This is a genomic window from Pseudoalteromonas sp. TB25, from assembly GCF_000497995.1.
Taxonomy (GTDB): domain Bacteria; phylum Pseudomonadota; class Gammaproteobacteria; order Enterobacterales; family Alteromonadaceae; genus Pseudoalteromonas; species Pseudoalteromonas distincta.
Genome location: NZ_AUTI01000331.1, coordinates 1 through 40,895, shown reverse-complemented (window position 1 = coordinate 40,895; position 40,895 = coordinate 1). Strand labels below are relative to the sequence as shown.

28 protein-coding genes and 3 pseudogenes are annotated in these 40,895 nt (G+C 40.2%); 14 read left to right on the top strand and 17 right to left on the bottom strand.

Annotation, left to right across the window (positions count from 1 at the left end):
• Positions 1–279: pseudogene (locus L652_RS0113010) on the bottom strand (efflux RND transporter periplasmic adaptor subunit); the annotation flags it as partial.
• A gap of 288 nt (positions 280–567) precedes the next feature.
• Between L652_RS0113010 and L652_RS0113005 the strand changes: the two are divergent.
• Positions 568–3,075 carry a zinc-dependent metalloprotease gene (locus L652_RS0113005; RefSeq protein WP_024595581.1) on the top strand — a complete coding sequence of 836 codons (2,508 nt, stop codon included), beginning with the start codon at positions 568–570 and terminating at the stop codon, positions 3,073–3,075.
• Between the two features lie 67 nt (positions 3,076–3,142).
• On the opposite strand, the gene L652_RS0113000 is transcribed toward L652_RS0113005, so the two are convergent.
• From L652_RS0113000 to L652_RS0112985, 4 genes and pseudogenes are all read right to left on the bottom strand, one after another.
• Positions 3,143–3,931, bottom strand: coding sequence for a PhzF family phenazine biosynthesis protein (locus tag L652_RS0113000; RefSeq protein WP_024595580.1), 789 nt, complete (start codon positions 3,929–3,931; stop codon positions 3,143–3,145).
• A 19-nt stretch (positions 3,932–3,950) separates the two neighbouring features.
• A pseudogene (locus L652_RS1000000125725) lies at positions 3,951–4,377 on the bottom strand (pilin).
• On the bottom strand, positions 4,374–5,198 hold the full coding sequence (locus tag L652_RS0112990) for a hypothetical protein (RefSeq protein WP_024596841.1): 825 nt from the start codon (positions 5,196–5,198) through the stop codon (positions 4,374–4,376). The pseudogene L652_RS1000000125725 and the gene L652_RS0112990 overlap by 4 nt, the downstream one beginning before the upstream one ends.
• A gap of 70 nt (positions 5,199–5,268) precedes the next feature.
• Positions 5,269–5,883, bottom strand: a complete 615-nt coding sequence (locus tag L652_RS0112985) for a PQ-loop repeat-containing protein (protein WP_033013459.1) — start codon at positions 5,881–5,883, stop codon at positions 5,269–5,271.
• A gap of 290 nt (positions 5,884–6,173) precedes the next feature.
• Between L652_RS0112985 and L652_RS0112980 the strand changes: the two genes are divergently transcribed.
• Complete coding sequence (locus L652_RS0112980; protein ID WP_024603491.1) at positions 6,174–7,304, top strand: PepSY-associated TM helix domain-containing protein; 1,131 nt, start codon at positions 6,174–6,176, stop codon at positions 7,302–7,304.
• Positions 7,305–7,353: 49 nt separating this feature from the next.
• Positions 7,354–8,514, top strand: coding sequence for a tetratricopeptide repeat protein (locus tag L652_RS0112975; protein WP_024596092.1), 1,161 nt, complete (start codon positions 7,354–7,356; stop codon positions 8,512–8,514).
• Between the two features lie 16 nt (positions 8,515–8,530).
• Here L652_RS0112975 and L652_RS0112970 read toward each other — a convergent pair whose 3' ends face one another.
• The 4 genes and pseudogenes from L652_RS0112970 to L652_RS0112955 form a co-directional block, all read right to left on the bottom strand.
• Positions 8,531–11,347, bottom strand: coding sequence for a PD40 domain-containing protein (locus tag L652_RS0112970; RefSeq protein ID WP_024596093.1), 2,817 nt, complete (start codon positions 11,345–11,347; stop codon positions 8,531–8,533).
• 122 nt (positions 11,348–11,469) lie between these two features.
• Positions 11,470–13,016: pseudogene (locus tag L652_RS01000000123785) on the bottom strand (PH domain-containing protein).
• Positions 13,009–13,542: a PH domain-containing protein gene (locus L652_RS0112960; protein ID WP_024596094.1), complete on the bottom strand. Its 534-nt coding sequence runs from the start codon at positions 13,540–13,542 to the stop codon at positions 13,009–13,011. Before L652_RS0112960 ends, L652_RS01000000123785 begins: the two are co-directional and overlap by 8 nt.
• 36 nt (positions 13,543–13,578) lie before the next feature.
• Positions 13,579–14,427: a D-hexose-6-phosphate mutarotase gene (locus L652_RS0112955; RefSeq protein ID WP_024596095.1), complete on the bottom strand. Its 849-nt coding sequence runs from the start codon at positions 14,425–14,427 to the stop codon at positions 13,579–13,581.
• Positions 14,428–14,854: 427 nt separating this feature from the next.
• Between L652_RS0112955 and L652_RS0112950 the strand changes: the two genes are divergently transcribed.
• The 11 genes from L652_RS0112950 to L652_RS0112900 all read left to right on the top strand — a co-directional run bounded on the left by L652_RS0112950 (position 14,855) and on the right by L652_RS0112900 (position 30,302).
• Positions 14,855–15,337 carry a MarR family transcriptional regulator gene (locus L652_RS0112950; protein WP_002960189.1) on the top strand — a complete coding sequence of 161 codons (483 nt, stop codon included), beginning with the start codon at positions 14,855–14,857 and terminating at the stop codon, positions 15,335–15,337.
• A 101-nt stretch (positions 15,338–15,438) separates the two neighbouring features.
• Positions 15,439–16,761, top strand: a complete 1,323-nt coding sequence (locus L652_RS0112945) for a hypothetical protein (RefSeq protein ID WP_002960190.1) — start codon at positions 15,439–15,441, stop codon at positions 16,759–16,761.
• A gap of 129 nt (positions 16,762–16,890) precedes the next feature.
• Positions 16,891–17,286, top strand: a complete 396-nt coding sequence (locus L652_RS0112940; RefSeq protein WP_024596096.1) for a YbaN family protein — start codon at positions 16,891–16,893, stop codon at positions 17,284–17,286.
• A 124-nt stretch (positions 17,287–17,410) separates the two neighbouring features.
• On the top strand, positions 17,411–18,043 hold the full coding sequence (locus tag L652_RS0112935; RefSeq protein ID WP_024596097.1) for a PepSY-associated TM helix domain-containing protein: 633 nt from the start codon (positions 17,411–17,413) through the stop codon (positions 18,041–18,043).
• Entirely contained in the window at positions 18,043–18,552 is a 510-nt protein-coding gene (locus L652_RS0112930) for a DUF2271 domain-containing protein (RefSeq protein ID WP_024596098.1), read from the top strand. The genes L652_RS0112935 and L652_RS0112930 overlap by 1 nt, the downstream gene beginning before the upstream one ends.
• A 34-nt stretch (positions 18,553–18,586) precedes the next feature.
• Positions 18,587–19,432 carry a DUF4198 domain-containing protein gene (locus tag L652_RS0112925; RefSeq protein ID WP_024596099.1) on the top strand — a complete coding sequence of 282 codons (846 nt, stop codon included), beginning with the start codon at positions 18,587–18,589 and terminating at the stop codon, positions 19,430–19,432.
• A 277-nt stretch (positions 19,433–19,709) separates the two neighbouring features.
• A complete protein-coding gene (locus L652_RS0112920; RefSeq protein WP_024596100.1) occupies positions 19,710–22,241 on the top strand; it encodes a TonB-dependent receptor in 2,532 nt (843 codons plus the stop codon).
• A gap of 288 nt (positions 22,242–22,529) precedes the next feature.
• Positions 22,530–24,533 (top strand): methyl-accepting chemotaxis protein, encoded by a 2,004-nt coding sequence (locus L652_RS0112915; RefSeq protein WP_024596101.1) that lies wholly within the window; start codon positions 22,530–22,532, stop codon positions 24,531–24,533.
• Between the two features lie 201 nt (positions 24,534–24,734).
• On the top strand, positions 24,735–25,628 hold the full coding sequence (locus L652_RS0112910; RefSeq protein ID WP_024596102.1) for a hypothetical protein: 894 nt from the start codon (positions 24,735–24,737) through the stop codon (positions 25,626–25,628).
• Positions 25,629–25,848: 220 nt separating this feature from the next.
• A complete protein-coding gene (locus tag L652_RS0112905) occupies positions 25,849–28,245 on the top strand; it encodes a PKD domain-containing protein (protein WP_024596103.1) in 2,397 nt (798 codons plus the stop codon).
• 164 nt (positions 28,246–28,409) lie between these two features.
• A complete protein-coding gene (locus L652_RS0112900; protein WP_024603490.1) occupies positions 28,410–30,302 on the top strand; it encodes a monovalent cation:proton antiporter-2 (CPA2) family protein in 1,893 nt (630 codons plus the stop codon).
• 83 nt (positions 30,303–30,385) lie between these two features.
• Here L652_RS0112900 and L652_RS0112895 read toward each other — a convergent pair whose 3' ends face one another.
• From L652_RS0112895 to L652_RS0112860, 8 genes are all read right to left on the bottom strand, one after another.
• Positions 30,386–30,694 (bottom strand): hypothetical protein, encoded by a 309-nt coding sequence (locus tag L652_RS0112895; RefSeq protein WP_139015400.1) that lies wholly within the window; start codon positions 30,692–30,694, stop codon positions 30,386–30,388.
• Positions 30,695–30,698: 4 nt separating this feature from the next.
• A complete protein-coding gene (locus L652_RS0112890; RefSeq protein WP_024594894.1) occupies positions 30,699–31,061 on the bottom strand; it encodes a hypothetical protein in 363 nt (120 codons plus the stop codon).
• Positions 31,062–31,394: 333 nt separating this feature from the next.
• Positions 31,395–32,108: a hypothetical protein gene (locus L652_RS0112885; protein WP_024594893.1), complete on the bottom strand. Its 714-nt coding sequence runs from the start codon at positions 32,106–32,108 to the stop codon at positions 31,395–31,397.
• Between the two features lie 139 nt (positions 32,109–32,247).
• Positions 32,248–34,038 (bottom strand): alkaline phosphatase, encoded by a 1,791-nt coding sequence (locus tag L652_RS0112880; protein WP_024603489.1) that lies wholly within the window; start codon positions 34,036–34,038, stop codon positions 32,248–32,250.
• 11 nt (positions 34,039–34,049) lie between these two features.
• On the bottom strand, positions 34,050–35,639 hold the full coding sequence (locus L652_RS0112875; RefSeq protein ID WP_024595529.1) for an alkaline phosphatase: 1,590 nt from the start codon (positions 35,637–35,639) through the stop codon (positions 34,050–34,052).
• Between the two features lie 209 nt (positions 35,640–35,848).
• Positions 35,849–38,284, bottom strand: a complete 2,436-nt coding sequence (locus L652_RS0112870; protein WP_024603488.1) for a TonB-dependent receptor — start codon at positions 38,282–38,284, stop codon at positions 35,849–35,851.
• A gap of 208 nt (positions 38,285–38,492) precedes the next feature.
• Positions 38,493–40,232, bottom strand: coding sequence for a solute:sodium symporter family transporter (locus L652_RS0112865; protein WP_024594848.1), 1,740 nt, complete (start codon positions 40,230–40,232; stop codon positions 38,493–38,495).
• A gap of 102 nt (positions 40,233–40,334) precedes the next feature.
• Positions 40,335–40,895 (bottom strand): TIM-barrel domain-containing protein (locus L652_RS0112860; RefSeq protein WP_029753053.1); only part of this gene is annotated, 561 nt, incomplete at its 5' end.

Sequence of the window (40,895 nt, the reverse complement as noted above, 5' to 3'; positions counted from 1 at the left end):
AACTATGCCACCGGCTACAAAATTAGGATGCCAACTTAACACCTCGCCCGACACCTGCGCCGAGAGCAGTGTATTTTCAAGAGGCTTTACTTCACCGTAGCTATTAATAATAACTTGGTGATCGTTTGCAATCACTGGCTCAACTTGCACTGTTGGACGAGTATCAATTACTTCTTTTTTTTCTGGATCTTTTGCAATGGCATTGATTCCCATAAAGCCAACAACACCAACAATGAGCGCCACAAATGGAAAAACCCATCTAAGTGAATTTGTTTGCATATCCTATTATCCCCAAAATTCTATTAACGCCATAATACCAGAGCCATATGAAACATTAAGGTGACATTTGTAAGCAACTGTTGCAAATACATATAAACCGCTGCTATTTAGGGCTATAGAATATAACTTCACATGCAGCTCACCTCATTCGTTATATTTTGTTACAAACTTTTATTCATTAATATCAGTTTATTAGCGTTAAACACTTAAATTTCATCGCGAAGATGTGCGAAATTAAATTAATTTACGTACAGTCCAATTAAATTAACAAATATTAAAAGTCTCAAAATGAAATTAACGACCATCACCCTTGCGCTTAGCTTAGCGTTTGGCAGCCATGCATTTGCAGCCGATAAAAAAGACGAAAAAGAGTCAAAAACACTTAGCGAAATGATCAAAGGACAAACCGAATTTGCCGGTATATTTAGCCTTTATCAAGACGAAAAAACCGGTAAGCACCTTATGGTGATTAACGAATCCCAACTCAATACGCCGTTTGTGTATTTTGCGCACACTGTCGATGGCGTTACAGATGCAGGCCATTATCGTGGTTCGTACCGCGAAACTAAATTAATTGAATTTAGAAAATACTTTGACCGTATCGATATTATTAGCAAAACACCTCGCTACAAATTTGACGAAAGCAGTGCAATTTCAAAAGCGAGTGATGCCAATATTAGTGAAGCGGTACTTGCGAGCATTAAAATAGAAAAAGAAGAAGACGGTAAAATAGCATTTAATGTAAATAAGTTATTTTTAAGCGAAGCACTTCATAAAGTATCACCTACGCCAAATCCAGCAGATAAAAACGCTAAAAAACGCTTTAAAGTAGGTAAACTAGACGATAAAAAATCACGCATTATTAAACAACGTCCATATCCTAATAACTTAGACGTAGTTGTTGATTACGTATTTACTAACCCAAGCCCAACGGTACGTGGCTCAAATGCAGTAAGCGACCCGCGTAGCGTATCGGTAAAAGTTCAGCACTCGTTTGTCGCTCTACCTAGCAATAACTACGTACCACGTATGGATGATGCGCGCATTGGTTATTTTACAAATCAATTTGATCAAATGACATCTACCGATTGGGCACCTTATCAAGATGTTATAAAACGCTGGGACTTACAAAAGAAAGACCCAAGTGCAGCGCTTTCAGAGCCAGTAAAACCGATTACTTGGTGGATAGAAAACACCACACCCATTGAATGGCGCGATACTATTCGTGACGCTGTTTTAACGTGGAATACCTCTTTTGAAAAAGCCGGCTTTAAAAATGCCTTAGAGGTAAAAGTACAACCAGATGATGCAGACTGGGATGCGGGCGATATCAATTACAACGTACTGCGTTGGACTTCGTCACCTAAGCCTCCATTTGGCGGATACGGGCCAGCACTTGCTAACCCATTAACAGGCGAAATACTGGGCTCAGACATTATGCTTGAGTTTGTATTTATGAAAAACCGCTGGATTTACGACACACTTTTCACACAAGGAACAATGAGCCACGGTGAAACAACAAATACCGGCGAGCTAAATTGCTCTCTTGGGCATGAGATTCAACAAAATCTAATGCTTGCCAAAGGCCTTGCTAGCGGCGACAAAATTGAAGATAAAGAAATGCTTCGCCAAGGTCTAACGCAATTGGTACTTCACGAAGTTGGCCATACTTTAGGTCTTAACCATAATATGAAATCATCAATTTTGTGGGATGAAAAAGAAGTACACGATAAAAACAAAACACAAGGCATAGTAACCGGTTCTGTTATGGATTATGCACCCGCTAACATTGCCCCAATTGGTATGCAGCAAGGTGATATTTTTCAAACAAAACCTGGTCCTTACGATGATTGGGCAATTAACTATGGGTACAGCGTAGCGCTTGCAGATGAAGCTGCTGAGCAAGCTCGACTTGAAAAAATACTTGCTCGTTCAAGTGAACATGCCCTTGCCTTTGGTAACGATGCAGACGATATGCGCGCACCAGGTCGCCATATCGATCCACGTGTAATGATTGGTGATTTGTCATCAAACCCTGCTGCCTATGGCGCAGATCGTATGGCACTAATTAATAAACTATTTACTGAGCTAAAAGATAAAGCAACGGTTAAAGGTGAGTCTTACCAACAGCTTGTTACCTCTGCTAATAGCTTATTTGGTCAGTACCGAGCTCAAGCAGGTGTGGTTTCTCGCCAGATTGGTGGCGTATACGTTGAGCGCGCTGTAGTGGGTGATACAAATGCAGATAAACCATTTACACCGGTATCGCTTGAGCGTCAAACACAAGCAATGGATATACTTGCCAAGTTTGTATTTGCGCCAGATGTACTACAAAATATGCAACCTCTTTATAGCTACTTACAGCTGCAACGTCGTGGCTTTAATCACTACGGCAAAAATGAAGACCCTAAAGCACACCAAATGATTTTAGGGATGCAAAAGTCTGTACTTGCACAGCTATTACACCCAGCGGTATTACTGCGTATTTCTGACACAGCTCTGTACGGTAACGAATATAGCCTAACTCAGTTTATGGAAGATTTAACCGCCAGCATTTTCGTGAAAAGCAAAGACGCAAACTCTATTAGTCACAACTTACAAATTGAGTATGTTAACCAGTTAATTGCAATTGCAGGTCTTGGCAAAGCAAGCAAATACGATAACTTGGCTAAAACAGCCGCGTTATATCAGCTAACTCAAATAGCCGATACCAGTGTTGCTTGGGGTGCAGATACAGCAACTAAAGCGCATAAAAAATATATTGATCGCTTAATTGCAAAAGCGCTAGAAGCATAATACCTCTACTAATTGAGTAAACCAAGGCCACGATTTACGTGGCCTTTTTTATAACTTAATTCACAGCTCAAATATAAATAGTGCCTTTTAAATACCTTACAGCATGCCCGGTCAAAGTGACGGTTGTATCATCCACTTTGCAAATTAAATGCCCGCCTCTGCTTGAAGCCTGATAAGCACTTAACGTAGTTTTATCCAATTGCTGCGCCCAGTAAGGTGCCAAGCCAGTATGAATTGAGCCCGTTACATAATCTTCATCGCCACCGCTTGCAGGCCAAAAATAACGAGATATAAAATCGTAATCATCACTAGGTGCTGTAGCCACTACATCAAGTGGATAAAGCGTTTTTAAAAGCTCTGAGCTAGTTTTTAATTCAAGTATTTGATCGGCATTTTCATAAATAGCAAAGTAAGCTTGGCGATTTTTAAGCACTTTAATCGGTTGTATAGACAAGCCATCAAGCAATTGCTGCGGTACATTTTGCACTTCAACCGGTGCTTGTTTAGGAAAGGTCATTGCAAAGCTGCCATCAGCGTTTCTATTAACGATTAGCTCGCCCACCGCATCAGCAACAAAGCGAATTTGCGATATGTTATGCTCTTCACATAAAACATAGGCAGCCGCAAGTGTGGCGTGACCACAAAAGTCGATTTCCATCAACGGCGAAAACCAGCGAATAACAAAACTTCCATCGTCTTGCTGGTAGGTAAAAGCAGTTTCAGATACGTTATTCTCAGCGCCAATCTTTAGCATTAAATCGTCACTTAACCACGATTCTAGTGGGATCACTGCCGCATAGTTACCTTTAAATAACTCATTCGTAAACGCATCAATTTGATGAATAGCTAATTGCATTTTAATTCCCCAAACTATTTTATATACACGCTGAAGGTAAAATTTCTTTTGGTACTGTTGTTTTATTTTCGCCAACCGCTTGCATGCCAGTCACCGGCTCNCAGCCGGTCTGAATGTTAAAACTGTATTTTTCAAAAGCTGTGAAGCTTTATTACCCAAGCTAATATGAATAGCACCATTATCAACTGTAATACCCGTTACCCGATTGCCAATCAAAAATTTACTTGCTGGCACACCTGCTTGTTCATTACTTGCTGGAAAACGCCTGTTTTCAAGATAATAAACCGTAACGTCTTCTCTAATGGCAGNGCAGCCATTGCAAGTGGGTCAACAAGTTCTGCTCGTTGTATATACTTACTGTACTGAGGTAGCGCAACCGCAGCTAAAATACCAATAATAGACACCACCACCATCAACTCTATTAACGTAAATCCTTTTGTTCTCATAGCACTTCTCCTAGCATAAATAGTGGTTGATAAGCCGCTTTCACAAATAAGCAAATAGACACAACAATGACCAAACCATAAACAATAACGAGCTTACTTATAAAGCTTTTAATATGTGTATTAAGTAACTTTAGCTGCTGCTTTAATAACACTTTAAATTCTTCTTGGGTTTCTAAACCTAGCAGCTCGCATTGAGCTAAGTGCTGGGTTTGAGGTGTAGAGGCTTTAACACCCTTTTTATGATTACTTGGAAATAATAGCGTGGTAATTAAAGAGTTATACTCATTAATTAATTGACGAGGAATAAGAAATTTAAATAAACCCGAAAAAGGCTTTAGCTCTGTGAGAGCACTTACATTTTTTAGCTTTAAAATAACGGTAAAAATAACACTCAGCAATAAAACGAGTAAAATAATTGGCACATACCAGTACGTAAAATAATCATCAAATACATGATTTAAAGAAATAGTATGCTTGCTATATATCTCTACAAAAGTAGGCACAACAAAAGACTGATACAACAAAGAGGATAAAACATAAATAACAAATACAATGGTTAAGTAACTAAGCCAGCCCTTGTGCTCAAACTTAAATTCGTTAACTAATTCCGGTAAACATTGATAATACACAGCTTGCTTTTGCGATGTTGCTTCATCTTGAGATGCAATTTGCGTCACCAGATTATGCGCTAATTTACTATGCGACCCGCTATTGGCATACATATTTAAATGGGACTGTGTACTTAGCTCATCTTTTTGCTCTGTACTTAGTGTTTTAGAGCTATTAACACGGCATATATACCCAAACTGATTCCAATTCATACTTTATCCTTTTGTTAGATAAAGTAATTTGCCATAAATTAGGTTAAATAGGAACTTAAGTAGCTTGTTTTTAAGCCATTACAGGTCGCATTCTATAATATTGCATACAACCAAATTGCACAGCATTGGTAAGCAATAGCATAATAAACATAAGTAAGTGCGCCGTGCTTGGAGCAACTGTTGTAAGCTCAACAACTAAGCCGCAAATACCAGCAATAAACTGCAAGCTAAAGTATCGCGCGCTTAAATTACTCACATTACCCGTACGCAATGTTTTATAAGTTTGCGGCATAACACGTACCGAACTCATCACAAGACCAACATACGTTAAAGCGCTTAATACCGTTGCAGTATCAAGGCTTGAATTTAAAAGCAGTGAAAAAGGCAGTAACGAAAAACCTAGCATAGTAACCAGCTGTACACGTTCTCGTTTAGCTGCATTGAAACGTGCAAAAAAATATAAAATAAGCCCGCTTAACGCACCGGTTACAATAAATGGTAACGCAATATAATAGCGCTCAAAGAAAATATTGTAGGTTATAAAATAAAGGCTTTGTGCTAATCCAAATGTCATCATTAATAGTGACAAACCAGAGACACTACGATTTTTTCGAATTTTGTTTAGTAATGGTAAAAAACTAAAAACCAAAATAAAAGAAGACAATATAGGCAAATAATGCGCCAAAGCAACCTCGCTCGTTATATAAATGTTAATTAAAAACAGAAATAAAAACATTTAATAAACATCTGTTTTTAAAAGGCTTTTACTATGAGCGCGGCATTGTAGAGCCGCGTAAATTTAACTCAACTAAATAAGACATTCTTATTTTAGGTACTGGCAAGCTAGGTATACAAAAACCGTAGAATTAAGTTCACGGTTTACTTATTTAATAGGAAACCTACTCACAAGCTATTAAATGAAAATGATAGTTGTTATCATGCGCAAGTCATTAACTGCAATATATAAAACTATCTATGAGAAAAACTCTTTTTAAAATTCACAGTTGGATCGCTCTTATAGCTCTCATTCCCTTGGTTGTTATTAGTATTACAGGGAGCGTATTAGTTTTTAAAAGTGAAATAGATGGCTTACTTATGCCAAGCAGTCACTATGTTGTAAAAGCACTGCCAGAGCGCATGCCAATCGACAAATTAATCGCAAAAACAGAGCTTGCTTACCCTGAGTATGTAGTAGGTAGTTGGGAGATATTTAACGATGATACTGCTGATCGGGTTTACTTAGTTAAACGCGGGACAGAGCAATGGTATAAGTTTCATTTAAACCAGTATACGGGTGACATTTTGTCAGAGCCTGTTGGTACCAGCCATTATTTTACTGATTGGTTTTTAGAACTGCATTACACCTTTTTACTTAACGACTTTAAAAACCTGCCAGGGCAAACAGGCACAGTACTAGGCTTCTTTTTTGCTCTGTTTTTATTGGTATTAGGTATTACAGGACTTATTATTTATCGTAAATTTTGGCAGCGCCTATTTAGTGTGCGCTGGCGTGCAACACTGCAAATTGTACTTAGCGACATTCATAAAATGACTGGGGTGATAGGGTCGCCCATCATTATTATTTTAGCTATTACAGGTGGCTACTTTAACTGGGCGGTGTGGTATCACGAAGTTATTGAACACGCTGAGGAAGAGCACTTTGTACTAACCAAAAACTTGCACAGTAGCGATATTTCGTTTCAACACATACTCGATGACAGTAAAAAGCAAATACCCACTTTTAATGGTACGTTTTTAGTTATGCCACTCGAGCCTGACGAAAATATCACCTTATTCGGCGAAGTCGATACAAATAACCCGCTTGCGAGCGAATACGCTAATACGGTTAGCTACGATAAGCATACAGGCGAACATTTAACTAACTGGGATATTCGCGAAGTAGGCGTTGGCTGGCAAGTAATTGATAGCTTTAGAAAACTTCATTTTGGCTACTTTGCAGGGCTAATAAGTAAAATACTGTGGTGCGTAATTGGTTTGAGCCCAGTGTGGCTAGCAGGTACTGGTTTTTACTTGTGGNCCCGCCGTAAACGTAAAAAACAATCACAAAAAAATCGCTCAAGTAAACGCAGTACAGCAAGTGCTTGATTAAAAACCCACCACATTGTAATGTAAAATTTAACAATGGAGTGGGTTTATGATGTTTTATAAAATAGCAGTCTGTATTACTTTTTTATATTTAGTTGGATGTAACACAACCAAGGTTCACCAAGTAGAACAACAAATAGAGCTTGAACAACTATTAAACCATTCTTTGTTTAATAAACTCGACACTCCTTCTGAGTACAGTATTTTCGAGCTGCCAAATGCTGAAAAAGAAAAATTTTTAGCCTATGCCGAAAAACAAAAACAGTCTGAAATCCGTCATGACCGCATTATTTACAACTACCTCGAAAGCAACTTAGCTAACTTTAAATACCACGGCGATACACTTACTTCAGCCCAAGCCTTAAAACTTTCGCAAGGCAACTGCATTAGCTTAGCTGTTTTAACACAAAGCTATGCACAAGCTCTCGGATTAGAAACGAGCTTTCAAGAAGTAACAAGTCAGCCTGTATACGCAAAAGAAAATAATGTTGTTTATGTAGCAAGCCACTTTAGAACAAGAGTATACGCCCCAAAAGTAGAGAAAAAAGATGATAATATTGTTGAATTTTTCAGAGCTGGCACATTAATCGACTACTTTCCTACCCGTCGCAGCTTTTATTCAAGCAGTGCAGATTATAACGATTTAGTTTCTAAGTTTTACAGTAATTTAGCTGCAACAGCGCTAGCAGACAAACAGCTGGATATTGCTTACTCACTTATTCTACAAGCAAACAAATACACTCCCAATGATCCTGAATTATTTAATATAGCGGGCGTTTTGCATCGTCGGGCAGGTGATTTACAAAGCGCTAAAAATATCTATCAAACAGCACTTAGTAATAATGAAATAAGCATTAATTTAATCAGCAACTATCAGCTTTTAGCTAAAAAATTAGGCGACAAAGAGCTTGTTAAAGAGCTCACGTCACAATTAGTTAATAAAGAAAAAGACCCATATGAATTACTAGTAATCGCTAAAAACAACTTACAAGCTGGCCATGCTCATCAGGCTAAAGCACACCTTGAGCAAGCTATTACTAAAGCGCCTTACATTGCTGAGTTATACTTGGAACTCGCAAAAGTTCGCTATCAACAAGGTAATATTAAACAAACACAAACCTTGCTTGAGAAAGCTATCGAACTAGAACGTGATAACCAAAAAATCGATGTATATCAAGCTAAGTTACTATCCTTGCAGATGGATAAGTAACTTAGCCAATTAATATTTATAGCGAATAATAAAAGCTCAGCCACGCTCGCATTTCATCCTCAAAACTGTCGCCTTCTACTCGCGACAGTCCCATATTAAATATTAAGTCATTTATACCAGCAGGCCCCATTCCAAAACTAAAATCACCTTGGTGTTTTATCCCGTAACTTTGTGCATATACGGTGCCGTCGAGTTGATGCTGCTTGTAATAAAGCCACGGCATGCCTTCTTTAAAGCTAAAGCCGCCACCGTAACCTTGATAGCGCTTTGCAGCTGCGCTATAAAAAGGCAGCTCAGATGAAAGTACATATTCACTATCTTGCTGCTGATTAATAAGATTTGAGCTAAAGCCACCTAATGCAAGGCTGCTGTCATCACGTTGTTTTTGAGAAAAATTTGCATAAAGAGGAATACCAAACGCTTTACCAAAAATTTTGGCGACTAAATCGTAACCTTGCCAACTATTACTTTTACTACTGCCATCGTACCAACTTGCATAAAGGCTTTGGCCTATCACAAAGTCTTGACGATCATATTGCCAACTTTGGGCAACGCCTAAGCGCGTCCAATTTTTATGGTGTTGTTTATAATCAGTGTAATTGTAGGCAAGCTCCGGCGTTAAACTTAGCTGCCCAAATTTAACAGGGTAACTTATTGCAGCAAAACCACCACGGGCATCCATATCTGCATTTAGACTTTGCTCATACTGGCGCGATGTATTTAAATTATAGTCAAACAGTGCAAGTTTCAGTTTTACATCAAGCGCATTATATTTTGCCTGCACATAACCACCGTGCAGTGCTCCATCGTGTAAATCAGTGCTATATCCCGCTTGCAAGTCGAGCTGTTTTAATAAATCGCTACTTTTAATGCTTAAATCTAACAAACTGGTAGAAGCCGAATAATACTGCGTCCCTAGTGCAAAAGTAGCGTGCTGCTCGAGCACGTTGTAATTTGTTTGCTGCGTTGTTTGATGCGTATATATTTTAGCTTTTGGAAGCGTATGTTCGTTTACAATGAGCAGCGGTGCTTTTTTATTAGCCGAAAATTCAGTAACTACAGTGCTGTTTATAGCTTTTGGCAATGTTTTTACATTTGGCCCATCTGCGGTTATCGAAAAATAGAGTAACGAGCCATCGGCCATTTCAATCGGGTGGGCAACGGCTTCCTGCCCTTGGGTTAACTTGGTGAGTTTTTTACTCTCTATGTTGTAGTTATAAATATCAGTAGCGCTATTTAAGCCTGCAACAAAGTAAAGTGACTCGCCATTATGGCTAAAGCTAGGCTGACTTAAATATTGATACCCGTTTGGCATAGGTACTGACAGCTGTTGTTCGCCGTTTATACCTTGTATATACAATTGCCAATTTTCATTTAATGACGTTGATAAATAAGCTAATTTAGTTTCATCAGGACTGAGTATTGGGTAATCGTAAGTTGTCTCAAGGCTTTTTGTAAATAATGGTGTGGTGGTTTGCGTATTGAGATCAACCTTTACTAATTCAGAGTAGCCATCTCTTATTTGCTCGCCATACAAGGTATCACCGTTACTGGTTACGCTAAATCGTCGTATACCAGCAAGTTTGGTAAGCTGTGTGATATATCCAGTGTCAGTGTTATAGCTAAATATGTCAGACACTTTGTTATAAATACCCGACTCTTCATTGCTGTACGCATTAAAATACAACGTTGTGTTATTTACCCATTGCGGGTTTGCAATACCGGCTCGATTAATTTGATTAAGCACTTGTTTTTGTTCGCGCTTAAACACACTTGGCGCTGTATCGGGGATGTCTTGTGCATCGTTTTCGAGTAGCTCTTTTTGCGCTTTAGTAAACTCTTCTTGCGCCTTTATGTTGTCGTCCGTGCTATAAATTACAAGCTTGGTATTACTCTCTTTATCTCGCTCAACAATCGCAATCTTACTACCATCTTTTGAAAGTGCTGGGTTACTTGCATATAAGTTAAGCTCAAGCCAAAGTTCACTATTAAGTAACACCTCCCCTTGCTCTATTTGCATTGCTTTATAGGTATATTCAGCTATAAATCGGCGATATAGCTTGGCTGCACTTTGCCCAAACACACCGCTAAATGCCTCATCAAAATCACGCGTTTTTACGCCTTGCATTCGCGTCCAAACACTATCGAGTGTTTGCTCTGAATAGTTTTGCTCTAGCCAATTTAAAAAGCGACTACCCATTAAATACGCCATTGAGCCGCCCATAAAGCCCTGCTCGCCATTTAATTGCCCATAGGTTGGCAAAGCACCTTGCTGAGCAAATTCTCGCAGTATTGACTCTGAGTAGTTATCAAACAAACGTCCACGCCCCGTCATTTTAGACTCAATCAATGTGGCATAACCTTCGGCTACCCAGCGCGGCGTATCACTGTAGGTTAAGTCGTATAAATCCCATATACCACGTACTTTCTGCTGCCAGTGATTGCGTGTAGGCTGTGCTAAGTGCACTAAGTGAATATATTCATGCAACACAAGCAACTGCTGCCAGCCAGAGCTGTTTGATATAACGGTGTCGGATTGTGGTGGGGTTGTAAAAAGTGCCATTACAGGATTATTTGAGGTAGGTAGCGCAAAGCCATTTGCCGCATTTAGGGGATCAAACACCACTACATCAACTGTTTTATCAAGTGCTCGGTTTTGCTGCTCAAGCACTTTGGTGCGTACTATTTCAAGCTCTGCTGCAGTTGATTTAGCAAAATCAGCATGCTCAACACTGTAGTGAATGTTGAAATGTTCGGTATGAATAGTTTGCCAATCGGCTGCAAAGATCGGTGCTGCTAGTAATAAAGCTGATGCGATAAGTGTTTTTTTCATGAGCGTCCCTAAAATAATTCCTTAATACCATCTAGGGTATTATTAAATGTCTTTCATGGGCAGTAAGAAAATGTAATAAAACATGTTAAAATGGGTATTTCCACATGTTTTATTAGGGGAATTTACATCCAGCTGCGAGTATCTGACTCAATCTGCTTAATTGTAAAATCAATAATAAAGTCAGCATCTTGCTGCTTTATGTAGGGCATAAATACAAAGCCTGAAGCAAGTTGTATATACAGGCTTTTTAAGCCTGACTTTCTCATTAGGTACGTACTTATACTGCGCGCACTTTGCGCTTTATAAAGCTCAAAAACACGGTAATGAACGCCAATCATACCTTTGCGTACAACCATGTAAAATCGACCATTATCCTCATGCATGTAATAACCATAACGCTGATACGACAAAGTCACCAAGCCAGAAAACCCCACCAAAACACCAAGGCTTATCAAAGTATTAATATCAGCAATAAAACAAAAGCCAAACACTAATACACTGGGTAACAGTGAATAAAAACCTAAATTTTTATACAAAAGCGCTCGCTCTGCGCGCTTAAAAGCGAGTTTTTTACTATTAAACCACGGGTAAATCCATTGGCATACACTATCAACTTGTTCGCTATTTAATACAGGTAATACTAACGTTTGTTTATTTTTTTTAGCTGCAACACCGGCTGCTANCCGCCGCTACTTGCTTGTAAACACTCAACGGTAAATCGCTTTAGTAATCGCCCCATTAGGTTTTGTTTAATAACAATAGATTGCACCTTGTCCATGCTCATTGAAAGCTGATGGCGCTCTAACAAGCCAGCAATACGTTTAAATTTTTGACCTTTAAAATAAAGCTCAAAATTATAAAAGCGAATAAGCGACATAGTCACCGATAGCATCACCGCTACCAAAACTAGCAAAACAATTAAGGTGATCATCGCAAAAGCAGCAGCACTTGCCAGCATACCAAGCTCTTGTTGATAAAAGCCTTCTACTTTCGCAATAATTTGCTTCTCTAAAAAATCAACAATTAGGTTTATAAAAGGGGCAAAAGCAGCGATTGCTAAAATAGCCATATTCGACATTAAACCAAATTTGGCTATTTCTTTATTGCTAATGCTTAGGCTGTTTTCGATAGTGTCTGTTTCGCTTTGTTCAGTATTTGGTGCTTCTTGCTGTTGCTGCGCTTTAAAATCAAATATTTGTTTACGCATTTGCTGTGCATAAACTTTAGTAACACCAGGTAAAACAACTTCTTGCGACACACTGCCAGCGGCATCAAAAATACAATTAACTAAGTTTACGGGGGTAAAATAAAACGGCTCGGCAATATTAACGTTTTGCACACGGCCAAATTTAAGCGTAAGTCGCTCTTTTTTAAATACACCTTTGTTAAGCAATATTTCGTTGTCGCTACTAATACTAAACTTAAAATTTAAATAATATAAAAATGAGTAAACAAGTAGCAAAATTAGTGCAATACCGCCTGCAACCTGCGCCCAAAACAACTTATTTTCTACTTGAGTAACAAACACGACAAGCATGGGCAGTAAGTTTAAAAGGCCATCTTTTACAAAGCGCACACCAAAGTGCACAACAAAGTATAAAAGTGCCCAGGGCGATACTTTCTGCCAGTAAATAGGGCTGGCTTTATCTTCGATAGTTGTATTACTCATCGACTAAAGCTGCCTGAGTAGTTGCATCGTCTTGGCGGTAGTTTTGTACAAATTGGCGCATATTTTTACAATCATCATGGGTTAGCCCACTAATTTGTAAATCGGCACTTACACCGCCAGCGCTAAATAATTTAATGCTCGCAAGACTAAGTTTTCGCTCTATTGGCCCTTGGTGTATTTCCATATGCTGTACACGCGCTAAAGGTAATACCGTCACTTGTTGCCAAATAACGCCTTTTTTAAAAGCAATGTCATGTTCTCGTACTGCAAAACCTCGCAACCTCACACTTATTATGTTGTACGCCATAGATACGGCTACCAAAATTGGCATACCAATTAGCAAATACGTTTGTGCATTATTAGCAAAGGCTTCATTAAAATAACAAACAGCAATAAGCGCTCCAATTAGCGGTACATAAAACAGAAGCGAGCTAAGTTGTGTATGTAATAAGGCTTTATCAGCCAATGGCTTAAAGCTAATATCACTATGCTTTGGCAAATCCATTATTTGTTGATTGTTAAACACTATTTGTCCCTATTTCTGCTTTTAATTATGACTAGCTTACCAACTAATGGTGGTTATTAATGTGTGGCTTTGTTTTGGCTCAAGCGTTACTTTATCTGTCAGTACATTAGCGGCCTCTAGACACAGCATTGTTTTATATTCATCATCAGCAAAGTTAGATAAGCGTTTTGACTTTTCTATCCATGGGTTCCACAGCACACACGAACTTGAGTTTTCGCGGCTCACATTAATAACACCTTCTGGCGTATTAATGCTTTGCATTGTACTTGCTTGTGTATAAACCATGTCGGTTTCGCGATTAAAGCTTACAACATCATTTTGTACAAATGGCCCTTCACTAAACTCAATATATTGCGCGCCTTGCAAACCATCAACATGGGTGTTTGTAATATCTGAGGTTGGAAAATAGGTATGCAGTGCTTGAGTGAAGCTAAATGGCACACTTCCTAAGTTAGTGGTCGTTAAGCGAACCTGTAATTTATCGCTTAATATAAACTCAACTTTTAATGCGGACTGATGCGGCCAATACGTTGTATTAACAAGTTTCATAGGGAGCTTTAAACTAACTGTAATTTGCTCATCAGATTCGTGTACTTCATCGGCTTGCCATACGCTTGTGCGCGCAAAACCGTGGGCAGGCCACCCATCATTAGCGTGTGTACCAAACCACGGCCAACAAATAGGAATACCGCCTCGAATACTCGCCCCTTCTTGATAGGTTTCCTCTTGTGAAACCCAAATAAGTGGCTTGTTATTTTTAGGGATAAACTCGGTAATTTGCCCACCTTGCAAAAATATTTTTGCGTCGCACTTTTCACTAGCTACTTTAATAAACTCAAGTCCGGATTCGCTTTGCTCAATGCTAACTGATGGCGATAATTTCATACCTTCCCCTATAATACTGATACTAAAGATTTTTAATGTTTACATCTAAACAATAATGCATGCTTAAAGTATACGCTATTGATATTAAATATTGATTGCTGAATTTGTTCATTGCCGATTAATACATATACAGTAAACTCACAAACAATTACTTTGTACTAACAGCTGTAAATGAATAATACTAAAGTCTATACAATAAGACTTGCCAATTATTCACAACATACGTACTGTGCGCAACTTAATGCACACAAGGTGCTAAGAAAATTTACCAATATTTAAACAATATAATTTTACATTAGTTACTGCTCTAACTATTAAAAACCAATAAAAGCGGGCTAAAGTACAATATATTATTTGAATTCAATTTATTTGATGTGTAACATTTCGCGATTACGGCAAACTACCGCCCCATCGACGAGATAAGCAAATGCAAAAATATGACGAGTTATTGGTTTCTTTACGTAAAGTTATCCGCGCGATTGACTTACATTCTAAGCAGCTAAATAAAACTTCGGGTTTAACTGGCCCACAATTGCTTATAATGCAAGAAGTGCAAAAAACCGATGGAATAACGGCGAGCCGTATTGCTCAAAATGTAAATTTAAGCCCAGCAACGGTCACCAATATTCTCGACAGAATAGAAAGCAGAAACTTAGTAACACGCGTACGCAGTCAAATGGATAAACGCAGAGTGAGCTTATACCTCACCGATAAAGGAAAAGAGTTACTTGATAAAGCACCTCAGCCATTGCAAGAACACTTTATTGAAAAGTTTTCTGCACTTGCTGAATGGGAACAGAGCCTTTTACTCTCATCAATGCAGCGTGTAGCCGCAATGATGGATGCAGATAAATTAGATGCATCGCCCCTTCTAGAAGTTGGTGCGCTTACTCAAGCTCCTAAAGAATAAATAATAAAAAAAATACATAGTTTTTGTACTTACCCTAAACGTAAGGCGTTTTTTTACGTCTTGAATTTTTTATTTTTTTAATCAAAATCTGAGCGGCAATTATGACTAAACTCTCAAAATTAACACTAGCACTAGTTCTAGGTGGTGTTACAAGTACTTCTTATGCGTCTGATGATCTAGACACGTTACAAAGCCAACTTAAGCAGTTAAAGCAACAAATGCAACTGCTTGAAAATAAGTTAGCTGATGAAAAAACAAAACAGCAAAAAATTAATGAGCAACACAAGCAAGAAGTTGCAAAAATTAGTAAAAAAGCTGATAACAAAGAAGTTGTTGTTGCTGCCGCCGAATCTGAGAAAAAAGACGAAGGCGTTAAAATTGGTGGCGCAGTGCGTTTTAATTACAGCACTAATTCATACGATGAAGACACTCAAGATCGTAGCGGCGACTTAGACTTTGAAGTATTTCGCATTAACTTATCTGGCGAAATAAACGATATTTCTGTTAATGGTGATTTTCGCTTTTACGATTACATGACCATTGTTAAGTATGCATACTTAGGTTACGAATTTACTGATGGCTGGGAAGCACAAGCTGGTATTGCACCTGTCCCTTTTGGTAATGGCCCATACAACTCACACAGCTACTTTTTTAGCACTAACTACTATGTTGGCCTAGAAGACGACTTTGACTTGGGTGTAACAGTAAACCGTAAACTAAAAGATAACTGGAAACTAGACCTAGGCTTTTTCAAAAATGATGAAGTAGGCGGCGTTGATGGCAGCTCTGAAGTTAACGAGCGTTACTCTTTTGATATAGTTGGTAGCCGTGCAACAACCGAAGGCACATACGATGCACCTGGCTCTCGCCTTGGTGAATACAACACATTTGCAGCTCGTACAGTGTACCAAATTGAGCATGGCGAAAACGCTAAAACCGATGTGGGTGTATCACTATTAAGCGGTGGCTTACATGATGGTAACGACCGTGCAGGTAACTACGGCGCATGGGCGTTCCACGTAAACAGCCAAATAAATAACTGGAATATTCAATTTCAGCACGGTGAGTACGACTACGACCTAGACGACAACAGCAACCGCTTTGTTGTAGGTGCGTTTGACTACTACGACACCGTATCAAGCGAAGCTACCATGACTAACTTTAACGTAGCTTACGACCTATCGGTTGATTTAGGCCCTATAACAGGCGTACAGTTTTACAACGATTACGGGATCATTTATGACAAATCTGACGACAGTGCAGATACATGGATGAACGTAACAGGTATGAGCGTATCAGCAGGCCCGTTATTTACGTACTTTGACTTTATTCAAGCACGTAACCAGCCATTTATTGGCGGAACAATTATTGGTGATGGCGATACAGAGCGTCGCTTTAACATCAACGTAGGTTACTACTTCTAGATAAGTAAAACCTATTTTATAAATTTAAAAGGGCAAACTTAGTTTGCCCTTTTTTATGTTTTTACACTTCGATTTTATAACTATTTGGCCTACAATCGAAAGTATCAGCCATTACTAAAAAGAGCCTAAGTGAATATAAAAGCAGTGTTTATTTGTTATAAAAACTTATGGTTTAAAGCACTTGGCTTAATACTTGTAGCCTTGGGTATTATTGGCATTGTGCTGCCGGTCATGCCTACCACTATATTTTTTATTTTAGCGCTCACCTGCTTTACTCGCTCATCACCCGCGCTTGAACAATGGCTGTTAAACCACCCTCGTTACGGTGTAACTTTGCAGCAATGGCAAGCCCATAAAGTAGTGCCTGTAAAAGCCAAATGCTACGCCGCCATTGGCATGTTAATTGGATTTACATTTTTACTGTATTCAGCCGCCCCTATTTGGGTTATTTATCTCGTTGCAGTAATAGAAGTATTGGTAATGATTTACCTTATTTTAAGACCTTCCAGCCCTCCTAAGCGTTAAATATTCATTTTTTACCTGCTTACCGCCTTTGTTTTAAAGTTTTTATGTAAAGATAAGTAAGTAAATTTGTAATAGCTAATGCAAATCATTATCATGCTGTAAATTTAATTTATTTACTGTTTTTATGTCGTTTATTAACAAGCGGGCTTTGTATAGCACAAGCCGTGCTCTACATATTTATATTTCTACAGCTTTGTTTTTTTTGCTTATCTTATTTTGCGTTAGCGGCATTGTGCTCAACCATATTGATTGGCTTAAAAACGATAAAAATAATGGCCAAGTAACGGCGGTAATTCCAGCAGAGCTAGTTACCAAAGCGAATGAGCAGCTAAATACGCTGCCAACGCTTTACCCTGAAATAGAAGCTTACCTAGCCGAGCAATATGCACTTACAAAAGTAAAAAGCATTGAGTGGGAAAAAGAAGACGCGCTTGTCATGCTCGACTACCCACTGCCTGCTGGGTTTGCCTACGCAGAGCTTGATTTTACAACTGGCGAGCTAAATCTTGATTACCAAACAGGTGGCTTTTTAAGCCTTATTGGCGACTTACATAAAGGCCGCCACAGCGGTGAAGTATGGAGTTGGGTAATTGATATATCTGCCGTACTAATGATTTTATTTGCCATCACCGGCATGATTATTTTGTTTCAAAATAGAAAAAAACGCTTAGCAGGAATATGGATAACCGTACTCGGAGTGGCAACTCCACTGGTTATTTATTTATGTTGGGTTCCACAAATAAAAGGAGTGTCTTAATGGTTAAATTTAAATTATTTATAAGCGCCGCATTACTGCTCGTAGCTGCGTTTTTTCAAACAACGGCGCATGCAAAAACACCACAGCTAGAGGTTGAATTAACACTTCCTGACTTAGAAGTACAACCGTATCACCGCCCATACGTTGCAGTTTGGCTTGAAACACCAGAGCGCAAACACGTTACAACGCTTGCACTTTGGGTGCAAAAAGCAGAATGGTTTAAAGACTTACGCCAATGGTGGCGTAAAGCCGGTAAAAGCGATGCCAACTTTGACGGCATTAGCGGCGCAACAAAACGCGCAGGTACTTACACCATAAATTGGCAAGGTAATGATTTAGACGGTAACCCAGTAAAACCAGGTAAATACTTACTAAATATTGAAGTTGTACGCGAAGAAGGCGGCAGAGACTACACCCGCGTTGAGCTCGATTTAACTAAATCAGGCAAACTAACAATTGATGGTAAAAACGAGTTTTCTAAAAGCTTCGTCACTGTAAGCACTAAGTAGCTGCTACTTAATCATTTGAATTTAAGGAAATACAATGAAAATTAATTTATTAAAAACGGCATTAATCGGCGCATTGAGCTTATCTGCTTTAGTGTCAACTTCAGCAAGTGCACACGGACGTTGGTTACTACCTTCGCATACATCTTTATCAGGCGATAAAGCGCATTACGTAATGATTGACGCTAGTATCTCTAACGAAATGTTTGCACCAGACAAAGCCTTTAAACCTAAAGAAAAAGGCGCCGAGTACGACGACACATTATTAATGGCACTTGCGCCTAATGGTGAGCCAGTATCTGAAACCATTCGTGCTTATTACTTAAAGCGTAAAAGCTCAGCTGCGGTAAGCTTAACAGAGCAAGGCACTTACCACATTGCAATGACCCAAAAGCCAATGTACATGACCTTCTATAAAAACGAAGAAGGTAAGCGCAAGCGCGTATTTGGTAAAAAAACAGAAGCCGAGTTACCTAGCAATGCAAAAGATGTAACCACAACGAAGGTTGTTTCAACAGTAGATACATTTGTAAGCCGAAATGGCACCTCAAAACCTGCACAACTTGGTTTAGGCCTTGAGCTTAGCGGTCCAACGCATCCAAACGATTTATTTGTAGGTGAACAAGCACGTTTTCAGTTACTACAAGATGGTAAATCTGCTGGTGAAGGCGTTGAAGTAAGTATTTTAAAAGGCGACACACGCTACCGTAACGAGCGTGGCGAAGTAAAAGTAACGACCGATAAAGACGGTATGTTTACAATTACGTGGAAAGAGCCAGGCCTATACCTAATCGAAACCTCTAACAAGGTTACCGTAAATGAAGAAGGCGTAGATGCAGGACGTTATGCATTATTTACAACGCTTGAAGTTGCCCCTGAATAATTTAAATTACTAAATTTAAAAAATTGAAAGGCCAAGCATTTGCTTGGCCTTTTTACGTCTTACTAACTTTTATCTAAAATCCCCTTGAATTCGCAACCATTCGACACAAGATTGCAACTACAACGATCCAAACGCCTATATCACGCGTAGACAGTGACCTTACTTGTTAACAACTTAGAATATCTTAGATAGTTTTTATCTTTGCACTAGGGTAGTCGCTTCTATATGATGCGCTCCTTTTTAAAATCAATAGTCAGCAGCCCTCAAGGGAATCAACATCATGTTAAAGCCATTATCAGCCAAAAAAGTAGCACTTAGCCTGGCCGTTTCTTCTGCACTTAGTGCACCCTATTCTTCTGTATTTGCTGCAGAACAAGATGTTCAAGCCGAAAAAAGCATTGAAGTGATTTCAGTAACAGGTACTCGCCGTAGCTTACGCAGTATTGCCGAAAGCTCAGTACCTGTAGATATTATTACCAGCGGTGATATGCAAAGTACGGGTCAGCTAGAAATAAGCCAAATACTAGCAAACCAAGTACCTAGCTTTAACTACCCAAGTGCCACTATGGGTGATGGTACTGACCATGCAAAACCAGCTGTTTTACGTGGATTAGCACCCGATCACACATTAGTACTTATAAACGGTAAGCGCCGCCATGCCGGTGCGCTATTAAACTTAGCAGGTGTTGTTGGTCGAGGCTCTACCGCTGTTGATTTGAACATGATCCCAACCTCTGCAATTAAACGTGTTGAAGTACTTCGTGATGGCGCAGCCGCACAGTACGGTTCTGATGCAATTGCTGGGGTAATTAACATTGTACTTAAAGATGCCTCAGAAGGCGGCAGCGTTAGCGTAACGTACGGTAAATACGATACTCAAATGGCTGGCGTACCTCAGCTAGAAAGCACCTACGCAGATGCAAACGGCGACTTAGCCTTTAATACCGGTGGCGACAGAGAAGTAAACGACGGTGCAACACGCACTGTTAGCGCAAACTCTGGTTTTGCGTTATCTGATAACGGCTTTGTAAACGTATCAATTGAATACCGCGATAACGACTCAACGCAGCGCTCAGGCTTTGACCCACGCGAACAATACAGCCGTCTTGATGATGGCAGCCTAGACCCACGCGAATTTACTATCGATCGTTACAACCACCGTTTTGGTAAAGCAGACCTTGAAGATTACGCGTTGTTTTACAACATGGGTTACGACTTTGATAACGGCTTAAACCTTTATTCATTTGGTAGCTACTCAAAGCGTGAAGGTAATTCAGGTGGTTTTTACCGCCGTGCAAAAGACAGCCGTAACGTTTTAGAAGTGTACCCAGATGGATTTTTGCCGCAGATTGAAACAGACGTACAAGACTACTCATTTGCACTGGGCTTAAAAGGCGAAACTAACGACTGGACATGGGATGTAAGTACCAACTACGGCCGTAACGACTTTGGCTTTGGTGTTGTAAATAGTATAAACACATCACTAGGTGCCGACAGCCCAACCGAATTTGACAACGGTGCATTGGTTTACGATCAGTTTTTAGTAAACGCAACAGCCAATACCACACTCGATTTAGGCTTACCTGATGACGTATTTTTTACCGTAGGTACTGAATACCGCCACGAAAGCTACAAAATAGAAGAAGGCGAAGAAGCGTCTTACATCACCGCACTTGATAGCGACGGTAACCCAATTGCAGCCGGTGGCGCGCAAGTACTTGCTGGTTTTGGACCAGAAAGTGCGACTGACGAAAGCCGTCATAACATCGCTTTATTTGTTGAGTTTGATACCTACTTAACAGAAAAATGGAACGTCGTTTTAGCGGGTCGTTATGAAGATTACAGCGACTTTGGCGACACATTTACCTCTAAACTTGCCTCGCGTTACAGCATTACTGAAAACCTATCGCTGCGCGGTGCAATTAGCACCGGTTTCCGTGCGCCATCTTTAGCGCAAAGCTCGTACCGCCAAATCTCTACTGTACTTGAGAACAACCAACCATTTGAAGTTGGTTTATTCCCAACCGATTCAGCCGCAGCGCAAGCACTCGGTGCTCAGCCGTTAGATGCTGAAGAGTCAGTAAACGTTACTGCGGGCTTTATGTACACGCAAGGCAGCTTTAGCTTAACCGTTGATGCGTACCGTATTGATATTGATGACCGTATTGTATTGTCTGAAAACTTAGAGGGCGATGCCGTAGTAGAAATACTACAAAATGCAGGTGAGCTAAATACCGAAAGCGTACGTTACTTTACCAACGCTATCGACTCACGCACGCAAGGTGTAGATATAGTTGCCACTTATAACCTAGATTTAGACAACTTAGGTGATTTACGTTTAAACGTAGCAGCTAACTTTAACGACACCGAAGTAACGCACGTAAACGACAACCCAAGCGAGCTAAACTCACTAGGTGACGACTACGTAGTGTTTGCACGTCGTGAAGTAGGTCGCTTTGAAGAAGGCACGCCAGATAGCAAATGGAACCTATCAGCAGTGTGGAACTTTAACGAATGGCAAACAACGCTTCGTGCCACACGTTATGGTGAAGTCGCTGATATATCAACTACAGCTGATCGCGATGAATACCTAGACCCTAAATGGATCACCGACCTAGAAGTGGCATACCGTCCAGACGAATATTGGAAATTTGCCGTTGGTGCAAACAACTTGTTCGATCAGTACCCACAAGCCACCGTGGATAACATTGGTTACTCTGACTTTGGTCAAATATTCCCGTACACACCGTATGCACCTTACGGATTAGACGGGCGTTTCTTATACGGTAATATTACTTACAGCTTTTAATTTAAATTTAAATTTAATGAGTTAAATTAAAATCCGATATGGCATGCCATATCGGATTTTTTATATTTAAAAAATAGTAATAAAAATAACCATCCTAGCTATAATCAAATAAATTCAGCAATAACACCTTCAACATAAATTGCTAACTTTTTATTATTATTAAATTTTTTTTATATGATAAATTGATTATTAGGTTAATTTAGTTGCTAGTAAGTCATCAAAAAACAACTTAAAACGCCTATAATTAAACTAAGTACGCATAAATACCGTCTTTCTTTGGAGTGAAGTATGAGCTATAAAAACTGGTCAATATCAAAACAAATTGGTGCCCTAGCATTCACTTTAACGTTATGTATTTTTAGTTTAGTGGGACTATCTACCTATTTAATCTCGGCTAATACACTTTCTGAAAAAAGTGAAACTGCGATTAAGTCTGAAATAACCGCTATTTCAGATCTTTTAGAACTCCAATACGACAGCCTACTTGCAATAGCAAAACGCAATGCGACCGTATTTAAAGGTATGTACCCTGGTGAATTTAAAAAAAGCGATCAAAAAGTAATGGTCGTAGATACTATGGTTCCTATTCTTTTACATGATGGTGCACAGGTTAATAACAATATCGATATTGTTGAAAATTACGCTAAATTAACCGGAGGTAACGCCACGGTATTTATGCGAGATGGGGATGATTTTTTTCGTATTACTACCTCTTTAAAAAAGAGTGATGGGCAACGGGCTATTGGCACATACCTAGGAAAAAAACACCCAGGCTATCAGCCTCTTATGAACGGTCAAAGCTATGAAGGTTACGCTAAATTATTCGGCAACGAGTATATGACTGTTTACCAACCAATTAAAAATAAACAAAACCAAGTAATTGGTATTTTATACATAGGTTTTAATATAAACGATGCACTGGCATCGCTGAGAGAGTCTGTTAATAAAATAGTAATTGAAGAAAGCGGTAACTTATTTGTTTTCAGAAATACAAATGATGTAGTTATAGCGGGTAAAGAGGCCGCAGTTGACTCAAAAGTGAACTCCAAAGCACTTGATGGGCTTAATCTAGAGGCAATTAAAAAAGGTCTGTCATTAAAATACAATAGTGAAAATAACACCCCGATGTTTGCTTACAGTAAAACGGTACCTGGGTGGGATTGGACCTTACTTGGTCGTGTAAAAGAAAGCGAACTCACTGAAGAAAGCATAAAACTAATGGTAGTTAACAGCATAACGTCTGTTGGGGGGATCCTTGCTATCTCAATTTTACTTTTTTGGGTGCTAGTAAAAACACTTAAACCATTAAGACAGTTAACACGTAGCGTTGATGCATTAGGTAAAGGTGATTTGTCACAACATTTTTTAAATACCAACACAAATAGTGAAAATGAAATAGACCAAATTACCGCGAGTGTAAGCAGCATGTCGGTTGAACTCAAAAAACTAATACTCGCCTTACAAAACTCTGTAGTTGAGCTGGAAAAGCAAGCGGGCATCTCCAAAAAAATTGCACTCACTAACGGCAAAGAAGCACATGCAATGATGGGGCAAACAGATCTAATAGCCACCGCCATCGAAGAAATGTCAGTATCCATTAAAGATGTAGCCAATAACGCAAATGAAGGCGCTCAACGAACCCAACAAGTTGATGCAGAAGCTCAATTAGGTCGAACACAATTAACCCAAGTTGTTAATGATTTAATGCAACTAAGCCAACAGTTAAATGATAGCCATAACTCTGTAGAAAAAGTAAACACCGCGAGTAACGAAATAAGTAAAGTAACCGAAGTAATTAATGGGATTGCTGAGCAAACAAACTTACTAGCACTTAATGCAGCAATAGAAGCGGCAAGAGCTGGCGAACAAGGTAGAGGGTTTGCAGTTGTAGCCGATGAAGTTAGAACATTAGCGCAGCGCACTCAAAAATCAATTTTAGAAATTAGCCAAACAATTGAACAGCTACAAATACAAGTTACCGCCGCAACTAAACAAATGGAACAAAGCCGTCAGTTGGGTATTAAATCAGCTGAAGAGGGCGAAAAAACAGGAGAGCAACTTAACTTAATCACTCAAAGTATTGGTGATCTAACTCGCTCATCAAATAATATAGCTGAGGCAACAGATCAACAAAGCACCGTTGCTGCAGAAATCACTCAAAACCTACACTCTATAAGCCAACTCGCTAAAGAGGGTGAGTCTCGCACGCAAAGTACTGTAAATTCGGCAAGTGAACTAATGACATTAGCTGAAAAAATTAAGCAACAAATAAGCTACTTCAGAGCACATTAATACCACAGTTAAAGTTTCTAAATTAAACAAAGGATGCATCGCGCATCCTTTTTTATTAATAGTTAGTTATTTTAACCACTTATTAGTATTTAAACTTTCATAAAAAACCACCACCATATATAAAACAACAGCTTACATTTCGGCCTCATTTTTGCTCTATATTGTTTATATAAATACAAACAAAAATACAAAGGACTAAACATGAGCTCATCAACTGTATCTAACATTACAAAACCACTTTCACTTATTGGCGGCATTTTATTATTAAGTGGCTGTGTATTTCACATATCGCCAAGCGTTGCCTCAGTAAAGCAAACTCAACAGCTATCACTGCCAAGCAATAATCTTGAATATTTAAATGTATTAAGCGGTGCAGGTAGCCTTGAAATAAAAGGCTCAAAAACGGCCACCAGCATTAGTGTTGATGCCACTATTTACACAGCCGACATTGAAGACGAATACGAGCTAACGCTGGAGCAAGACGGTAAACAAGCAAAGCTTGTTGCCCAAAATAAAAGCCGTAATGGTATTAGCTTTTACAGTGGTCAATCTCCAAGTATTAATTTAGTGGTTACTGTGCCAAGTAATCTAAATTTAGATATTGATGATGGCTCAGGCGACATTTTAATAAATGCTATGCAAAGCAATATTGATGTAAAAGACGGCTCGGGGGACTTAACTATAAGCGGTGCTAAAAACCTAACTGTTGACGATGGATCAGGTGAAGTAAACTTTGAAAACATCGCGGGTAATTTAGAATTAACCGACGGCTCTGGCAGCATTCATGTAAATAACGTAAGCGGCAATGCAACTATTGACGATGGTTCTGGCGAAATGCTCGTGAGCAACATAACCGGTTCGCTAAACGTTGAAGATGGATCGGGTGATTTAGTGATAAGCCATATAAGCGGTGCTGTTAATGTTGATGATAACTCTGGCGACCTGCTTATTGAGCATATTGGTTCAAGCGTAACAATTGAAGACGGTTCGGGTGATATTCGCGTTAATCATGCAAAGGGGCTGACTATTACTGAGTCGGGCTCGGGCGATGTAAGTATCGATAATATTAGCGGTTCAGTAAAAGTAGCTGACTAACTTTATTTAAGCGTTATTCAACTGCCATTTAATATACTTTATGCCCTATCAATCTGGGCATAAGGCACTTCCCTCAAAGTATAAATTATTTAAAAGCAGCACTGTTTCACGTTAACTATTTCCTAAAATAATGAAAATTTACTTATTTGATTTATTTTTTTGCTTTATAGCTAATTTCGGTACATATTAATATTCAACTTTTTAAAAGGATATTAATACTATGAAATGGAAACTCTTAATTCTAATCACTACTCTATTCACGCTTGTTGCATGTGGCTCTGGAGGTTCAGACTCCAAAACAGTAACTAAACCGCTCAGCACTAACACAAAGCCTATTGCAGTTATTACTACCGAGCAATCGGAGTTTAAAGTAAATACCACCCTCGTTTTTAGCGCAGCACAAAGTAGTGACCCCGATGGCGATGCACTCACCTATCAATGGCAATTAACCAGCAAAAACGAACAAGTAGAAATACCGATTACGGTTAATAATGAAAGTACCGTTGAGTTTTCAGTATCTGAAGCACAAGAGTACCAATTAGTATTAACCGTGAGTGACGGCAAGCTTTCAAGCACACCTGCACAAAAACAACTCACCGTTACTGCAAATACCCAACTAATTGCTAACGCAGGTAGCACACAAACCGTTAAACAAGGTGATGTTGTGCTTTTAAATGGCGCGCAAAGTAGCACAACCAGCGGCGCCATTAATCAATACAAATGGCAATTTATTACCAAGCCCGTAGCAAGTAATGCAACGCTTGAAAATGCGACTCAAGTTAAAAGCCAGTTTGTTGCCGACGAAATAGGCGAGTTTAAAGTTGAGCTTACCGTTACTAATTCACAAGGTGATACAGCAAGCACTGTCGTACTCATAAAAAGTGAATCGCTTAATTCTAACTCATCGCCACAAGCGGTTATTAACGTAGAAAACAATACAATTGCCCCAAATGAAGTTGTTACGCTTTATGGTAACCAAAGTACTGATCCCGATAAAAACGATACGCTTAGTTATGCTTGGGCAATTACATCAAAACCCGAGGGCAGCACGCCAGCTCTTTCAAACATGCAAAATCATACCGCTGGGTTTTCAGCGTCAACAGCTGGAGATTACACGCTTTCACTCACTGTTACCGATCAACAAAACGAAAGTGATACCGCATCAGTTACTTTAACTGTTACCACAAGTAATAAAGCCCCCGTTGCAACACTTGAATCCGAACGTGATATTACGTTAAACGAATCTACCACTTTGCAGTGCCAACAATGTAGCGACCCTGACGGAGATACACTGAGCTATAACTGGCAGTTACAAGCTAAGCCTGTAAAGAGTGCATCACAACTGACTAACAGCACATCAGCAACACCCTCTATTGTTGCCGATAAAGAAGGCGACTACGTTGTAGTACTCACAGTGTCTGATGGGCAATTAAGCTCAAACCAAGCAACCTCAGCACTACATGCCAGTAGCAATAAAAAGCCTATCACTTTGGTAACTTATGAAACCTCTATAACGGTTGATGAACAAGTTTTACTTGATGCTTCCAATAGTTACGATCCAGAAGGCCAACCACTAAGCTACCAATGGGAAATCATTTCGTCGCAAGGCCAAGCAACGCTTAGCAGTAATACAATATCAAAACCAACGTTTAGCGCATCAGTCGAGGGGCAAGTGGTTATTTTGTTACGCACTAACGATGGCGTGCAGTACTCCGACACAAAAACCCTAACAATTGGTGTAATACAAAATGCACTGCCAGTAATTAGCTTCACGGGGGAGCAATCACGCTACGATGTAGTGGGCAATGCAGTTAAATTTGATGTAAGCCAAAGTTACGACCCAGAAGGAACCACTCTCGATTACGCTTGGACACTATCAGCCCCATCAGGCTCGAGCACCAGCTTAAGCAATGCAAACCAAAGTATTACCGAATTTATCGCCGATATGACAGGTAGTTACACGCTAACCGTTATAGCAACTGATGCTGATGGATTTTCAAAAAGTGTGCAATTTTCAATTACAGTAACCAACTCTGCACAACTTACCGGTCGCATTAAAGGGCTACTCACTAATGTGCAAAAAGCGGCTATAAGTAATGCACAGCTAACAATTAATGGACTGCAGTACACTACCAACACAAACGGCTTTTTTGATGAAGAGGTTAATTTAGCACAAGGTGAAAAAATAACGATAACCACCGCAGACGAAAGACTCGCAACAGGGGTATATAACTCTGTAGCAATTACGCAAAGCAACTTTACTGTGGATATAGGCCAAAATAGCATGCCCGTTTTACAAGCTGTTGAGGTTTCGGTATTTGTGTGTGCTGAGTTTTCAGGCCCCGACACCGTTAACTTACGCTTTAACATGGTAGATACACTTTTAGCGTCAGATAGCTTTCAATTTAGCTTTGATCAAACCAAACCACTTACTTTGCAAAAAAGCGGAAGTACTTACCTCGATAGCGAATTGGATATCGACCTACCTGCATCAGCAGAGTTTGAAGTAACAGCAATTGAAACAAGCGTTGAAAATACAATCAGCTCAAACATTACTATTTACCATTCTGATTCAGGCCAACCAAGCTCAGCAATTATAAGTATTTGTAATATTTAGCCCCCCAAATAAGCCCTTCAACATAAAGTGCTATTCTTAGCCCAGTAGTTATAACCATTAGTGTTATAACTACTGATAAATAAGCAACTTTGAGCCATATAATCCATTGTATTTTATAAGCAGCTAAGCCATTCTAAAAGCCTTGATGTTATTAGGATAAACGCGTGTTAGAAATTGCTTTAATTTACTTAGCAGCAGCCATTGTAGCTGTCCCTATTGCAAAACGAGTCGGACTTGGCTCAGTATTAGGTTATTTAATTGCCGGTATACTCATTGGCCCTTATGCGCTGGGTGTTGTGGGCGATCAAACCGATGTAATGCACTTCGCTGAATTTGGCGTAGTAATGATGCTGTTTTTAGTGGGCCTTGAGCTACAACCTTCGCGCTTATGGACATTGCGCCACTCTATTTTAGGGCTTGGCGGCTTACAGGTTGTGCTATCGGCAGNAGCGGCTATTTTTGCGTTTTGTTATTGGTTTTTTGCCATGCATTGGCAAACCGCACTCGCCATTGGTTTAATGTTGGCGCTCTCCTCTACTGCTATTGTGTTGCAGAGCCTTGAAGAAAAAGGCTGGCTAAAGCAAGAAGCCGGACAAAACGCGTTTTCGGTATTGCTGTTTCAAGACATCGCAATTATTCCTATTTTAGCCCTATTGCCACTGCTTGCATTTGCCCCGCAAACTAGCACAAAAGAAATCAGCGATTCGATTATTGCGAGCTGGCCTGTATGGCAACAAGTATGTGTATCGGTTGCGGTTATTGCCGCTATTATTGCCGGCGGTAAATATGTATCGGCCCCGTTATTTAGATACATTGCCCAAACGCACATGCGTGAAATATTTACTATTTTTGCACTGTTTTTAGTGGTCGCTATTGCGCTGGTTATGCAAAGTATTGGTTTATCGCCTGCGCTGGGTACTTTTTTAGCGGGTGTGGTACTTGCCGAGAGTGAGTTTAGACACGAATTAGAAGCCGATATAGAACCCTTTAAAGGCTTACTTTTAGGATTGTTTTTTATAACTGTTGGCGCATCAATTAACTTTGAACTGCTATTTAACGAGTTTAGTACTGTTATAGGCTTAGTGGTTTTACTCATTGTGGTTAAAGCCTGCATTTTATTTGCCCTTGCCGTTACCTTTAAAATTAACAGTAAACAGCAATTATTATTTGCCTTAGCGCTTGCCCAAGGGGGTGAGTTTGCTTTTGTACTGTTAAGCGTAACCACCACCTTAAGTATTTTAACGCCCGAGCAAACCAGCCTTGTTACCTTAGTTGTGGCGGTATCAATGCTAATAGCGCCGTTATTACTTATGGTTTATGAGCAAATACAAAAACGCAGCAGCAGTGCTCTGCCTGAGTTTGATAAGCCAGAGCAAATTAGCACCGCTAAGCACGTAATTATTGCGGGCTACGGACGTTTTGGCCAAATTATGGGGCGTTTACTGCACGCGCAAGGCTACGAAATAACCGTACTTGATCACAGCCCTAGCCAAATAGAATTACTACGCCGTTTTGGCAATACCGTATTTTATGGCGATGCCGCACGCCAAGAACTCCTTGAAGCCGCAGGCGCGCACACCGCGCAAATGCTGGTAATTGCAATTGATAACCCCGATAAAACCATTGAGATAATTAAGCTCGCGCATAAAAACTACCCGCAGCTTAAAATAGTTGCTCGCGCAATCGACCGCCGCCATGCGTATCAGTTACTTAATTTAAAAGTAGATGCGTTTAACCGAGAAACAGTCGACTCTGCTATTAACCTTGCCGTAGAAGCACTCGAGTTACTAGGTAACACTAAACAAGATGCAGAACGTGCTGGTAAACTATTTAGAGACCACGACCGCGCTGCAGTACTGCAACTTGCTGCGTTATGGGGAGACGACGCCAGCTACGGCGTAGCCGTGCGCCAACGCATGGAAGATTTAAAACAAGTTCTGCAACAAGATAAACAAGCACAAAGCGATTTAAATACCTGCGATAGCGGCGATTGCGAAGACGGCTTAACAGAAGTAGCGAGTAAACCTAAAAAGCCTGATGATGCTCATCTTGAGTAATTTAGGTAGTCGGGTTTGAGTTATTAGAGATAATGGTTTTGCCTCGTTTAGAGGCAAAACTTCTAAATAATTAACTTTGTATGTTACTCAACTTCAACGAATCCACCTTCGTCTCCTTTGAATTTTTCTTTATTTATATTGCTCAACTCTTCAAGCTTTTTATCTCGCTCATCACTCATAGGCCAACCAGCCTCTATTAAACCTAAAAAATATCCAAGGGAAACCCAACCAACAACCTTTATTGAGTCAGCTTTAAGCCACTTTTCACCATCCCAGTTAAGGTAATCGTAAGAACCGAACCCAGTTTTATAACTAGACGCAACAAAATATAAACCAGGCTGAACGGGATTTGAATTTTCGACCCAATCTACCGGCACATTCACTTTTTTCATTATTTTATTCTCCACACTTTTTCCTTGTGAATATAAACCAGTAGGCCACAGCCACAATAGCTGAACTATAAACATAGATTAATAACACCCCATGCTCTGATTTAGTGGCTAACAATACTATGAAAGTGGGTACTAAACTTAAAGGGAGTAAAAAACGAAGTTTGAATTTATTAAAATGTTGAAGCAACAAAGCTATCGGCAAACCATAAAAAAGAGTTAAAAATGCAGCTAAAAGCCACCCAACAAAAGCCATTATAATCCAAGTTTCAAAGCCTGTTGTAGAGACAACGTAACCAGTAGCAAGCGAATAACTATATAAAATTAGAAATGCCACTAATAGTGCAGGAAAAACTACAAATGGAGCCATACAACAAGCCTGTATGTTTTTTCGTGTCTTCTGACTAAATGTTTTCATGGTAAATTACTCAAAGAGGCTTTACTGCCTCTGTATAAAAAACTGATGAATGAATTTAAGTATTCTATCATTTCACTTTAGAAAGCATTTCAATGGACTTTTATTAGTATCAAATAGTGTAAGTTAATACCAACTATAAATATTATATAGCTGATGGTGTGTTTTATAAAATGGGAAAGTGTTTGCAGTATTACTTGGGCAGGAATGGCTTAAATTAATCTACTTGTAGCTCATAACCACCTGCCATTTTCAGCTATGAGCTACTACATTTAAAAACGCTAAAACCTAGTGATGATGTCCGCCTTGAATAGCCTCGCCCTGCTGGTTGTAAAAACCTGTTGCGCTGTGTTCTATAAAACCAAGGTTTATCATTTTAGCCAAAAATGGGTCGCCTTCGTTATCGCCAATGTCGGCGTAATCGGTGGTTTGAAAGCGATCCCACTGTGCAAATTGAGCAGTAATTAATGGCATCTCAGTGCTTACATTATTAAGGCTAAGTAAGGTAGTTGTTTGGCTTTTTTTGTTACTGATACTAAATGTTTTTACTAATTTTGAATGCGTAAAAAAGGCAAGGTTAAAGTCGTTGCCATTTTCGCTCAGTGTATAGTTTTTTACTTCATCGCAGCCGCTGCCTTGGGTGCTTACTAGGGTCATTTTTTCGATTAGATGGTTATCCACCAGCTGGTTTTTAGCACTCCAGTTTTGTACGCCGCGTACCTCAGATGGTTGGTATTCAATACCGCGTTGCTGGGCATTAAAGTAACGTATTGGTCGTATTTGATTATTAGCTAAGTGCTGCCAAAGCTCGGTGATTACTTCACTTTGATGCGCTACTTGCTGGTTGTTTCGCCAAAGGGTAAGTGACTCGCTACTTTGCTGCGCTTTATGGCTGTTGGTAATTTTATAATCCGCTTTTAAATGCTTGGCATCAATATCACATTGCGAGGCAAAGCTACTTGTACTTACAAGCGTGGCAATTATTAATAACGCTTTTTTCATTTAGCTATCTCTTATTTATATTTCAAGTTTATGGCAATAACATAACGATTATAAATGTCAGTTTAATGACAAAAACCCCGCACAGTATGCGGGGTTTTTTATTTAGATATATTTAACTAAATTTATAACTAGCCGGTATTTATTGCGCTAGTTTTTCGTCTGCTGTTTTTACAAAGTCAGCTGCAAAGTCCATTACATGGAATAAAAAGCTTTGCTCGTTTGTGCCTGTTACCAAGTGTGCACCTGGGCCCATTGCATAAACGCCAACATCTTCACCGGCATGTGTTTCTGAGCCCATTGGTACCAGTGCTTCTTGATGAAAACCAGGTGTTGTTGTATCAACATCTGTTAAATCAACACGCCCTGTAACCGGTGCAAAGGCATAACTTGCATCGGCATCTGTCTCGCTACCTAAGTTTCTAAAGCCACCACCATTGGTGTAACCAACCGTTGTATAAGGCATATCATCGGCGGCGAGGCTTGGCTCAGTTTCGCCCACGGCAACCACTTTACCTAAAATTGGGTTACCGCGTTTAGGGTAACCGGCAATGGTAAATACATGGCTGTGATCGGCTGTTACAACTATTAATGTTTCTTCTGGGTTGGTGTTTTCCATCGCCACTTTAACGGCTTTAGCAAGCTCAATAGTGTCGTTTAACGCGTTATAAGCGTTACCCGCATGATGCGCGTGGTCAATTCGACCCGACTCAACCGTTAAGAAAAAACCTTGCTCGTTGTTATCAAGCACGTTTATTGCTTTTTCGGTCATTTGTGAAAGCGAAGGTTCGCCTGCAACATCGTTTGCACGGTCAGCTTCGTATTGCATGTGGGACTCGTTAAATAAGCCAAACACTTTAGTGGCGTCGTCACTTATTGCATCAAAACCGGTTTGATCCATTACGTAAGTGCCGTTTGGATATTGCGTTTTCCACTCTGCAGTTAAGTCGCGGTTATCAGTTCTATCCCCTTCAACAGCACTTACTGCATCGGCTGAATTAAACGTGGCATCTTTTGGTAAAAAGTGACGACGACCGCCGCCCATTACTACGTCAATACCGTCTACATCAACACCACTAAAGCGTGCTTCTAGGTTGGCTTCAAAGTTAACCAGTTGCGATGCAATATCTTCACACGTTGCGGCACTTTCTGGCATATCGGAGATATCTTCCCAATTACGCTCTGCCGATTTAGCATACGTTGCAGCTGGTGTTGCGTGAGTAATACGCGCTGTAGAAATAATTCCTGTTGCTTTGCCTGCAATTTCAGCAAGCTCTAACGAGGTAACAAGTTCGTGCCCTTTGCCTGATGCACAATTACCACGCTCAACCGCTTCATCAATACCAATAACGCCTGCGTCGGTTTTAACGCCCGATGCCATTGCGGTCATAGTGCCTGCCGAATCTGGCGTTTGCGCATCTACGTTGTATGTTTTTACAAAGCCCGAAAAAGGCATAGTTTCAAAGCTTAACTGGTGATCTTCACCCATTTCGCCCTCTAACTGACCCGCTAAAATACGTGCTGCGGTTATGGTAGAAATACCCATACCATCGCCCACAAATAAAATAACATTTTTAGCTTTGCCTGATTCAGTAACAATGTTGCTGCTGGCTGTTTGTGCAGCACCTAATTTTGTTTGTGCTTCACTAAACCACGTATTGCTAGTGAGCGAGGCTAACTGCTCACTTGTTAACGACGTTGCAGGTGCATTACACACTAAATTAGTTGAGTTAACTTCGTCGCTGTCTAGCACGTCGTTATTATTGGTATCTGCGCCTACTTGAGTCTCTACACCGCCATTAATGCACTGATCAGAGCCCACTGCAATAGCGTTATCTACTGCAATAATATTATTTTCATTTTTGTTATCGTCACTCGAGCAACCTGCTAGCGCGACCATTACTGCTAAAGAAAGTACTGTTAATTTGTTCATGTTAGCCGCCATTATTGCTGAGTTAGTTCAAGAGCTTGATTAATTAGATGAAACACTACGTTTTGTTCAATTACTCCTTGTGCTAGCTGAGCACCGGGGCCTTTTGCATGCAGTGAAATATCTTCACCCGCGTGTGTTTCTGAGCCCATTGGTACAGTTGCTTCTTGGTGAAAACCTGGGGTCGTTGTATCAACGCCATTTAGCTCAACACGCCCTGCAACAGCAGCACTTGTGTAACTTGCATCCGCATCAGTCTCACTGCCCAAGTTTCTAAAACCTAAACCATTTGCGTAACCTACTGTGGTGTACGGCATATCGTCGGCAGCTAGGCTTGGTGTAGTTTCGCCTACTGCAACTACTTGACCCAAAATTGGATTGCCACGCTTAGGGTAGCCTGCAATAGTAAATACATGGCTATGATCGGCGGTTACTAAAATAAGGGTTTCTTCTGGATTGGTGTTATCTACCGCTGCTTGCACGGCTTTAGCAAACTCAATGGTGTCGTTAAGTGCGTTGTATGCATTACCCGCATGGTGCGCGTGGTCAATTCGACCCGACTCAACCGTTAAGAAAAATCCGTTATCGTTTTTACCAAGCACTTCAATTGCTTTAGTAGTCATATCGGTAAGCGAAGGCTCGCCCGCTACATCATTTGCGCGGTCAGCTTCGTACTGCATGTGGGATTCGTTAAATAAACCAAATACTTTAGTTGCGTCATCTGCAATTGAATCAAAGCCTGTTTGATCCATTACGTACGTAGCATCTGGGTATTGTGTTTGCCACTCAGTTACTAGGTTGCGCTCGTCAGTACGGTCGCCTTCTATAGCGCTTACTGCGTCTGTTGAGTTAGCTGTTTCATCTTTTGGTAAAAAGTGACGACGACCGCCACCCATTACAAAATCAAGACCGTCTACGTCGGTCCCTACAAATCGTGCTTCTAGGTTTTTTTCAAAGTTAACCAGTTGCGATGCAATGTCTTCACAGCCACCCGTTACGGCATCTTCTGGCATATCTGATACGTCTTCCCAGTTACGGTCAGCCGATTTAGCATACGTGGCAGCAGGAGTTGCATGAGTAATACGTGCTGTAGAAATAATACCGGTAGATAGCCCTTTAATTTCAGCTAATTCGGTCGCGGTAATTAGCTCATTACCTGCTACTGTTGAACACACGCCGCGTTCAATATCTTCATCTACACCAATAACGCCCACATCGGTTTTTACACCCGAAATAATAGCCGTCATCGTGCCTGCTGAATCGGGCGTTTGAGCATCTACGTTATACGTTTTAACTTGTGCAGAGTATGGGAACTCTTCAAAGCTTAAATAACCTTCTTCGCCAGATTGGTTATTACGCTGCCCTTGCAAAATGCGCGCGGCAGTAAGAGTAGATATACCCATACCATCGCCCACAAATAAAATAACGTTTTTAGCTTTAGTGGCTTGTGTAGCCTGCGCTTGTGCTGTTTTTGTTGTTAGTTTAGTTTGCGCAGCGCTATACCAGCTGCTGTCTGTTTGGCTTTGCGGTAGTACATCAGCATGGCTCACTGCGCTAAACGTAAACGTTAGCGCGATTGCCGCAGCGACTTTTTTAATTTTCATCCGTAATTCCCATTGTTTAGTGGTTATTTTTTTGAAATGTGTAAACACAAAAAAGATCAACCGCTGCACTATAGAAAACAGATGTGACTGATAAAGGTAATTTTAATGAAAGTAAAATGACTAAACTATTACAAAGATAAGTCACAAAAAAAACGCAACGTGTAAAACGTTGCGCTTGTAGGGAAATTATTGAGGGAGTTATTTAAATATTAAAAACGTGCTTTAAACGATACTCCAAAGTAGCGCTCAGCATCACGTGGTATTTGGTAACGGAAGTTATCGCCACTGTAGGTAGTTGCGTAGCTTTCATCTGTTAAGTTTTTAGCAATAAGCGACACTCTAAACGCGTCATCTTTAAACGATAAACCCACACTTGCGTTTAAAATACCGTAATCTGGTAACAAAGCGGCTGGGTTAAATTCGCCTACGTTGTCTGGTAGGTCTGAGTATTGCTCGTCGGTGTAAATGTAAGAGCCGTTAATATGTACGTTAAAGCCATGGTCGGTTTCAATAAAGTAGTCAGCCGTTAGTGAGTATTTTAAATCTGGCGAAAATGGTACATCTAAACCTGAGCGGTCAGTACATGAACCTGCGGCTACCTCTGCCGGACAATTAAACTCGTCAATTTCAGCTTTAATGTAAGCAACACCACCGGTAAGCGTTAGCGACTCTGTTGCAGCCCACATAAAGTCAACTTCAACACCTTGCGTACTTACATCACCCGCATTGGTTAAGCGCGTAATACAAGTGCCGTCTGAACAGTCAAAGTTGTTAGCTTGAAAACCTTCAATTTCGGTTCTGAAAAGCGCCATGTTAAATACAAATTCGCGGCTTGCGTATTTGTAGCCTATTTCATAAGCGTCAGACTCTTCAGGTGCTATTTCGCGACTATCGGTGTCTGGGTTAAAGTTATAATAAATATTAAAACCAGGGCCTTTGTAACCTTGCGAGTAAGTACCGTATACCATTTGACCATCGCCTAAATCGTATTGCATACCTAAACGACCCGATACGTTGGTTTCTTCGGCTTTACCTTCATCATCTGTATTAAGTGTTGCTGGGCGCACGCCTACACCGGTGCGGCCATATACATCATTACTTACACGGCGATGCGTGTACGACACTTCATCATCGGTGTAACGAATACCAAATAATACGCGTAAATCTTCAGATAAATCGTAAGTACCATCGGCAAAAGCGGCCCAGTTATTAAATTCTGTGCTCATAAAAGCAGTGGCCGATACAATATCGTTTGCGTTACAGCTAACACCTAGGCCTTGTGTGTAACCTTCTAAATCAGCAAGCGCTGTATCAAGCTCAGCGCCCGATAAGTTATTTTGCGCGTAATACGCCATTGCAGCGTCTAGTTGGCCACCGTTATTTTGACAACTTGCGTCACGGGTAAAGTTACGTTGCGAGTCCATGTTCCAGTAAAATAAGCCAGCCACATAGTTAAATGGCCCAGCTAGGTTTGAGGTGACTCTAAATTCTTGCGAAAACTGATCCCATTGCTGTGCACCTAAATCGTGTAATTGAAACGGCGCGTCAAATACCGGCTCGCTGCTGTCGCCAGCAATAGAGGTAAAGTCGCCTTCACGGTACTCTGTGTTATCCCACGAACGCTGTGCAGTAATTGAAGTATATGTATAGTCGCCAATTGTTTTATCAACCTGTACCGAAAACGCGCTATGTTCGTCAATTGTGCGCGACTCGTAGTCGTGATCAACGCTGCGTTGGTCTAAATCAATATCGGCTACGCCATCAACAATACCGTTACTATTTGGTACTGATTTTGAATCTGGATTACGGCCACTTGGTAGTGCTTCTAAGTCGGCACAACAATCATCGTCAGCGTTATAAAATTCAGCAATAAATTTTACGCTTAAGTCATCCTCTGGCTCGTATTTAAATACAGCACGTGCACCTTCACGGTCGTAACCGTTTACTTTTTCGTTGTTGTAAACGTTATCAATGTAACCGTCAAATTTACCTTTAAATACCGTTAGGCTTGCCGCTAGGTCGTCGGTTAAACCGCCGCTTATAACGCCTTTAAAACGGTATTCGTTATCTTGATAAAACGAGGTTTCTACGCTGCCTGTTGTGTCGTACGAGGGATCTTTTGTTGTTATGTTTACCACACCTGCTGAGGCGTTTTTACCAAACAATGTACCTTGTGGCCCGCGTAATACTTCAATGCGGTCTACGTCGTATAAATCGGCAAATGCTTGACCCGAGCGCCCAAGCACCACGCCATCAACAACAGTTGCTACACTTGGCTCGGCAGCAATACTAAATGAAATAGTACCAATACCGCGCACTGTTAGTGCTGAGTTACGGGTTGTGGTGCCTTTTCTAAAGCTAACCGAAGGAACAAGTGACTGTAAGCCTTCCATGTTATTAGCAAAAGCTGAATTAATTTGATCGCTATTAAGTACCGATACCGCAACAGGTACTTCGTTTAAACTTTGCGTTCTTTTTTGTGAAGTAACGACTATTTTTTCAAACGTATCGTTTTTAGCTGTTTCTGTTTTTTGTTGTTCTTGTTCGGTTTGCTCTTGCTGCGCATGTACCTGCGCGCTAAGCGCTAAACCGGTTGTCATTGCTAACGTGACTGCCAAGCTTAAGACGGACTTTTTAGCTCTCATGTCATTCTCCATATTGTGCGTGTGTGCTGTGTGGTACCGCGCTAGCAATTGTGTGTGTTGCTAATAAAGCGGTGTCAGTGTGTGATACTTTCCTTAAAGCTCTTATATCTTATATAAGAGCTTTAAATTTAAACAAACTATCTTACTAATGCAAACATTATGTGAATTAAATGTGATTTAAGTTTGGTATACAGAATATAGCCGCAGGTTATGCGGCGTTTTTAGCACCAATACGCGCTAAGCTATTTTCGTAACTAACCTGCCAACGACGTACACTCCACCAGCTAAGCACTAAGGCTGTAGACCATACAGCAGCTAAACTTGGTACAAAGTACACACTGGTTCCACCAACCAATCCGAGTGGCGAAAATAATATATATAAGCTAACAATCAAGCTTACTAATACAATTGCGCAAGGTAATGCGTATTTCCAAGGGTTAAGGTCTACCTCAGCTTTGCGTGTAAATTGCCATGGTGTTTTAAGTGGTTTGTAGTAACCAATACCCAGCATTATCACCAATTCAATTAAGAACAAAATGGCGTAAATATGAATAAAGTTAATGTCTACATCCCATACAAATTTAAGCAAGGTGTAGGCAATAATATGGAATATAATCGCGACTTTAGCGCCCAGTGCAGGTACTTTTCGAGTAAACAAACCTACCAATACAATTGTGATGACCGGAATGTTGTAAAAGCCTGTAAACACACGAATTATGTGCCATAAACCTTCAGGTGCGAACATCAATAATGGCGCAGTTATAAACGACAATATGGCAATAACAATACTAGTAATTTTGGCTACTTTTATAAGTTGGCTGTCTGTTACCTTATTTTTTTTCATTGGCTTATAAACATCTAAGCAAAATAAGGTCGCCGCGCTGTTGAGCAATGAATTAAATGAGCTAAATACAGCACCTAGCAATACGGCCAAAAAGAAGCCAGATAAATACTGTGGAAGCACTTCTTTTACCAAATGTGGGTAAGCTAAATCGATAGTTGGCAGGCTTTCGTGTTTATAAAGATGGTAAGCAATAACGCCAGGGATCATCATCATAAACGGTACTAGCACTTTAAAGTACCCTGAAAACAACACCCCTTTTTGACCTTCAACTAAGTTTTTAGCGCCCAATGTACGCTGGATCACATACTGATTAGTGCCCCAATAAAACAAATTAGCTAAGATCATCCCTGTAAAAATAGTGCCAAATGGCACGGGATCATCGCTACTACCAATAGCATTGAGCTTTTCTGTGTCGGTGTTTACTAGGGTGCTTAACCCTTCTGAAAAACTACCATCACCCAATGCAATTAAGCCCAGTGTTGGTACTAAAATACCAATGATAAGTAACCCAACACCATTAATGGTATCTGAGACCGCAACCGCCTTTAAACCACCAAATACAGCATAAATAGCCCCAACTGAGCCCACTGTAATAATGGTCACAATTAGGCTTGATTGGTAGCTCATATTTAATAAGGTGGGTACATCAAAAAGTCTAAGTACGGCAATTGATCCTGAGTACAAAACAGAAGGGATCGTTATAAAACAATACCCTACCATAAATAAGATCACCGTCATGCGTCGTACGGTATCGTCAAAACGATCCCGTAAAAATTCAGGTAAGGTAGAAAACGCGCCCGCTAGATAACGAGGCAAAAAGATCAACGCCATAATGATGGTTGATACTCCTGCGGTTACTTCCCACGCCATTGAGCTTAGGTTGTAACCATAGGCTGAGCCATTAAGGCCAATTAGTTGCTCGGCCGATAAGTTAGTGAGGATCATTGACCCTGCTATAAATGTACCTGTTAACCCACGACCCGCTAAAAAGTAGCCATCTTGGGTGTTAACTTCCCCTTTGGTTTTTTGGTACGAGATATATCCCACCAGCGCCATAAACGCCAAGCACGATAGCAGTGTCATGGTAATGTTCATACCTTCCATCTTGCGCCCCCTTTAGCTTACTTTACTCGGTAAAAAGTAAGCTAATATCTTTATTATTGTGTGTTGTATGTGTGTTGTGTGTGTTTTTTATTAAGCCGAGTTTTATTTAGGCCATGCTGTTAATTGGCTCATGTCTTGTTCTGTGTGTTGAACCTCTGGGCCAAGCATTAGGCTGTCGCCTTCGCGTACAAATACTGCCATTTCTTCAAGTGCAAGTGTGTGTTCGTAGTACTTACCACCTTCGTAAGATTGTTTATCAGGAAAGCGAATCCAGTTGCCTTGTGGTAAATAAAACTTCACTTTACCGTTTGGCACGACACACGGCACTACTAACAATTTTTCACCGCACATAAATTGCTGATCAAAACTATGCGCTAGCACATCATCAGGAAATGCTAAAACCATTGCACGCTGAATTGGTAAGCCAGTTTGCTGTGCTTGTATGGCACTTTGCTCTAAATAAGGAATAAGTTGGTAGCGCAGTTTAAGCGCTGCAAATACCGCATCACTTGCTTGCTCTGTGTAAGACCAAGGTTCGCGAGGACCAATACCGTGTAAGCGCATATGTGCGCTAAATACCGACGCTTGTGCCCAGCGCACGTAAAGTTCTGCGTCGCGGGTGTCTTTGTAAAAACCACCAATGTCGGTTGCAAAAAATGGCCC

Bases quoted from the DNA above. Each gene is read 5' to 3' on its own strand.
- L652_RS0113005 (WP_024595581.1), top strand. From the start codon at position 568: ATGAAATTAACGACCATCACCCTTGCGCTTAGCTTAGCGTTTGGCAGC.
- L652_RS0113000 (WP_024595580.1), bottom strand. From the start codon at position 3,931: ATGCAATTAGCTATTCATCAAATTGATGCGTTTACGAATGAGTTATTT.
- L652_RS0112990 (WP_024596841.1), bottom strand. From the start codon at position 5,198: ATGAATTGGAATCAGTTTGGGTATATATGCCGTGTTAATAGCTCTAAA.
- L652_RS0112975 (WP_024596092.1), top strand. From the start codon at position 7,354: ATGATGTTTTATAAAATAGCAGTCTGTATTACTTTTTTATATTTAGTT.
- L652_RS0112970 (WP_024596093.1), bottom strand. From the start codon at position 11,347: ATGAAAAAAACACTTATCGCATCAGCTTTATTACTAGCAGCACCGATC.
- L652_RS0112955 (WP_024596095.1), bottom strand. From the start codon at position 14,427: ATGAAATTATCGCCATCAGTTAGCATTGAGCAAAGCGAATCCGGACTT.
- L652_RS0112950 (WP_002960189.1), top strand. From the start codon at position 14,855: ATGCAAAAATATGACGAGTTATTGGTTTCTTTACGTAAAGTTATCCGC.
- L652_RS0112945 (WP_002960190.1), top strand. From the start codon at position 15,439: ATGACTAAACTCTCAAAATTAACACTAGCACTAGTTCTAGGTGGTGTT.
- L652_RS0112935 (WP_024596097.1), top strand. From the start codon at position 17,411: ATGTCGTTTATTAACAAGCGGGCTTTGTATAGCACAAGCCGTGCTCTA.
- L652_RS0112930 (WP_024596098.1), top strand. From the start codon at position 18,043: ATGGTTAAATTTAAATTATTTATAAGCGCCGCATTACTGCTCGTAGCT.
- L652_RS0112925 (WP_024596099.1), top strand. From the start codon at position 18,587: ATGAAAATTAATTTATTAAAAACGGCATTAATCGGCGCATTGAGCTTA.
- L652_RS0112915 (WP_024596101.1), top strand. From the start codon at position 22,530: ATGAGCTATAAAAACTGGTCAATATCAAAACAAATTGGTGCCCTAGCA.
- L652_RS0112910 (WP_024596102.1), top strand. From the start codon at position 24,735: ATGAGCTCATCAACTGTATCTAACATTACAAAACCACTTTCACTTATT.
- L652_RS0112905 (WP_024596103.1), top strand. From the start codon at position 25,849: ATGAAATGGAAACTCTTAATTCTAATCACTACTCTATTCACGCTTGTT.
- L652_RS0112895 (WP_139015400.1), bottom strand. From the start codon at position 30,694: ATGAAAAAAGTGAATGTGCCGGTAGATTGGGTCGAAAATTCAAATCCC.
- L652_RS0112890 (WP_024594894.1), bottom strand. From the start codon at position 31,061: ATGGCTCCATTTGTAGTTTTTCCTGCACTATTAGTGGCATTTCTAATT.
- L652_RS0112885 (WP_024594893.1), bottom strand. From the start codon at position 32,108: ATGAAAAAAGCGTTATTAATAATTGCCACGCTTGTAAGTACAAGTAGC.
- L652_RS0112880 (WP_024603489.1), bottom strand. From the start codon at position 34,038: ATGAACAAATTAACAGTACTTTCTTTAGCAGTAATGGTCGCGCTAGCA.
- L652_RS0112875 (WP_024595529.1), bottom strand. From the start codon at position 35,639: ATGAAAATTAAAAAAGTCGCTGCGGCAATCGCGCTAACGTTTACGTTT.
- L652_RS0112870 (WP_024603488.1), bottom strand. From the start codon at position 38,284: ATGAGAGCTAAAAAGTCCGTCTTAAGCTTGGCAGTCACGTTAGCAATG.
- L652_RS0112865 (WP_024594848.1), bottom strand. From the start codon at position 40,232: ATGGAAGGTATGAACATTACCATGACACTGCTATCGTGCTTGGCGTTT.